The organism is Alphaproteobacteria bacterium (genome assembly GCA_040220875.1).
Lineage (GTDB): Bacteria > Pseudomonadota > Alphaproteobacteria > JAVJVX01 > JAVJVX01 > JAVJVX01.
Genome location: JAVJVX010000006.1, coordinates 172,065 through 228,585 on the forward strand (window position 1 = coordinate 172,065; position 56,521 = coordinate 228,585).

At 63.5% G+C, this 56,521-nt stretch carries 54 protein-coding genes, 1 pseudogene and 1 riboswitch (2 of these 56 only partly in view); of the genes and pseudogenes, 12 read left to right on the plus strand and 43 right to left on the minus strand.

Annotation, left to right across the window (positions count from 1 at the left end; all coding sequences use genetic code 11):
• Positions 1–521 carry the 3' portion of an FAD-binding oxidoreductase gene (locus RLQ26_06850; protein ID MEQ9088442.1) on the plus strand. It extends 853 nt beyond the left edge of the window, so the window shows 521 of its 1,374 coding nt (coding positions 854–1,374); its start codon lies off the left edge, out of view; the stop codon is at positions 519–521.
• 30 nt (positions 522–551) lie between these two features.
• Complete coding sequence (locus tag RLQ26_06855; GenBank protein ID MEQ9088443.1) at positions 552–1,565, plus strand: 4Fe-4S dicluster domain-containing protein; 1,014 nt, start codon at positions 552–554, stop codon at positions 1,563–1,565.
• Here RLQ26_06855 and RLQ26_06860 read toward each other — a convergent pair.
• The 6 genes and pseudogenes from RLQ26_06860 to RLQ26_06885 form a co-directional block, all read right to left on the minus strand.
• Entirely contained in the window at positions 1,562–2,008 is a 447-nt protein-coding gene (locus RLQ26_06860; GenBank protein MEQ9088444.1) for a heme-binding protein, read from the minus strand. The two genes, RLQ26_06855 and RLQ26_06860, sit on opposite strands and share 4 nt — an antisense overlap.
• 46 nt (positions 2,009–2,054) lie before the next feature.
• Positions 2,055–2,636 carry a carbonic anhydrase gene (locus RLQ26_06865; GenBank protein ID MEQ9088445.1) on the minus strand — a complete coding sequence of 194 codons (582 nt, stop codon included), beginning with the start codon at positions 2,634–2,636 and terminating at the stop codon, positions 2,055–2,057.
• A gap of 83 nt (positions 2,637–2,719) precedes the next feature.
• The gene (locus RLQ26_06870; GenBank protein ID MEQ9088446.1) at positions 2,720–3,784 is read right to left on the minus strand and encodes an LLM class flavin-dependent oxidoreductase; all 1,065 of its coding nucleotides are present in this window, start codon (positions 3,782–3,784) and stop codon (positions 2,720–2,722) included.
• Positions 3,785–3,845: 61 nt separating this feature from the next.
• On the minus strand, positions 3,846–5,201 hold the full coding sequence (locus RLQ26_06875; protein MEQ9088447.1) for a DUF1329 domain-containing protein: 1,356 nt from the start codon (positions 5,199–5,201) through the stop codon (positions 3,846–3,848).
• 55 nt (positions 5,202–5,256) lie between these two features.
• The gene (locus RLQ26_06880) at positions 5,257–6,795 is read right to left on the minus strand and encodes an amidase (GenBank protein MEQ9088448.1); all 1,539 of its coding nucleotides are present in this window, start codon (positions 6,793–6,795) and stop codon (positions 5,257–5,259) included.
• A gap of 83 nt (positions 6,796–6,878) precedes the next feature.
• Positions 6,879–7,676, minus strand: a pseudogene (locus tag RLQ26_06885) (alpha/beta hydrolase).
• Between the two features lie 141 nt (positions 7,677–7,817).
• Here RLQ26_06885 and RLQ26_06890 point away from each other — a divergent pair.
• From RLQ26_06890 to RLQ26_06905, 4 genes are all read left to right on the plus strand, one after another.
• Positions 7,818–8,357 (plus strand): winged helix DNA-binding protein, encoded by a 540-nt coding sequence (locus RLQ26_06890; GenBank protein MEQ9088449.1) that lies wholly within the window; start codon positions 7,818–7,820, stop codon positions 8,355–8,357.
• A gap of 201 nt (positions 8,358–8,558) precedes the next feature.
• The gene (locus tag RLQ26_06895; protein MEQ9088450.1) at positions 8,559–10,607 is read left to right on the plus strand and encodes a PAS domain S-box protein; all 2,049 of its coding nucleotides are present in this window, start codon (positions 8,559–8,561) and stop codon (positions 10,605–10,607) included.
• Positions 10,608–10,613: 6 nt separating this feature from the next.
• Entirely contained in the window at positions 10,614–11,021 is a 408-nt protein-coding gene (locus RLQ26_06900; GenBank protein MEQ9088451.1) for a response regulator, read from the plus strand.
• Positions 11,022–11,100: 79 nt separating this feature from the next.
• Entirely contained in the window at positions 11,101–12,450 is a 1,350-nt protein-coding gene (locus tag RLQ26_06905) for a styrene monooxygenase/indole monooxygenase family protein (GenBank protein MEQ9088452.1), read from the plus strand.
• Positions 12,451–12,477: 27 nt separating this feature from the next.
• Here the strand turns inward: RLQ26_06905 and RLQ26_06910 are convergent, their stop codons facing one another.
• Positions 12,478–12,828 carry a TraR/DksA C4-type zinc finger protein gene (locus tag RLQ26_06910; GenBank protein ID MEQ9088453.1) on the minus strand — a complete coding sequence of 117 codons (351 nt, stop codon included), beginning with the start codon at positions 12,826–12,828 and terminating at the stop codon, positions 12,478–12,480.
• A gap of 72 nt (positions 12,829–12,900) precedes the next feature.
• Here RLQ26_06910 and RLQ26_06915 point away from each other — a divergent pair, with 72 nt between their 5' ends.
• A complete protein-coding gene (locus RLQ26_06915; GenBank protein ID MEQ9088454.1) occupies positions 12,901–13,494 on the plus strand; it encodes a hypothetical protein in 594 nt (197 codons plus the stop codon).
• On the opposite strand, the gene RLQ26_06920 is transcribed toward RLQ26_06915, so the two are convergent.
• From RLQ26_06920 to RLQ26_06935, 4 genes are read right to left on the minus strand one after another with little or no spacing between them, the layout of a single operon-like run.
• Entirely contained in the window at positions 13,472–14,140 is a 669-nt protein-coding gene (locus tag RLQ26_06920; protein ID MEQ9088455.1) for a DUF2238 domain-containing protein, read from the minus strand. The genes RLQ26_06915 and RLQ26_06920 overlap by 23 nt on opposite strands.
• Before the next feature lie 5 nt (positions 14,141–14,145).
• Positions 14,146–14,697, minus strand: a complete 552-nt coding sequence (locus tag RLQ26_06925; protein MEQ9088456.1) for a nuclear transport factor 2 family protein — start codon at positions 14,695–14,697, stop codon at positions 14,146–14,148.
• A 29-nt stretch (positions 14,698–14,726) separates the two neighbouring features.
• Entirely contained in the window at positions 14,727–15,305 is a 579-nt protein-coding gene (locus RLQ26_06930; protein ID MEQ9088457.1) for a DapH/DapD/GlmU-related protein, read from the minus strand.
• Positions 15,306–16,256, minus strand: a complete 951-nt coding sequence (locus tag RLQ26_06935) for a Gfo/Idh/MocA family oxidoreductase (protein MEQ9088458.1) — start codon at positions 16,254–16,256, stop codon at positions 15,306–15,308.
• A 257-nt stretch (positions 16,257–16,513) separates the two neighbouring features.
• Here RLQ26_06935 and RLQ26_06940 point away from each other — a divergent pair, with 257 nt between their 5' ends.
• Positions 16,514–17,824 (plus strand): nucleotide sugar dehydrogenase, encoded by a 1,311-nt coding sequence (locus tag RLQ26_06940; GenBank protein MEQ9088459.1) that lies wholly within the window; start codon positions 16,514–16,516, stop codon positions 17,822–17,824.
• Between the two features lie 18 nt (positions 17,825–17,842).
• Here RLQ26_06940 and wecB (RLQ26_06945) read toward each other — a convergent pair whose 3' ends face one another.
• From wecB (RLQ26_06945) to RLQ26_07060, 24 genes are all read right to left on the minus strand, one after another.
• Positions 17,843–18,883, minus strand: coding sequence for a UDP-N-acetylglucosamine 2-epimerase (non-hydrolyzing) (wecB, locus tag RLQ26_06945; protein MEQ9088460.1), 1,041 nt, complete (start codon positions 18,881–18,883; stop codon positions 17,843–17,845).
• Between the two features lie 8 nt (positions 18,884–18,891).
• The gene (locus RLQ26_06950; protein MEQ9088461.1) at positions 18,892–19,968 is read right to left on the minus strand and encodes an NAD-dependent epimerase/dehydratase family protein; all 1,077 of its coding nucleotides are present in this window, start codon (positions 19,966–19,968) and stop codon (positions 18,892–18,894) included.
• Complete coding sequence (locus RLQ26_06955) at positions 19,965–20,633, minus strand: GDSL-type esterase/lipase family protein (protein ID MEQ9088462.1); 669 nt, start codon at positions 20,631–20,633, stop codon at positions 19,965–19,967. The genes RLQ26_06950 and RLQ26_06955 overlap by 4 nt, the downstream gene beginning before the upstream one ends.
• Before the next feature lie 29 nt (positions 20,634–20,662).
• On the minus strand, positions 20,663–21,361 hold the full coding sequence (locus RLQ26_06960) for a class I SAM-dependent methyltransferase (protein MEQ9088463.1): 699 nt from the start codon (positions 21,359–21,361) through the stop codon (positions 20,663–20,665).
• Positions 21,345–22,142, minus strand: coding sequence for a formyltransferase family protein (locus RLQ26_06965; GenBank protein ID MEQ9088464.1), 798 nt, complete (start codon positions 22,140–22,142; stop codon positions 21,345–21,347). The genes RLQ26_06960 and RLQ26_06965 overlap by 17 nt, the downstream gene beginning before the upstream one ends.
• Positions 22,139–24,304 (minus strand): glycosyltransferase, encoded by a 2,166-nt coding sequence (locus RLQ26_06970; protein MEQ9088465.1) that lies wholly within the window; start codon positions 24,302–24,304, stop codon positions 22,139–22,141. Before RLQ26_06970 ends, RLQ26_06965 begins: the two co-directional genes overlap by 4 nt.
• Positions 24,305–24,329: 25 nt before the next feature.
• Complete coding sequence (locus tag RLQ26_06975) at positions 24,330–25,616, minus strand: glycosyltransferase (protein MEQ9088466.1); 1,287 nt, start codon at positions 25,614–25,616, stop codon at positions 24,330–24,332.
• Positions 25,613–26,905 (minus strand): glycosyltransferase, encoded by a 1,293-nt coding sequence (locus tag RLQ26_06980; protein MEQ9088467.1) that lies wholly within the window; start codon positions 26,903–26,905, stop codon positions 25,613–25,615. The genes RLQ26_06975 and RLQ26_06980 overlap by 4 nt, the downstream gene beginning before the upstream one ends.
• 48 nt (positions 26,906–26,953) lie before the next feature.
• Positions 26,954–28,105 (minus strand): NAD-dependent epimerase/dehydratase family protein, encoded by a 1,152-nt coding sequence (locus RLQ26_06985; GenBank protein ID MEQ9088468.1) that lies wholly within the window; start codon positions 28,103–28,105, stop codon positions 26,954–26,956.
• Between the two features lie 3 nt (positions 28,106–28,108).
• Entirely contained in the window at positions 28,109–29,170 is a 1,062-nt protein-coding gene (locus tag RLQ26_06990; GenBank protein ID MEQ9088469.1) for a Gfo/Idh/MocA family oxidoreductase, read from the minus strand.
• Positions 29,167–30,810 carry an ABC transporter ATP-binding protein gene (locus RLQ26_06995; GenBank protein ID MEQ9088470.1) on the minus strand — a complete coding sequence of 548 codons (1,644 nt, stop codon included), beginning with the start codon at positions 30,808–30,810 and terminating at the stop codon, positions 29,167–29,169. The genes RLQ26_06990 and RLQ26_06995 overlap by 4 nt, the downstream gene beginning before the upstream one ends.
• Before the next feature lie 9 nt (positions 30,811–30,819).
• Positions 30,820–31,629, minus strand: coding sequence for an ABC transporter permease (locus RLQ26_07000; GenBank protein MEQ9088471.1), 810 nt, complete (start codon positions 31,627–31,629; stop codon positions 30,820–30,822).
• On the minus strand, positions 31,626–33,002 hold the full coding sequence (locus RLQ26_07005; protein MEQ9088472.1) for a glycosyltransferase family 4 protein: 1,377 nt from the start codon (positions 33,000–33,002) through the stop codon (positions 31,626–31,628). The genes RLQ26_07000 and RLQ26_07005 overlap by 4 nt, the downstream gene beginning before the upstream one ends.
• 28 nt (positions 33,003–33,030) lie before the next feature.
• Positions 33,031–33,645: a DapH/DapD/GlmU-related protein gene (locus RLQ26_07010; GenBank protein ID MEQ9088473.1), complete on the minus strand. Its 615-nt coding sequence runs from the start codon at positions 33,643–33,645 to the stop codon at positions 33,031–33,033.
• 3 nt (positions 33,646–33,648) lie between these two features.
• Positions 33,649–34,818, minus strand: coding sequence for a UDP-N-acetylglucosamine 2-epimerase (non-hydrolyzing) (wecB, locus tag RLQ26_07015; protein MEQ9088474.1), 1,170 nt, complete (start codon positions 34,816–34,818; stop codon positions 33,649–33,651).
• A 32-nt stretch (positions 34,819–34,850) separates the two neighbouring features.
• Positions 34,851–35,951: a polysaccharide biosynthesis protein gene (locus RLQ26_07020; GenBank protein MEQ9088475.1), complete on the minus strand. Its 1,101-nt coding sequence runs from the start codon at positions 35,949–35,951 to the stop codon at positions 34,851–34,853.
• Between the two features lie 21 nt (positions 35,952–35,972).
• Positions 35,973–37,106, minus strand: coding sequence for a DegT/DnrJ/EryC1/StrS family aminotransferase (locus RLQ26_07025; GenBank protein ID MEQ9088476.1), 1,134 nt, complete (start codon positions 37,104–37,106; stop codon positions 35,973–35,975).
• Between the two features lie 41 nt (positions 37,107–37,147).
• On the minus strand, positions 37,148–38,080 hold the full coding sequence (locus RLQ26_07030) for an NAD-dependent epimerase/dehydratase family protein (protein ID MEQ9088477.1): 933 nt from the start codon (positions 38,078–38,080) through the stop codon (positions 37,148–37,150).
• Positions 38,081–38,100: 20 nt separating this feature from the next.
• Positions 38,101–39,030 carry an NAD-dependent epimerase/dehydratase family protein gene (locus RLQ26_07035; protein MEQ9088478.1) on the minus strand — a complete coding sequence of 310 codons (930 nt, stop codon included), beginning with the start codon at positions 39,028–39,030 and terminating at the stop codon, positions 38,101–38,103.
• Positions 39,031–39,085: 55 nt separating this feature from the next.
• Positions 39,086–41,011 (minus strand): asparagine synthase (glutamine-hydrolyzing), encoded by a 1,926-nt coding sequence (gene asnB / locus RLQ26_07040; protein ID MEQ9088479.1) that lies wholly within the window; start codon positions 41,009–41,011, stop codon positions 39,086–39,088.
• A 21-nt stretch (positions 41,012–41,032) separates the two neighbouring features.
• Complete coding sequence (locus tag RLQ26_07045; GenBank protein MEQ9088480.1) at positions 41,033–42,508, minus strand: glycosyltransferase family 4 protein; 1,476 nt, start codon at positions 42,506–42,508, stop codon at positions 41,033–41,035.
• Positions 42,509–42,624: 116 nt separating this feature from the next.
• On the minus strand, positions 42,625–43,122 hold the full coding sequence (locus tag RLQ26_07050; GenBank protein MEQ9088481.1) for a transcriptional activator RfaH: 498 nt from the start codon (positions 43,120–43,122) through the stop codon (positions 42,625–42,627).
• Positions 43,122–43,811: a winged helix-turn-helix transcriptional regulator gene (locus RLQ26_07055; protein ID MEQ9088482.1), complete on the minus strand. Its 690-nt coding sequence runs from the start codon at positions 43,809–43,811 to the stop codon at positions 43,122–43,124. The genes RLQ26_07050 and RLQ26_07055 overlap by 1 nt, the downstream gene beginning before the upstream one ends.
• 123 nt (positions 43,812–43,934) lie before the next feature.
• The gene (locus RLQ26_07060; GenBank protein MEQ9088483.1) at positions 43,935–44,543 is read right to left on the minus strand and encodes an HAD family hydrolase; all 609 of its coding nucleotides are present in this window, start codon (positions 44,541–44,543) and stop codon (positions 43,935–43,937) included.
• Positions 44,544–44,680: 137 nt separating this feature from the next.
• Between RLQ26_07060 and cobU the strand changes: the two genes are divergently transcribed.
• Positions 44,681–45,223, plus strand: coding sequence for a bifunctional adenosylcobinamide kinase/adenosylcobinamide-phosphate guanylyltransferase (gene cobU / locus RLQ26_07065; GenBank protein ID MEQ9088484.1), 543 nt, complete (start codon positions 44,681–44,683; stop codon positions 45,221–45,223).
• On the opposite strand, the gene RLQ26_07070 is transcribed toward cobU, so the two are convergent.
• The 5 genes from RLQ26_07070 to RLQ26_07090 form a co-directional block, all read right to left on the minus strand.
• Positions 45,180–46,706 (minus strand): cobyric acid synthase, encoded by a 1,527-nt coding sequence (locus RLQ26_07070; GenBank protein ID MEQ9088485.1) that lies wholly within the window; start codon positions 46,704–46,706, stop codon positions 45,180–45,182. The two genes, cobU and RLQ26_07070, sit on opposite strands and share 44 nt — an antisense overlap.
• Entirely contained in the window at positions 46,703–47,521 is an 819-nt protein-coding gene (locus RLQ26_07075) for an ABC transporter ATP-binding protein (protein MEQ9088486.1), read from the minus strand. The genes RLQ26_07070 and RLQ26_07075 overlap by 4 nt, the downstream gene beginning before the upstream one ends.
• Before the next feature lie 10 nt (positions 47,522–47,531).
• Positions 47,532–48,530: an iron ABC transporter permease gene (locus tag RLQ26_07080; GenBank protein ID MEQ9088487.1), complete on the minus strand. Its 999-nt coding sequence runs from the start codon at positions 48,528–48,530 to the stop codon at positions 47,532–47,534.
• Positions 48,527–49,426: an ABC transporter substrate-binding protein gene (locus RLQ26_07085; GenBank protein MEQ9088488.1), complete on the minus strand. Its 900-nt coding sequence runs from the start codon at positions 49,424–49,426 to the stop codon at positions 48,527–48,529. The genes RLQ26_07080 and RLQ26_07085 overlap by 4 nt, the downstream gene beginning before the upstream one ends.
• Before the next feature lie 89 nt (positions 49,427–49,515).
• Positions 49,516–51,420 (minus strand): TonB-dependent receptor, encoded by a 1,905-nt coding sequence (locus RLQ26_07090; GenBank protein ID MEQ9088489.1) that lies wholly within the window; start codon positions 51,418–51,420, stop codon positions 49,516–49,518.
• Positions 51,421–51,553: 133 nt separating this feature from the next.
• Positions 51,554–51,760, minus strand: a riboswitch (cobalamin riboswitch).
• 145 nt (positions 51,761–51,905) lie between these two features.
• On the opposite strand from RLQ26_07090, the gene RLQ26_07095 reads away from it, so the two are divergent.
• A complete protein-coding gene (locus tag RLQ26_07095; protein ID MEQ9088490.1) occupies positions 51,906–52,649 on the plus strand; it encodes an SDR family NAD(P)-dependent oxidoreductase in 744 nt (247 codons plus the stop codon).
• A 40-nt stretch (positions 52,650–52,689) separates the two neighbouring features.
• On the opposite strand, the gene RLQ26_07100 is transcribed toward RLQ26_07095, so the two are convergent.
• Positions 52,690–53,106: a hypothetical protein gene (locus tag RLQ26_07100; protein ID MEQ9088491.1), complete on the minus strand. Its 417-nt coding sequence runs from the start codon at positions 53,104–53,106 to the stop codon at positions 52,690–52,692.
• A gap of 303 nt (positions 53,107–53,409) precedes the next feature.
• Here RLQ26_07100 and wrbA point away from each other — a divergent pair, with 303 nt between their 5' ends.
• Positions 53,410–54,033, plus strand: a complete 624-nt coding sequence (wrbA, locus tag RLQ26_07105) for an NAD(P)H:quinone oxidoreductase (protein ID MEQ9088492.1) — start codon at positions 53,410–53,412, stop codon at positions 54,031–54,033.
• 27 nt (positions 54,034–54,060) lie between these two features.
• Here wrbA and RLQ26_07110 read toward each other — a convergent pair whose 3' ends face one another.
• Positions 54,061–55,404 carry an LLM class flavin-dependent oxidoreductase gene (locus RLQ26_07110; protein MEQ9088493.1) on the minus strand — a complete coding sequence of 448 codons (1,344 nt, stop codon included), beginning with the start codon at positions 55,402–55,404 and terminating at the stop codon, positions 54,061–54,063.
• Positions 55,405–56,229 carry an alpha/beta hydrolase gene (locus RLQ26_07115; GenBank protein MEQ9088494.1) on the minus strand — a complete coding sequence of 275 codons (825 nt, stop codon included), beginning with the start codon at positions 56,227–56,229 and terminating at the stop codon, positions 55,405–55,407.
• A 206-nt stretch (positions 56,230–56,435) separates the two neighbouring features.
• Between RLQ26_07115 and RLQ26_07120 the strand changes: the two genes are divergently transcribed.
• Positions 56,436–56,521, plus strand: the 5' end (the start) of a protein-coding gene (locus RLQ26_07120) for an SDR family oxidoreductase (GenBank protein MEQ9088495.1). It continues 673 nt past the right edge of the window; 86 of the gene's 759 nt are visible here — the first part of the coding sequence; its start codon is at positions 56,436–56,438; the stop codon falls past the right edge of the window.

Here is a 56,521-nt window from a genome sequence, read left to right on the forward strand (position 1 = left end):
GGCCCAACCGGGAAGGGCTCGTCAGCATGCATAACGTGATCGAAGCCTACCGCCTGACCGCACAGGGCACGATCGTCGCCAACACGAAACGCATATTCGCGACCTTCGGCAACCGGCCCCGAACCCGGTACGAACCGGGCATTTTCGAACCGATGGTGCGCGGGTTCCGCGACCGGTTCCCGGAACTCCGGGACGTGGCTGTCGAGTCGCTCTGGGCTGGCTGGTGCGGGCTTACGCCGGACATGTTCCCGCGCATCGAGGTTGCGGGAAAGCACGGCAATATCCTTTCCGGTATCGGCTTCAACGGTCATGGTGTGGCGCCCACCGCGGCGATGGGCGAAACCCTTGCCTGCCTCGCCGCCGGCGAGGATCATCCCCATCTGGCGCTGCTGCAACGCCGGACCATGCCCTGGCCGCCCGAGCCCATCCGCTGGCTGGCGGTCTCCACCTTTCTTCGGTGGCTCGATTTCGGAGACGCGATCACGGACCGGCAATTGCGCCGCCGGGCGGGGCAGGGCTAGCCCCGGTCGCGGCCCCTAAAGGAGGGAAAAATGGGTTTCCTTGTGGGGAGCGAGACGGCCGAGGGATACGTGCCCTCGCTCCTGTTCCGGCTGTTGAGACCGAGAACGTCCGGCAACACGATCAATGGGCTCGGCGAGACCCGTCGGCGGCGCCCGACGCCGGTCTATCACCGCTTCGATTTTCTCCACCCCTGGATCGTCGAGGGCGCTACCTTCATCGCCCGCAAGCTTCTGATCAACAAACACCGTCCCTACTTCATCCGCACGGTGCAGATGGCGAGAACCGGCCATATTCCGGTGGCGGCGGCGCGGGTCGACGATACGGCGGAAAACTGGACACGCCAGATCAGGGAATTCGCGCTGGCCCAGCCCGGATGCGACGTGATCGGCATCGCCGCCCTCGATCCCCTTTGGGTATTCGACCGCGACCGGATCGACGCCCGAAACGTGATCCTGGTCGGCTACCGCATGGATTACGATCAGTTCGCCCATAATCTGAAGGGCCGCTTTATCGATGGCGAGATCGCGGTCTTCGATTCCTATCTGGGTTCGCAGGAAGCGGCGGTCGCGATTGCCAACTGGATCCGCGCGAAGGGCTGGCCGGCCGAAGGTATCGGCGGGCCGAAGGGAAGTGCGCTCAATATCCTGGACGCCGCTATCGCCGCCGGTCTTGGGGAGCTCGGCAAGCACGGCTCGATCATGAATGACAGGCTCGGCTCGTGCTTTCGTCTGGCCTATGTGACGACGGACCTGCCACTGATGCCCGATGCGCCAGTCGAGCTCGGGGTGGACGAATTCTGCAAGAGCTGCCGGCTTTGCACCAGCGAATGTCCGGCTAACGCGATTGACGATACCAAGAAAACGGTGCGCGGGGTCGAGAAGTGGTACGTCGATTTTGACAAATGCGTGCCGTACTTCAACGAGCATCACGGATGCGGCCTTTGCCTGTCTATCTGTCCGTGGAGCCGGCCCGGTGTCGGACCCAAGCTGGTGCAGAAGATGCTCCGGAAAAAGCGGGAACGGGCGGGGGCAGCGGCCGACTAATAGACCGACCGGCTTTGCGTATCGGGAACAAGGCGGGCCTCGCTGACGCCATGGACGGCACAGACCTCGTCCTTGTCGGAGACATCGCCGCTGACGCCGACGGCGCCGAGAATACCGCCCTCTTCATTGCGGATCAGGACGCCGCCCGGTGCCGCGAACAGGCGCCCACCCGAAATCACCGCGAAGGTCTGCATGTTTTGCGGCATTTTCTCTGCGAGATCGGCGAGCACGCGGCTCGGCACGCCGAGACCGAGCGCCCCCCAGGCCTTGGCGAAGGCGATGTCGGCACGCATGATGCCTGACCCGTCCTCGCGCTTGAGCGCCACCAGATGGCCGCCCGCATCAAGCACCGCCACGGTGAGCGGCGCGCATCCCGTCTCCCGCCCCTTGGCGAGGGCCGTGTCCACGATGGTCGCCGCCGCCGCCAATGTCAGTCTGTCCATGCAAAATCCCCGCCCTGCCAGGCCGCCGTCCGCCATCCGCCATCCGTCAGCCGCGCGCCCTGCCCGCGGCGCTGGCTGCTTCCACTTCCGCCAGTTTCCCCGTTTTCACGTCGTAGATATAGCCGTAGATCGGTATATGGCCCGGCACGAGGGGATGGTGGCGGATCCGTCGGACATCCTCGACGACCGCGGTCTCCAGATCCGTAAAGGTGAGCCAGGGCATGTAGCGCCCCTCGGGCGAGCCGCCGTCCTTTTCGACGTTTTCCCAGCCAGCGTCGGTCAGACGCGCGGCATTGAGGCTTTCCGCCAGGAGCGCGCCCATCTGCGCCTCGTCGAAGGTCGCCATTCCGCACCCCGTATGCAGGATGACGAACCATTCCCGCGTGCCCAGAAGCTTTTGCGAAATCACGAGGGAGCGAATGGCGTCGTCGCTGGCCCGCCCGCCGGCGTTGCGGATGACATGGGCGTCACCCTCCGCCAGGCCGGCGAATTTGGCGGGGTCCATCCGGGCATCCATGCAGGTGAGGACCGCGAACCGGCGCGCCGGCGGCACCTCCAGATCGCCCAGGCTGAACCCGGCCGCGTAGCGGGCGTTCGCGCCCTCGACTTCCTTTTTCACCTCGCTCATTTAGATCCCCTTCGTCGATGTTCCGGCGTCAGGGGAAAATGGAGTCGATCCCGAATAAAATCAACCGGGTGGCCGACCCGAGCTCAGGCGAGGCATTTGAGGCGGGGCATCACCTGTTCACCGAAATCCCGGATCCCGGCCACAAAATCGACCCAGCTGAACAGCATGCCGTCGATGCCGGTTTCGGCCACGATCTGGTCGATCTTTCGGGCCACGGTATCGTGGGAGCCGAAGATGACGGGGAAACTCATGAAAGCGATATTGCCTTCGTCCAGGCCCTTGGCCAGGCAGGCCTTGAGCTGATCGGCGGTCCCGCCCTGATTCTGATCGAGATCAGCGCTACGCAGGATATTCTCGATTGCGCCCTTGTCGGCGCCCGCGATGATGTCCTCGCCGATTTTCAGCGCCTCTCCATCGCTCGGAGCGGTAATCAGACCGAAAAGCGCATAAGTGCCGACCCGGCGCCCATGGGCTGCACCGCGCGCCTTCAGCCCGTCCGCGATCTTCTTGATTTCCGGCACTTCCGCCATGATGAAATTGTGATCGCCATGGCCGGCCACGAAGTCCCAGCCCCGTGGGGACTGCCCGGCGCACACGATCGGAATGTCGTGTGACGGCGTTGGCAGGCAAGCGCAATCTTCCAGGTCGAAAAACTCCGAATGATGCGTCACGCGACCGTCAGCCCAAAGTGCCTTGATGATGGACAGATATTCCGCCGCATAATCGTAGCGACGCTCGTAGTAGGAATCGCCGCGCCACAGTCCCATCTGGGTGTATTCAGGCTTGTTCCAGCCGGTAACGATATTCAGACCGCACCGCCCTTCGCTCATGTCGTCGAGCGTGGCGATCATGCGGGCCACGTAGGCGGGATGCTGGCTGAGGATCGCGGCACTGGGGAAGAGGCCGATCTCTTTTGTCGAGGCGGCGAGGCCGGCCATCAGCGTGAAGGATTCGAGACAGGCGTCCCAATATCCGGTCTCGCCGCCGAATCCGCGGAATTTCATCATGGACAGGACGAAATCCAGATTCTGCCGCTCCGCCTCAACCGAGATGGCGCGATTGTGCTCGAAAGTCGGCAGGTATGTGGGGGCCGCTTTCGATACGATATAGCCGTTGCTTCCATTCGGCAGGAACACACCGAACTTCATTCTCTCCGCCTCCTCGCCGGACTCCGGAAAACCTGCAACCTGCCCTCGTGGAGGCGGCCGGCTAGCGGCCGGCCGCTTCCAGTGCGGTCAAGGTGACGTCATCCGTTTCGATCCCCGGAATGTTGGTCTGAAACTCCTTGGGAACGAAGAAGTTGGTGGAATGGAGCCGCTGAAAATCCGTGATACGGCCCCAGTTTGTCAGGGGTGCGACTTCCGCCTTGCCTGTGTCCGGGTCGATGAAACCGTCCTGACTTTCGAACATCTTCCACCCGAACTGCACCCATTTCCAGTAATCGCCCTTCCGGTCGTAGGCGTTTGCGTGGAGGAACGACCAGTTTTCGGCGTCGAAATAAATCACGCGTCGGCTATAGGGATGAAAGGCCGGCGGGATCGCCTCAACGATGAACACGTCGCGCGGCATCCAGTCGTCCTCGACATTCCAGTATGGTGCCTGGTCCAACTGCGACAGCGGGAAACGCTCCGGGATTGTGGCTCCTTCCGGATCCCAGGCAGCCCTGCTGCCGGGCCGGGAGGCCTCACTCTCCGCCACCGCGAGCACCCAGGCGCGTCCGAGAAGCTTGTAGCCCGCATACCATGTCGGGTGGGCGGCGAAATTGAGATCATCCTGGAGCTGGTCGGTGCCGCCGATGGGATCCACCCAGGCGCCGCCCGACAGCCGGCGAATCCGGCGCACGGTGCGGATATAGGCCCAGGTGTCGTTGTAGCGTGGTGTGGTGTAGTTGATTGTAAAGGTCCCCAACCCCTTGATATCGTGGGGGTATGTGGCGAAAAGCATGGTTTTGTGAAACACCGTGCCGTCGCCAAGACTGTGCGGCCCGTCAATGCTGGTATAGCGTCCCGACATGTGAACCCGGGTGAAGTTCCAGCGCTGGATCCTGTCGATCCCGTTGGTCCCATCGATGAGCATATAGGCGAAATTCGGGTCCAGCAGCCCGCTCGCCCCGCCGGTGTTATCACCCAACGTGGCCGGGAGATTGCGGTGGTTCCAAACCACCTTCACGGCCGCATTCGGGTCATCGACATCGACGTCGGGGAAAGGCGCGCCCGCGACCCAGTTAGTGATATCGAAGCTCGATGGGTCGAGGGTGACGGTGCCCTTGAATTTCTCGGTCACCATCCGCTTGCGGTACCCCGGCAGGAGCGGCTCGTACGGGGTGAGGCGCAGCGTCATGCCCTGATTGCGGACCTGCCATTCGACGCGGTCGCCCATGACATCGCCGATCCGGTGGTTGTCGAAGCATTTAGTGAGAACGGAGTCGATATTTTCGGCATTGATGACTGTTCCCGCTTCGATGACCTCGCCCTCGCACGTAGCGGCGTTGGCGTTGGAGGATACGAAAACGAGGAAACTTCCCAATCCGATCAATACACTCCTGGCCATATTTCCGGTATTCATCCCATCTCTCCTCTCACGAAAAAAATCTTTACCCCTTCACAGCCCGAATAATCGGTCACAGGGTCTTCCAATCCTCTGCCTGCTCCAGGGCGTGTGCTGCCCGGATTAGCGTCACCTCGTCGAAGTGGCGGCCGACCAACATCATCCCGACCGGCAATCCATCGGCCAGACCGCAGGGCACGCTCATGGCGGGGTGACCCGACACGCTGATCGGTGCGGTGTTGCGCATCATTTCCCACGCCCGGCGAAGGAACAGCTCGCGCGAACAATCTCTCGGTGGAATTTCCTGCGCCCGCATCGGAGTCGTCGGCATCACCAGGATGTCGTAGCTTTCCAATTGCGCGTCATAAGCGGCGCGCAACGTACGGCGAAGATTCTGCGCTTTCGAGTAGTAGCGGCCGTTGTACTGATCGTTCAGGTACTGGCCCATGAAAATAGTGAGTTTGACCGTATCAGGCAGATCGTTCGGCTGAGTCTTCCAGCCGCGAGCATACATGTCGCGCAGTGTCGTGTTGTGATAGCCCTGCCAATTCGATCCTACCCCGTGCCCATTGATCATCTGGACGGTCGATCCCTCAATCCCAATTCCAAACCAGAAACAGGGTCCGTCCGCGTGTTCGGGAATGGAGATCTCCTCAGCCTCGGCCCCCAGGCGTTCGAACAGCTTGACCGCCGCGCGGACCTTCCGATCGACCTCGGGCTCGCTGGGTCCCAGCAGCCCCATCTGGTCCTGGCCGAACCCTTCCCGGACGACGCCCAGCCTGAGCCCCTTGACCCCCTGGCCGAGCCCGGCCGCGTAGTCCTGCACCGGCACGGGCGTCCCCTGGCGCGGATCGAGTCCGTCCGAGCCGGCCATGACCTGAAGCAGCAGGGGCAGGTCCGCGACCCGGGCGGCCATGGGCCCTACCGTGTCCAGGGTCATGTCGCTTCCCATGATCCCGGTATAGGGCACCACACCGAAGGTCGGTTTCAGGCCGTAAACGCCGGTCCAGGAGGCCGGGAGACGGATTGACCCTGCCTGATCCCCGCCGAGCGCGATATCCACCTCGCCGGTGGACACCAGAATTGCCGAGCCGCCGGACGAGCCGCCGGCGCCGTGCGTCGGCTTCCATGGATTGCGTAATTCCCGCGGCGCATTGCCGTGGCCGTTGCCGTCGAACGAAAGGTCCGTGGTCGCGGCCTTGCCCATGATGGTACCGCCGGCGTCAAGGATTCGCGTGACGACCGTGGCATCGATATCCGGCACGAAACCTTCAAGCACGCGCGTGCCGTTCATCATTGGCACGCCTGCGACGCAGACCGTGTCCTTGATGGCTATCTTTTTGCCAGCGAGCGGACCGCTGGCGGCCCCCCTGATCTCCGTCTTGCAGTGCCAGGCATTGTACGGGTCTTCTGCCGGACCAGGCCGATAGCCTGGAGTTCGCGGATACTTTACCGGCAGTTTTGGTTCCGGATACTCATCCAGCCTGTCGAAGGCGGCCGACAGGTCCCTGAGATACCCTTCGTATTCGATGGCGTCATCCGTAGTGAGTGAAAAGCCGTAGCGCTCGGCAATCTGGAGAATCTGGTCTCTGTTCGGCGGTGTAATAGTCATGTCTGGGCTGATTCCAACTCGTTGTTGTGCCGCTGGCTCTTCCGGCAATTCCGTCACGAAGAACTTGCTTCGGGTGCGGGCCTTTACGTTCCCCGCCCCTGCTGCAGCCAATACCGGAGCACGGCGGTCGTCGCCTGGGGCTGTTCGATGGCCGGCGCATGCGCCGCCTGTTCGATGAAAACCATCGCCGCTCCCGGGATATTTTGTGCCATTTCGACGGCGAGATCGGGCGCCATCCATTTATCGTCCCGGCCGGTGATCACAACGGTGGGACACCGAATGGCGGCGAGATGGGGACGACCGTCGGGCCGCGTGGCGATCGCATTGAGCTGCCGGTGGAAAACGCCCGGCCGCGAAAGGACGCGCGTAAGCATGGTTTCCAGGATGCGGCCAGGCTCTCTGTCGACCGCGTCCGCGTAAAGCGTGGCGGCAATCACCTCTTTCCGCGTGGCGACAAAATTCTGCTCATCATCTAGCGTGAAAAACTGGGAGATCGCGGAGGACAGCGTGCCTTTGTTGACGGCCGCCGTTCCCTCGTTTGGTCGCGCGGACGTGCACACAAGGGCCAGGCGTTCGATCCGGTCGGGCGCGCGCCGCACCATCTCCTGCGCCACGAAGCCCCCCATCGACTGACCGACGAGACTGAAGCCGCCGGCAATCTCGTCCAGCAACCTTTCGGCCGTCGCGCTGACCGTGTCGTCCTGGTCCGGGACCGCCACCCGGCATTCCGCGATGTCCCGGAGATGGGTGGTCTGATGGTGCCAAAGAGCCTCGTCGGAGCCGAAGCCGGGGATGAGGATAAGTTGCTCGCTTCTGGCCATTTGGGGGAAGTCCCGATCCTTCAGGTGAGTCGCGCAATGCTGGCGACGCCCTGGATGCTGGCGACGCCCTGGGGCCGAGTCAAGTTTTCTTTTTAAATCAAATAGTTACGGTAATTTTGTCGGCAATCCTTCGAACATTGCGTTTGAAACATTAATGGCAACGTGTCAGTATTTTTCAGTCCCGGCGAAACGAGGCTGTCCATGACCGCGAACGACTTCGATCTTGCCGACCCGAAATCGCATTTCTCGACAGACGAGCGCGCGCGGTATTTCGAGGATCTCGAATATGCCTTCATCCGCTGCCTCGCCGCCTATCAGAGATGGATCGAGGAATCCCACCTGTCGGCTACCGGCACGACCCTGGGACATCAGGACATCTTCGTGCTGCACACGATCCGGCTGCATGAAGTGCCGAAGACACTTTCCGAGATCTCGGAATTCCTCAATCGGAAGGATCTGACGAATCTCAGTTACAGCCTTCGTAAACTCGACAAGGCCGGCTTTATCCGGCGCGTGCCCAGCACGAGCGGTCGCCAGCGGCGGTACGAAGTCACCGACGAGGGCGAGCAGGTCACCAACCTGGCCGCCACCCTGCGTGAAAAGGTGCTTCTGCCGAGCTATGCCGACCGGGCGCAGGGCAACATGCCGGCAGTAGCAGAAATCGAAGCGCTGATGGAGACCTACGAGCGCGCCACCCATGTCGCCGTTACCCATCGGACGAAGCTTGGCAGGACCCGATAGGTCGGACCCCCATCGGCCGGCGTCCTGACAGGGCCGGACCGGGCCGGCCCCGCGCGGGCAGGCGGCGCGTTTCCCTTATCAAAAATTAACCAAATGGGACGAGGATCGACTATCGAACTCGACATCGTGCACGGGTGTGCCGATATTGGGCGGATCGGCGCCCCCGGGCGTGCATAAACAGTAGTAAGAAGAGTCCCCCCGATGCCCGCTGCTCCGCTGCCCGCTGACGAAGCCGAGCGTCTCGCCGCCCTGCGCGGCTACGCTATCCTCGATACCCCGCCCGAAGAGAATTTCGATCGCATCGTACGCCTCGCCTGCCGGCTGTTCAGCGTCCCGATCGCCCTGATTTCCCTCGTCGACGAGAACCGGCAATGGTTCAAGGCACGTCAGGGGCTGGAGGCTACCGAGACACCCCGCGATGTCGCCTTCTGCGCCCATGCCATCCTTGAGGACGGCGTGCTCGTGGTTCCCGACGCGACCCAGGATCAGCGGTTTGCGGACAATCCGCTCGTCCAGGGCGGGCCGGGAATCCGGTTTTACGCCGGCGCCCCCCTCATTTCGCCAACCGGCCAGCGGATCGGCACCCTTTGCCTTATTGACACGATCAGCCGGACGGATTTTTCCGCCGCCGATCGGGCCTCCCTTCGCGATCTCGGGGGCGTGGTCATGGACGAGATGGAGATGCGCCGAACCCGGGAGATGATCCGCGAGAATGAAGACCGCTATCGCCGGCTCTACAACAAGACGCCCGCGATGATGTATTCGATTGACGAAGAGGGACGGATGCTGGCGGTCAGCGATTACTGGCTGCAGCATCTGGGTTACGGGCGCGAAGAGGTCCTTGGCCGGAAATCGGTGGATTTTCTCACGCCCGAGTCCCGTGATCGGGCGGTACGGGAGGCGCTTCCCCGCTTTTTCGAGATGGGCGAGGTACGGGATGTGCCGTTGCAGTTCGTGACTCGCGACGGTGGGGTGCTTGATACCGAGCTGTCGGCCGTCGCCGAGCGCGATCAGGAAGGCCGTTTCCTCAATTCGCTGACGCTCGTCAGGGACGTGACGCAGCAGAAAGCGATCGAGGCCCAGTTTCGTCAGGCACAGAAAATGGAGGCCGTGGGCCAGTTGACCGGCGGCGTCGCGCATGATTTCAACAATTTACTCGCGGTAATCCTCGGCAATCTTCAGCTTCTGCAGGCCTCGGGCCAGCTTGAGGGCAAGGCGGAGAAACGGGCGCAAGCGGCCCTGGAGGCGACGGAGCGCGGCGCCGAGCTTACCCGGCGGCTGCTTGCCTATGCGCGAAAGTCGCGGCTCGAAACGACGGTCGTGGAGGCCGATTCCCTGGTCCGCAATACCGAGAGCCTTCTTGCGCGGACGCTGGGCGAGTCGGTCACCCTCACCCTCGATCTGGCAGCCGGGGGCAGCCATATCTCGATCGATACCAGCCAGCTCGAAACCGCCATTCTCAACCTCGCGATCAACGGCCGCGATGCCATGGGTGGCGGCGGCACCCTGCGGATCCGCACGGCGAGACAGCGGGTCGGCGGCCGCCAGGGCGGGCTGGCGGGCGCGCCGCCGGCCGGGGATTATGTCGTCATTTCGGTCAAAGATTCCGGCCCCGGGATCGATCCCGAAATCCTCGACAAGGTCTTCGATCCATTTTTTACCACCAAGGAGGCCGGCAAGGGGACGGGGCTCGGCCTCAGCATGGTCTACGGCTTCATCCGTCAGTCGGGCGGCCACGTCCAGATTCAATCCGTGGGCGGCGAAGGTGCGACCGTGCTCATGTACCTGCCCGCGGCCAAGGCACCGGCCGAAGAGACGGCGCGCCCCTTGACGGACGACGCGTCCCCGCGGGGAAATGAAACCGTTCTCGTGGTGGAGGACAGCCCGAGTGTCAGGGAAATGGCGATCGCGCTGCTGGAGAGCCTGGGCTACGCCACCGTCCCGGCCCCGAATGGCGCAGTCGCAATCAGTATTCTCCATGAGCGGCCGGATGTCGAAATCCTGTTCACGGATATCGTGATGCCAGGCGGCATGAACGGGACCAATCTGGCCGCGGCGGCCCTGGCGATCCGCCCAGATCTGGCCGTTCTTTACACCTCGGGCTTCGCCGAGCATTCGCTGACGCCCGATAGCAGGCCCAACGATGACTGGCCCCTGATCGGCAAACCCTACCGCAAGGCGGAGCTGGCGCGACGCCTGCGCCAGGCGCTGGCCCTGGGCAAGCAGCGCCAGCCCACCGAGACGATCTGAAAAAAGATGCCGGGAAAGATACAGGGAAAGACGCCGCTGGCACTCGTCATAGATGACGACGACGCCGTGCGCGACACACTCTGCGACATGCTGGAGGAGATCGGCCTGCGCACCGCTGCGGCGGAGGACGGCGAGAAAGGCATACGCCTGTTCAAGGCAGAGCCGCCCGATGTCGTCGTCACCGACATCCTTATGCCAGTGATGGAAGGGATCGAGACCATTATCCGGATCCGCCAGATCGACCCCGATGTGCCGATCATCGCGATCTCCGGCGGCAACGCAAGCAACCAGCCTTATCTGGATTACGCGCGCAAGCTAGGGGCCAGCCGGATCCTCGAGAAGCCGATCCGTCTGCAAGAGCTGACCCGGGCCCTGGGTGACCTGGCACCGTCCGCCCGCCGCGAAGCGGATTAGCCACTTGCCAGGATAGCGCCCTGGTTGCCTGGCGCGGCCGGTCAGGGCAGTCTAGGCGCCGGGGTCATGGGGAGGCGTCATGCGTAAGATCGCCATTATCGGGTCGGGCCAGACCGGTCTTCTGGCCGGGATAGGGCTTCGGGACAAGGGCTACGACGTCACGCTTTATTCGGACCGGACGGCGCGCGACTGGCTCGAGAACAGCGTGCCCACGGGAATTGCCGGAATCCAGATACGAACAACCGAGCTCGAGCGCTCGCTCGGCCTGGCCTTCTGGGAGGAGGAGGCGGTGCGGACGGCGGGCGTGGATTTCACCTTCAGCCTCGACGGCAGGAACATCTTCTTCCGCCTGCAGGGCCGTTACAAGGGCCCGCTTTACGCGATCGACCTGCGCCTCAAATCAGCCCGCTGGATGGAGGAATTCGAGAAGCGCGGCGGCCGCCTCATCATTCAATCGGTCGACGAGGCGGCGCTTGACGCCATCGCCGACCAGAACGACCTGACCCTGGTCGCCGCCGGCAAGGCTGAGATGATGGGCCGAATCTTCGAACGCGATGCCGCCCGCAGCGTCTATGAGCGCCCGCAACGGAATCTGGCCATGCTGCTGGTAAAGGACGTGAAGCCCTTTCGCCAGGGCATTCCGTTCGAGGCGATGAAATTCAATTTCTTCGCGCCGTTCGGCGAATATTTCTGGGTCCCTTTCTACCACATGAACGGGACAAATTGCATGTCCGTGCTGTTCGAGGCGAAGGAAGGCGGGCCGATGGATCGCTGGATGGGGAGGTGCGAGGACGGACATCAGGCGGTCGAGATCGCCAAGGATTTCATTCGCGAGCACGCGCCCTGGGAATTCGACAACGTTCGCGACATGACCCTGATGGACGACAAGGGCTGGCTCGTCGGCAAATTTCCGCCAACCGTGCGCAAGCCGGTGGGACGGCTTTCCTCGGGCCGGATCGTGGCGCCGCTGGGCGACACGTGCATGGCTTTCGATCCGATCGGCGGCATGGGGGCGAACAATGCCTCGAATTCCGCGAAGATCATGATGGAGGAAATCGTCGCCCATGGCGACCGGCCCTTCGACGCCGGCTGGATGACGCGAACCTTCGAGCGCCACTGGACAGAATTCGGCCAGCATGCTTGGACGTTCAACAACCTGCTGTTGGAGCCGCTGGACGCGCCGGCGCGGGAGGTTCTGGTCGCCACCTCGCAGTCCCGTCAACTGGCCGACGACTTCTTTTCCCATTTCAACGAGCCGCGCGAGTTCTTCCCCATGCTGACGGAGTTGGGGGCGGCACGGGACTACATCTCGGAAACGACGGGACGGCACTGGCTGGTCAGTGCCATTCGCGGCTGGACGCGGATTCTGCTCCACCAGTTGCGCCAGAAGCTGGCGGGCCGTCCGCTGACACCAAAGCCCGCGCGTTAGCCGCCGGCCACGCGGGCCGGGCCGGAATCAGGCCTCGGCCGCGCAGGCGACACAGCGCGCGACGGCCGGGTCGATCTCGAGCCGGCCCTGCGGAATTTCTTCGCCGCAGCCTGCACATTCGCCGTAGCTGCCGTCCGCGATGCGGCCGAGCGCGGCCGCAATCTGGGCGAGACGCTGGGCGCGCCGGCCGGCAGTCGCCCTGGCCATGGCCTGGACCTGCATCGCGTCCATGCGCGAAAGCCGGCCGACACTCTGCTGGTCCAGGATAACGGGCTCTCCGTCCTTCCTGGCTCCCGACTGCAGGGCCAGAAGGCTCTCGCGCTCCGCCTCGAGACGGCGGCGAAATAGAGCAAGATCAAGCGGTGGCGATACGGTCATAATAGGCAACCAATTCAGGCTCCGGGCCACCGACGGCCCTTCGGAAACAGATCGGAACGGATACACCCGGCAATGGACAGCGAACTGAACGGCCTTCTTGACGAACTCGCAACCCTCGAGCGGCGCCTCGAGGAGAGGCTAGCTGCCCGGCGCGCCGCCTACCAGTACGAGATTCGCCGCCGCCGGGTCATTTTCGCGGCCGACATCCGCGCCCACCACAAGGCCGCCCGCAAACGGCTCGGCCGGTTCCTGCGCGACTCGCCGCTCTCCACCCTGATCACTTCGCCCATCATCTATTCCCTCGTCGTACCCCTTGCCCTCCTCGATCTGATGACCTGCCTCTACCAGTGGACCTGCTTCGCCATCTGGCGCATTCCCCGCGTCCGGCGGGCCGATTATGTGGTGCTGGATCGTCACCGCCTGCCCTATCTGAACGCCGTGCAGAAGCTCAATTGCGTCTATTGCGGTTATGCAAACGGGGTGATCGCCTTTGGGCGCGAGGTGGCGGCCCGGACCGAACAATACTGGTGCCCGATCAAGCACGCGCTCAAGGCGAAGGGCACCCCCCGCCGCACCCGGAGCTTCCTGGACTATGGAGATGGCAGGGAAATCGAGGAAAAGTTCCGCGAGTTCCGCCGCAGGCTCAGGGAAGCGGCCGACGACTAGCCGGCCCCAAACGGCGCCAGCCAGCCGTGACCACGGCAGCCAGAACAGCCCCGGCCGCGGCCAGCGCGGAATCCTTCTGCGCGTCGAACGGGTCGCCCTGAGTGCCGAGATAGGCATAAGCCGCCTCGGGCTGCACCAGGAGAGCGACAATCCATTCAATAATCTCGTACAGCACGCTGGCGGCGAGGAGAACGCAAAGCGTCATCGTAACCAGCCAGCCGCCTCTGAGGCCGGCCGATCCCGATAGCACGTCCTTGAGCGGATAATAGAACAGCAGACCAAACAGGAAATGCACGACCCGGTCATAGGGATTGCGCGGAAGCGACCAGGCCTCCTGCAGCCAGTAGCCGAGCGGCACCTCCGCATAGGTGAAATGCGCGCCCAGCGTGTGAAAGCAGAGAAACGCGAAGATCAGCAGATATGAGACATCGGAGAGTTGATAGAGGCGTCCTGTGACGACCAGCAGAAGGGCCAGCGCCACGACAAGCAGATTCTCGAGGAACCAGTCGAACGGATAGACCGGGTCGATCGCGCCCACCGTCCAGATTGCAAAATAGCCGAGCGCGAGGCCCTGAAGCAGACGGTTTTGCCCGAACGGCACGCGTTCGCGATCAGTGGTGCCCGTCAGGGAAAAAGGCGCGCGCATCGCCGTCAGCGGGTCTCTGGTTTCACATAGGGCGCCGCGTCGACCAGCGTCTCGGCCCAGCCCTTGTCATGCGGCGCCATGATATGGAAATGGGTCCGCACGTGGGAAAAGAGCCAGGTCCCATCCACCTTGCGCAGTTCGTCATCGTAGCTCGCGACGCACCAGATCGCGTCTACCCGATCCTCGAAGTAATTCTGCGATCGGAGCGGGGCGAACATGAACCATTTGCCGCGCGCTGTCTTGCCACCGGAGTCGATGCGTATCTCGATCGGCAAAAAGAAATGGACACGCCAGTCGATCGGGTCGTTCTCGAACCAGGCGCGGATTTCGGAATGCCCCCGTTTGACGCCAAGGCCGCCGGTATATTCGAGCGTCGCATCCTCGGTGAACAGCGCCACCAGCGCCTCGACATCGAGCACGGGATCGGCCGCCAGCGCAAACCGGTTCTTGGCTTCCTTGACGGCCTCGATGTCCTCGAGCTCCGCGACCCGCCGGGCCAGCGGTTCGAGCTCCGCCAACCGCGCCTCGAGCGCGGCCATCCTTTCTTCCGCCGTCATGTCGTCCCCTTTCTCGCGCTTCCGCCGGATCAGGCGCCGGCGATTTCCTCGAGCCGCTCCGGCCCCGCGAGCCGGTAGCGCCGCCCCTCCCGGGGGCAAACCAGATCCGCGCCGAGCCGCTCGCCAGCATGGCTCATCCAGCCGATCCGCTGTCCCGGCACGCCGATGACAAGGGCGAAATCCGGCACATCGCGGGTGACGACCGTGCCGGCTCCGACAAAAGCGTAGGCGCCGATCGTCACGCCACAGACGATAGTGCAATTGGCGCCAAGGGTCGCGCCGCGCCGCACCAGCGTGTCACGAAACTCGCTTTTGCGGTCCACCTCACTGCGCGGGTTGTGGACATTGGTAAAGACCATGCTGGGGCCGCAAAAAACGCCATCCTCCAGGGTCACGTTGTCATAGACCGAGACGTTGTTCTGGATCTTGACCCGATCGCCAATGACGACCTTGTTGCCGACAAAGACGTTCTGTCCCAGCGTGCAGTTGGCACCGATCCGGGCGCCCGGTGAGACATGGGACCAATGCCAGATGCGCGTGCCGGCACCGACCTCGGCCCCGGCATCGACGATTGATGTCTCGTGAATGAGTGAACTTCCGGCCGTCATCTAAGCCACCGCCTGCCTGCAATAGGGATGATAAGCGCCCTGAAGCCCCGCGGGCGCCGCCTCGCGGATGCGATAGACCGTCGCGATGGACGATCGCGCCTCGCCGAGGCCGAAACCGTGGCCGTTCAGGATTGCATCATAGCTGGCCGTGTGCAGATCGCCGAACCCGTCCGAGAACTCGAGCTCCTCGTTCTCGATCACGATCGAGCGATAGGTGCGTTTGCCGGACGAGACGGCCTGCTCGGGCAGGTAATCCGCATTGATCGAGAGAAACCAGCGGACACGCGCGCGCCGATACTCGAGAAAGCCGGCGGCCGTGTCATCACGGTGGATGTGGACCGTGCTGTCCTTGAGCTCGCCAAAGACCCAGGACAGCATGTCGAAGAAGTGAACACCGATATTCGTGGCGACGCCGCCCGATTTGTGCACATCCCCTTTCCAGCTCACGCCATACCATTTACCCCGCGAGGTCAGATAAGTGAGATCCACGTCGAAGATCTTGTCCTTCGGGGCCGCCATGACCCGGTCCCGAAGTGCCCGGACAGACGGATGCAAACGGAGTTGAAGAATATTGTAGACCCGCTTGCCGGTCTCGCGTTCGATTTCCTCGAGTCCATCGATGTTCCAGGGGTTGAGGACAAGCGGCTTTTCGCAGATCACGTCGGCGGCAGAGCGCAGGCCAAACCGCACGTGGGCATCATGCAGATAATTGGGTGAGCAGATGCTGACAAAGTCGACTTTCTCGCCCCGTCGGCGGAGCTTGTCGATATGCCGGTCGAAACGCTCGAACTCGGTGAAGAAATCGGCCGCCGGGAAATGGCTGTCGATGACGCCGACGCTGTCATTCGGGTCGAGCGCCGCCACCAGCTCGTGCCCCGTCTCCTTGATGGCCTTCATGTGCCGGGGCGCGATATAGCCGGCGGCGCCAATAAGAGCGAACTTCCTGGTCATCGTCTCTTTCGGATTATCGTTTCTGATGCTGTGAGAATTCCGGCCTGGACGCCCTGCGCGGCCAAAAAGCCCGGATTTACGCCGCTCCCCGCCCGACACCCGGTTTTCTCTACCAGTAATGGCAGGGGTCCGCAATTCGCCCGGCCCCCCGGGGCCGGCGCGGGCTTGCTTTTTTGCGGGCGCGCTGCAAAACATGCGCCCTGATCAATGCTGAGGACCCGGTGGCTCTTGCGGCCGGCCGGGAGAGGGGCGCGCACGTGGCGGACAGACACCAGGACGCGGCACCGCTGCCGTCGGACCCGAGTAAGGTGACGGTTGCCGTCATCGGGGTCGGCTATGTCGGCCTGCCCGTGGCGGTCACCTTCGGCCGGAACCAGCCCACCATCGCCTTCGACAGCAATTCCGCCCGGATCGAGGCGCTGTCCGAGGGCCGGGACGAGACCCTAGAGGTCACGGCTGAAGAGCTCGGGGCCGCCCGCCGCCTCAGCTTTTCGGCGGACCCGGCGGCGCTCGCGGCGGCGCAAGTCTATGTCGTGACGGTCCCCACGCCGATCGATGCGTTCAAACGCCCGGACCTGAGCTTTCTCGAGCGCGCGAGCGAAACCGTGGGCCGCGCGCTCGGGCGCGGCGACGTCGTGATTTACGAATCGACGGTTTTTCCCGGCGCCACCGAGGAGCACTGCGTGCCCGTCCTGGAGCGGGTCTCGGGACTGACATTCAACCAGGATTTTTACGTCGGCTACAGCCCCGAGCGTATCAATCCCGGCGACAAGCGTCATCGCCTCAGCGACATCATGAAGGTTACCTCGGGGTCGACGCCGGCGGCCGCTGATTTCGTCGACCGCCTGTATGGCAGCATCATCACTGCCGGCACCTTCAAGGCGAGTTCCATCCGGGTGGCCGAGGCCGCCAAGGTGATCGAGAATACGCAGCGCGACGTGAATATCGCCCTCGTCAACGAACTGGCCATGCTCTTCACCCGCCTCGGCCTCGATACCGAGGAAGTCCTCAAGGCCGCCGGCACGAAGTGGAACTTCCTCCCCTTCCGGCCCGGGCTCGTCGGGGGTCACTGCATCGGGGTCGACCCGTATTACCTGACCCACAAGGCGCAGGAAGCGAACCACCATCCCGAGATGATCCTGGCCGGCCGACGCATCAACGATTCGATGGGCGCCTACGCGGCCGGCCGCGTGCTCGATGCCATGATGCTCAAGGGCCTGGCCATCCGGGGTGCGCGAGTCCTGGTGATGGGCGTAGCCTTCAAGGAAAACTGCCCCGACCTGCGCAACACGCGCGTCGTCGACGTCATCGATCACCTGCGCCAGCGTGGTGTCACGGTGGATGTGAGCGACCCCTGGGTCAAGGTCGAGGATGCGCGCCGGGAGCTGGGCCTGGATCTGATCGCGGCGCCTGAGGATCGTGCCTATGATGCGGTTGTGATCGCGGTGGCGCACCGCCAGTTCGCCGAGATGGGGGCCCCGCGCGTTCGCCGCCTGCTGAAGCCCGACGGAATTCTGGCCGATCTCAAGTGGCTGTTCACACCGGCGGAGGCGGAAGTCCGGCTCTGATCCCGGGGCCAGTCGGGATCAGCCGGCAAGCAGGCGGGCGATTTTGGCGGCCGCGCGCCCGTCGCCGTAATCCTCGATATCCCGCCGCGACACGTCCGTCTCGGGTTCCTTCCAGAGCCGGTTCCAGCCGGCCGCGAGGGTTTCCACCCATTCGGTCTCGTCCCTCAAGGTGACGCAGGGCTTGCGGTGAAAATAGGCCTCTTTCTGAAGCCCGCCCGAATCGGTATAGACCGCGACACAGCCGTCCAGCAGGGCCGCCATGTCGAGATAGCCGACGGGTTCGATGACCGTAAGACCGGCCAGGTCCAGCCCGTGACGCGCCACCGCGCCCGCGGTGCGCGGATGCAGGGGCAGGATCACGGGCCGCTCGGCCGCAACCTCGGTCAAATAGGCGAGGACGGCCGCGAGACGCTCGGGGTCGTCGGTATTTTCCGCCCGATGGACCGTCGCCAGCGCAAAGCCCGCCGGCGCGAGGCCGAGCCGGTCGAGGATCGTGGCGCGATCGCGCGATCGCGCGCGCGCATGAAGCGTGGCATCGAACATCACATCGCCCACCTGGTAGACGCCTCGGGTAATCCCCTCGGATTTAAGATTTCCGACCGCCGTGCCCGTGGGGCAGAAGAGATAGGCGCTCACGTGATCCGTCAGGACACGGTTGATCTCTTCCGGCATGGCCCGATTGAAGGACCGCAGGCCCGCCTCGACATGGGCCACCGGAATATGAAGCTTGGCAGCCGTCAGGGCGCCCGCAAGCGTGGAGTTGGTATCCCCGTAGACCAGAACGATATCGGGCTTTTGCTCGAGGCAGATTTTTTCCAGGCCCGCCATCATGCGCCCCGTCATCTCGCCATGACCGCCACCCCTGATCCCGAGGTGATGATGCGGGGCGGGGATGCCGAGCTCGTCGAAGAACACGTCCGACATGTTGGAGTCGTAATGCTGGCCGGTGTGGACGAGAATTTCTTCAAGCCCGTCCACTGCCGCGAGGGCGCGGCTGACCGGGGCCGCCTTGATGAACTGCGGGCGCGCGCCCAGCACGGTGACGATTCTGCGTCCCATCGCCGGCCTCAGGTTGCGCCGTCGAGGCGGGTCATGAAGTAATCGTGCTGGCGGATGCACCGCTCGATCGTCTCGGCATTGTCCCGTGTCCAGGCGACGGTTTTCTCGAGCCCATCGTGCAGCGTCACCCCGGCCACAAAGCCCAGTTCGCGCCGGGATTTTTCCGTCGAGCCGAAGCGCCGGCCGGAACGGTCCCAGTCCCGCCCGGGACGCAGCTCAACCGGTGTGACATTGCCGGTAATCCGGTTGATGGTCTGGGCCAGATCGCGGATGGTGGTTTCCACACCCGAGGCCAGGTTATAGATCTCACCCGGCTTGCCCAGGACGGCACAGCACATGAGCCCGCGCGCCATATCCTCGACAAAGATGAAATCTCGGCTGACCTCGCCCCCCTTGTCGAGCGGCAGGGCCTCGCCTTGCAGAGAGCGCCAGATGAACCCCGGCGTCACGTTGCGCCAGACCGTGTGCGGCGTGCCCCGCCAGCGACCGGCGCCCAGCACCTCGCGAGGTCCGTAGACGTTCTGAAAGCGCGCCTTCACCACCGCCAGCCCGTGGCGGAGGAAATAATAGTTCCCGTAAAGCTCGCCAATCAGCTTCGAGATGGCGTACGGGCTGTCGTGGTACAGGGAAACGGGCGCATCCTCTGTCGTGGCTTCCGCCGCATCATAGGTTTTTTCCGCGACCGCGCACCCGGCGGCCGCATAAACGACCTTCCTGAGATTTTTGAACGACTTGAGCCGATCGAACAGTTTGAGCGTCGTGAGCGTGTTGTTTTCATGATCCGCCAGCGGATCGTGGATCGACGACTGGTTGCCGTGATAGCAGGCCAGGTGCCAGACGTAGTCCAGATCGTCGGGCAGGGCCGCGAGAATGGCGTCATCGGTGATCGAGCCGTAATGGAAAGTCACGCGCGGATCCGCCGGCACATTCGTAATGTCGGCGGACAGAAGATTGTCGACGATGAGGATCTCGCCCGCGTCCTCCTCAAGCAGCTTGAGCACCAGATTGCTGCCGACAAACCCGGCGCCGCCGACCACAAGCATCTTTCGCCCCCTGAGGGCGCGGAAGTCGGATTGCCCGCTCATGCCAGCACTTCCCGGATCCGGGGCAGAAGGATGGGTCCGACCGTCTCGAAGTAAATGTCGTGACCGCGCGGGCTGAGATGGAGGCCGTCGGGCAGTACCATATCGGCAACGCTGACCGTGCCCTCGCGGACGGGCTCGAGGATCGCTTTCTCGAGGTCGATCAGTACGACCCTGTGCCCCAGGTCGGCGGCGGCGGCGCGAATGAGATCGTTATATTCCTCGTTGCTTTGCTGATAGGTCTTGTCGGTAAAGGCCATCACGTCATCCGTGCGGGTCGTCGGATGGTTCGTATGCAGAAACACGTGTTTCGCGCCAAAGGCGATGCCGCGATCGACGATCTCGGCAAGATTGGCCCGGAAGGCCGCCGGGCTGACACGGGGCAGCCCGCGATCCGTCTTCCAGCAATTGCAGTCATTCATGCCGAACTGAACGATCAGGATATCCACCCCGTGTGACTGCACGTCATAGGGCATGCGCTCGAGCGCCTGGCGCGTCGTGTTCCCGTTGATTGCCGTATTGATCACGAGGGCGTCGCGCCCCGTCTCGATGGCGATTTTTTCCACCTCGGCCGAGAGACGCGGCACCCAGCCTCGATGAATCGAAACCCCCTGCCCGAAGCAGATTGAATCACCGAAGAAAACCACATTCGTGCTGTCAGTACTCATGCTCATTCAATCCGTTTCGAATTCCGCGGTCAGCCGGCCAGTCCGCCATTCAGGCGAACAAGGAAAAGCTGGCGCTTGTTTGGATAGGGCGACTCGCTGTTTGTCGCCAGCAATTCGCGGTCGCCATGGCCGAAATCCGGCAGGAATTTCGCCAGCGCCATCGCCGCCATTTCACCGTTCCAGGCGAGCAGGCAGAGGATTTCATCCCCCTCGATCCGCCGGGTCAGGTAGTAGCGCGGCGTATTGTAGACGGTGATCGACAGGCGCATCTCGCGGCAGTTGGGCAGGTATTTTTCGAGAAAAAGTTCGAGACGCTGGTCGACATTGGGGAAGAGATCGTTGGCCACGATCACGTCATAGGACTCGTTGCTTTCCCGCGTAAACCAGTCTTCCCGGGTCAGTCGAACGGCCGGCGCCGCCGCCCGGAAGGCTCTGATCTCCTCCTCGCTGTCATGGGCAAGCAGATCGAGAAGCTCAAAATCATTCCGTTCACCGAGAAGGCGCGTGAAGGTGGTGAGCCCGCCACCCACATCGAGCACCCGGCGCCCGCCCGAGGCCAGCAAGTCGCCATATAGTTCCTGGAAGATCAGACGCTTGGGCGGTGTCTCCCGCAGCCAGCGCTGACAGACAAGGGACGCCTCGTGAGGCTTTTCCTGCTCGCGCATCATACGGGCGATGGCGTCTTCCGCGAGGTATGATTCCACCCAGTCCTTACTGATCCGCTTCATCTTCTTTTCCGGCGTTTGGCGTCCATAAAACGGCCCCCTGTTCGGGAAGGAGAAACAGCTTGCGGCCATCGATCCGCATGAAGGCCGGCTCGAAAGGCGGAAAGAACAGCGCGCGGACGCGAGTCTCAATCTCGTCAGCCGGGAGATCGGGCGTGATCTCGCGAAAGGCGTCCAGATCGCTCGGGGCAAAAAATTCGCCCGCCCCCTTGAGCGGCACCCGGGGGGGTTCCCGGTTTGCGCGAAGATCGCCGATGAGCCGCTCGAACCCCTCCATGGCCGCGTCCTCGGTCCGCCGGTACAGGCTGAGCGCCGTATCGTCGGGCCGCACCGGCACGCGCCCGGCATAGACCATGTCGCCACTATCCACCTCGGCAGCCAGCATATGCAGGCTGTAGCCGTAGACCGACTGACGGCGCAACAAGGTGTAATTGACGCCGTGCCAGCCCTTGTAATCGGGCAGCGGGGCGAGGTGCAGGTTGAACGCCCGTCCGCCGACGGCATCGATCACCTCTTCCGGCAGGATCCAGCCATGCTGAACCGAGAGCAGACAATCCACCCGGTAGTCCCGGATCGCCTTCAGGATCAGATCGTTATTGCGCCGGGCATTATCGATAAAAGGGATGCCGGCGGCCTGAGACTGGCGGTGGATGGCGTTATCCCGCCACCAGTTTTTGAGCGAGGTATTTGACACCGCGGCGACGGGCCGCAGGCTGTCTTCCGCCAGCAGACGGGCGAATGCCCGCTGACCGACGGGCTTCTGGCCAAGGAACAGGATATTCATGAAACAGCGTGACGCGTGGCGCAGGTCTCGGCCGGTGCAGCGGCAGAATCCGGCGTCGGCAGGCCAAGCCCGCCGTAAACGCCCCATAATACTTTCTCGAAACTTTCCCAGTTATAGGTGCTGGCAGCGTAACGCCGGGCGTTTTCGGATTTTTTCCGAACGATCCCGGGGTCCGCAATGCACCGATTGACCGCCGCGGCGATCGTTTCTTCCCTGCGCGCGTCATAAAGTAGGCCGCAATCGGCCTCGTCGATAATGTGCCGCACGAAATTGAGATCGTTGGCGAGAATCATCTTGCCGGCATGCAGGTAGTGACTGAGCTTCCGGGGGCAAGCGTAAACGTTGTTCTTGACCGTCCGGAGATAGGTGATACAGCCGACATCGATATCGCGCAGCACCCCCATCGAAGTCTCGAGCGTCTCCTTGCGCTCGCGGATCGGCGGCAGGAAATAGATCGAGCGGCCTGTCAGGCCCAGCACATCGGCCATGTCCTGGCAGGACGAGAGGAACTGGTTTTCGGGCGCCCGGATGAAAAGCGCGGCGCCCTCGGCATCCACATGCCGCCAGGCGCGGATCAGCAACTCGACCCCGCGCGCGGGGGCGATGCCCCCCTGATAAATGAACCTGAGGCGATCGCCCGCCAGTCGGGAAATCTGCGAGTCCGGATTTCTGACCAGGAAATCGGCCGGCACGTCACGGGGCAACGGATCGACGTTGGGAATCCAGTGGACGCGGGCCAGATCATGCTGATCCCGGATGAACCCGGCCATGTAGGGGGTTACGGTGATGACTTCGTCGGCGTGACGAATGAAGGGCCGCTCGATCGCCCGCAGCAGCCAGGCACCGGTCCGGGTGATCCCCTCGATCTGGCTGGCGTAATTCTCGTAGCAATTATAGACGAGCTTCGCACCGGTCAGCCATTTCAACGCCACGCCGAAGGGCAGAGCCTCGAAATCCTTCACATGAACGGCCGCGGGCGCCACCGGTGTTTCACGCCAGGCCATGTACAGGGAAGAGGCACGCAGGAAATTCGTCTGGATAAAATTCCGCAATCGACAGAAGTTCAGCGTCTTCACCTTGTGTTCGAGGGCCGATTCGAAGGAGAGGCTGGCCAGCGCCACCGCCTGCGCCGCGCCCGTCCTTTCCAGATCAGGCCTGGGCGCGACGCGTTCCCCATCGCTCCCGCGCGGCGCGGCTTGTGCGATCAGCTCCTCTTCCGGCGTCGGGGCAGGGTGGCTGTTCCGCGCCGCCGCCGGTTCCGGCGCCTGCTCGGGTGGCCGCGCCGGTCTGGCCGGATGTTGTTTCGGGATCTCGATCGTCCGCGCCGGGGCCTTCAACCGGGCGACGATTTTTTGCCTGAACGGCCGCGGCACGAGGGAGAACAGGAATGCCTTGAGCCGCGGACGGTGCAGGAGGAAACCCGATACCAGGAAATAACCGCGCAGGCGCCGCCTGTTTTTTCTGCGTTCACGGACATTTTCCCGGGTCAGGAACCTGAGATGCTGCTTGTAATAGCGCCCGCTCGCCCTCGTCAGGCGCGACCGCAGATCCGCTTCCAGCTTCGATCGCACAATTTCCTCGAGTGACTTTTCGTCGCTCTGTATGCGCGCGTCCTGGTTCAGGAATCCTGCCTTCAGCCCGACAAACAGGAAAAGCCGCCGAACCCGGAAGAAAAACCTCAGATAGAGCGGCACCACTCGTTGCGCCAGCACGAAAAGCCGCAGGCTCAGGTATTGCCCCAAAGCGTAGAGGCGGCGGAAGACAGCGTCCCACACCCGGCGTAGAACCTTCGCGAGGGTTCGAAAGGGCCAGGTCAGGAGCCAGCCCATACTCCACACCCCGAAGCCAAGCGCCAGGGGAATAAAGGGCACCAGGCGGCGAGCCGCGTGCGAGCCCTGAGCCTTGAAGAGATCGCGAACGAAGCGGGCGCTGGCCCGGATTATGAAGGACGGGCGCGTCGCCAACTGTATATGACGAATCCGGTAGCCGTCCCGCTCGAGGGTCTCGGGGGCATCCTCATCCCACCAGGCCCCAAAGGCGCGCACGTCATAAACCCGCGACAGCGCCCGCGCCTCAATGCCGATACGATAGGCGGCGTCCGGCGAGCACCCGACGCCAAAGACCAGTTTCGGCTGGACACTCTGGTAACGTGACTGGTCCATGTGCAGGCGCTCCCCCCGGGCCCCCTTATACCTTATCCGGGCGCGAGCGCGGCACCCACGCAGCCCGTCCCGGTGACCGAAGGAATTTCACGAACCCGGCCAGGCGCGGCCGGCGACGGAGAAATTCCCGCAGACCGAGCAGGCGCCAGTTTAGCCAGTCTTCCACCCGGTTGCGCAACAGGGCAAGTCTGGCATCGCCCGCTGGCGGCCGATCCGGTATTTGCGAAACGATGTCGGCCACGAAATGCCGATAGTGGTAGCGTTCCGAGGCAATGAGGTCCCGATAGGCGTTGTCGACGATCCGCTGCCGGCGTTCCTCGTCATTCAGAGAGGCAAGTATCTCGTGGATATTGGAAAAATCCTGCCTGAGCGGAATGTAGTGCACCCAGGGCTCCAGAATGCCGTTGTACCGGCCCTCCACCAGTATCTGGCATGCCCCGGCCATCGCACATTCGAACACCCGTGGCGAGATGACGGCGCCATCCAGGCTTTCGCCCTGCCCCGGAAAGCAGGCGGCCTCGATCTCGTCATACGCCGCTTCCGGATGGTCGCCCTCGTAGGCGATGCACCGCGTCATGATGTCCCCACTACGGTCCAGTACGCTGGAGCCGCCCTCGACACCGATCTGATACCGGCTGCGGGCGAGGAAATTCAGCCAGTCCTGCCCGTTTAATGTGTCCTCCAGATCGACCGACAGGTCACAGTTGAGCCCGTAGCGGGGCGCTTTCTCCTTGAAGATATCGCAGATCTTCCATTTCAGGACGCCAAGCGGCCCGTTTCTCGCCCGCGCCTTGAAGGAGCGATAGCCGATATCTATATCCCTCGCGCGCACCCGGCGGCGCGCATCGGCAACCTGTTTGACGAGCACATCGTCCACATACCCCGCGAGGGAGGGACGGATTTTCACCCGGGCGGGGATGTGCCCCTCATAAGCCGTTCGCCGCGCGTCCTCTGTCGCGAGGAGCGAATAAACGACGCCCACACCAAAATCCGCGATGAACCGGCACAGGGCGTCCGTGTTATTTGCCTCGTCCTGGGCGATAGCGATTTTCGTGCAATCCAGATTCTTGATGAACTCGAGAACGCCCTGCGCCCGGCGAAAAACTTCCCGCGAGGGCCGGCAGATGAGGAACGTGTTATGGAAGACAACCGCGTCCCACCTGAGTTCCCGCAGGTAGGCCGGAACCTTCTCCCAGTACAAATTCAGATGAAAGACATTGTGCTCGGAGTATTTCGCCAGCGAATAGAGATGCGTGAGGATTGCATCCCGGACGGGGAATCTGGGCGAACGGTATATGACCAGGATATTCATCGTCGATCGGCCCTGGAACTGAGATGTTCTTCCAAAATTCCGGAAAAAATCTCTCCCTCCCGGTCCCAGCAAAGTTCCCTGAATGCGATTTTGCAGTTCCTCTTATAACGAGGAAGATTGTCGGGATGCATAAGGAAATTGATTTTTTCGGCTATGTCCCGGGGATTCGTTTCGTCACAGATAACACCGACGCCGTATGTTTCAACAATGTTACGCATGTCGCGGATCGTTGTACTCACCACCGGCAATTCCGCCCCGATCATTTCGAAAACGCGATTGGGCAGACTGATCCTGTTGTTTAACGTCGTGCGCTGGCGCACGTTCACCCCCGCGTCCGCTCCCGACAAATAATCCAGAAGATCCGGGCTCTTAACCAGAGGAAGAAAGGAAACCCGCTCGCTAACGCCCAGGCTTCGGGCTTTCTCGCGCAGAAACGTTTCGTAATCCGGCGGCGCGAATTTGCCGAGCGTCGCAAACCTGATATGGCGCGCCACAAAGGGCATGGCCTCGATCACTTCCTCGACGCCCTGGCCGGCGTAAACCGTGTTCAGATGGACGATCAGTTTTTGTCCTTCTCCCAGCCCCGCATCCTGCCTGATCGAAGACTGCCCGCTGACCGCCACGTGGTAGCGGACATTTCTGATGACATGGCTGGAGGCGGCGAACCCGCGTTCCTTCAGGAGGTCGGCCAGGCCGTGCGAGACGGTAAAACTGAGCCGGCCAAGCCTGAGAAGCTGCCGTTCCACGAATATTTCGATCCGACGGAAGAAACCGGGGCGGGGGCCGGCCTCCTTGTGGTCGTGATGATAGGGCGCCTCGACATAGTCGACCGCGAGAGTGCCGGAGGCAAACAGCTTGATGGCGGTGGCGGCCAGGATCGAATGGTGATCGTGCGCGAGGATCAGGTCAAACCTGTCTCCCCGGAAGCGCCGCGCGGCTTCCCTGGCGAAAACATACCGCCGCGTAAAAAGCTGCATGACCGTTCGGCGCCAAAGACCGCGCCCGTATTTGCGCAGCCTTTGGGCAATTCCGGCTGGCTCGTCCCGGATTTTGAGAGTCTTCGGAAAATCGAAAGCCAGAACACCGGTCTCGACGAACCGGATATCCGGGCCTGATCGCATCAGGTCCCTGTCCGGGTTTTGCAGAGCAAAGACGGTCACGTCGTGCCCCCGGCTGCTCAGGGCGGCGGCCTGGCGGAAAACCCTCGTGTTTCGCTCCAGGTCCTTGAATGCGACGATGATGACCTTCAAATTCTTCTCACTGCGAGCGGCCGGCGCAAGCCTGGGCAATCGAGATCCGGGGCGACGTCGACACGCAATACTCGTCCGGCGCCCGGTCTAGGACGACCACCGCACGCGCGGCATGATCCGGTCGGGCACGATCCGCTCGCGGAAGCGGATCACCTTTTCCAGCATGGCGCCGACGACATCGTCGGTCATCAGATGGGGCTTGAGACCAAGCTCCTTGAGCCCTGTGTAGACCGGATTGTAATAGTGGTCCTCGGCCTCCTTGCGGGGGTTGTCTATGCGCTTGATGGTAACGCTGAGCCCCATGCCCTTGCCGACGCGCTCGATGATCTCGGCCAGTTCGTTGACCGTGAACGTCTGTGTCACCTGATTGAAGATGCGGAGCTCTCCGGGGCCCGCCGGATGCGCTGCCGCCAGGTCCACGCATTGCAGGGTGTCCTTCAGGTTGAGGTAGCCGCGCGTCTGTCCGCCCTTGCCGTAGACGGTGAGCGGAACGCCGGCAACCGCCTGAACCAGGAAGCGATTGACCACCGTTCCGAAGATATCGTCATAGTGAAAATTGGGCAGCAAGCCCTCGTCAGCCAGGGATTCGGCCGTGTCGAGCCCGTAAACCGGGCCCTGCATGAGGTCAGTGACACGAAGCCCGTAGGTGCGCACGTAAAACCACAACAGGTCGGTATCGAGCACCTTGGTCGTGTGATAGAGGCTGCCGGCCTGGCGCGGAAACAGGAAACGGTGCTCCCGACCCTTGTGCCTGATGTCGATCCACCCTTCCTCGATATCGATATCCGGCGTGCCGTATTCGCCCATAGTGCCCAGCTTGACGATATGACACTCGGGGCATTTCTCCTTGACGGCCCAGATTATGTTGAACGTGACGCCGAGATTGTTCGTCAGCGTCAGATGGGCCGAGTCGAAATCCTTCATCGAATATGGGGCCGAGGGCTGTTCGGCGTAATGCACCACAACGTCAGGCGAAAATTTCTCGAACAGATCGAAAACCGCGGCGCTGTCCATGAGGTCGAGTTCGTCAAAGTCTATCTTGCGTCCGAAATGGCGCTCGAACAGGGCGGTGCGCGCGGGAAGCCGGTCGCCTTCGATCAGCGCGCCCGAATCGGTCTCCTGCGCGATAGCACGGCGCAGGTAATTATCGACGATGCGGACCTCGTGACCCTGCGCCGCGAAATGCATGGCGGTCGGCCAGCCGAGGTATCCGTCACCACCACAGATCAGTATCCGCATCACTCACGCACCCCCGATTGATTCCGTACCGGCCGCGGCCGTCTCGCTGTCCGTCCCGGCGGGAAGAGGCCCAATCGGTCCCAGTTTTGCAACCCCCTCCTTGAGACGGACGGAGTCCGCGAGGCTGCACCGTTCGGGCGTCCTGCCCGCGCGGACCGCGTCAAGAAACGCCGTCATCTGACGCAGGAACAGATTCGCCGGCCCGGCGGCGAGATTCGTCAGGCCGGCCGGATAACCGCCGGCCGCCTCGATCAGCGTCAGGCCGGTCGGCAGCTCCGACTGGATCGAGCCCCGGAAACTGCCGTTTTCGCCCTGAATTTCAACCACCTGGCTGAAAGCCGGCGTGACCATGTCGGCCTGGATATAGACGGTAAGCCCGCCCGCCATCCGGAACCTGGCAAGAACGAAATCCTCCGCATTCACGTTTTCCATCCGACCCTGAATCCGGCGCGCCGGGCGCATCAGATCGACGCTCAGCAATTCGGCCGCCTCGACAGGGCCGAACAGCCAGATGGCGAGATCGAGCATATGGACCAGCATTTCGTTGACCGCGCCGCCGCCGCTCTCGCGCCGATGCTTCCAGAGCTGATGCGAGCCCCGGCCGCCGATCCGCAACCAGGCGAGGACGGGGCGGCCCAGAGGTGAAGCCTCGCCGGCTGGCGGGTTCAGGATGGCGTGCGCCATCTCGAAGGCCGGCGCGAAGCGATAGATATAGCCAACCATGCCCACCAGGCCGGCCTCCCTGGTCAGCCTGTCCAGTTCGCGCGCCTCATCCAGGGTTTCGCAAAGCGGCTTCTCGCAGAAGAAATGCTTGCCCGCGGAAATGGCCCGCCGGATCAGCGGAGCATGCGACGGGGTGGGCGTGGCGATGTCGATGGCCCGGATCGCAGGGTCCGCGAAAAGCGCCTCTACCGAGTCCGCCGCCAGGACGCCCTTCTCCTCGGCAAGCCGGCGCGCCAGGGCCCGGTCCTGATCCGCCAGAACCATCTCGATCCCGCCGCCCGCCGTCAATCCAGATATATGCTTGGGCGCCTGCTTGCCGCACCCGATCAATCCAATCTTCATGACTCGGTCCGCTCCTGATCCCCTTCCGGCCTTTCCTGGCCGCTGTTCTTGCTGCTCCTGCCCACGAGCCGGCTGGCCGACCAGCGACTGGGATGAAGGATCAGCGAATGTTCTTTGGAATCGCGCGCCAGAATCTTGAACTCGAAACTGCGCGACAGGGTTTCCAGATTTTCATCGACGTCAATATCGCCCAGGGTCCTGAAAAGTGCCACGGTGAAGATGATCGATCCGGGTCCGAAATAGTTCGGTTCAAACGTTACCGTGCGGCGGTACACCTCGCCCGTTTCGACGTCGAGTGTTTCGCCATCACTGATGTGCCGGCTGAGCCACCGGCCATCCGGGGTGAAGAAAAGCGTCACAAACTTGCAATCCGTCCTGCCCGTGATCAGGGCCTCGAACTCGATATCAATCCGGAAGGGTTCGCCCAGCTCGAGCACGCCGACGGGGGTGTCGTCGAGGCGGCGCATCATGACCGAGGTGACCGCGATGCCGAATTGCGCCGGCGGCCAGCGCGAAATGCCGCTGGATGCGCTGATATTGCTTTCAATCAGGCGGCGCGCGGCGCGCGGCCCTTCCTTGTCCGGCCCTTCCTTGTCCGGCCCATCCTTGTCCGGCCCATCATCTTCCCGGGCGGACGGCAGCGTTTGCTGCCGCGGCCGGTCTACCTCATCCCCTTTCGCCGCCGATCCGTCGACCCCGGGAGAGTCCGGTTGCGCCGGCCCGGCCGTCTTCGCCGCCATGCTGTCCAGCGCTGCCTGCAGTATCTCGCGGCGAAAATCACTGTCCGCTACCGTCTGCGCGGCCACCTGATCGATATGTCGTTCAGACGCCTCCTTTCGGAGCCGCTCGGTAAACTCTTCATAAGCCTTGACCACCGAGAGCGCCGCGCCATCCATGACGATCTCGCCCCGTTCCAGCCAGACGACCCGCTCGCAGAACTGCATCACCTGGGCCGTTGAATGGGAGACGAGCAGCAACGTGCATTGGCCGCTCAGAAGAGATTTCATGCGTCGCGCAGACTTGGCGGAGAAATAAGCGTCACCTGCGCCAAGCACCTCGTCGATAACAACCAGATCAGGGCGGATCGAGGTGGCGACGGCGAAGGTCAGTCGGGCCCGCATGCCTTTCGAATATTTTTTGAGCGGCTGGTCCAGAAAATCGCCCAGTTCGGTAAATTCCACCACATTCCGGACCAGATCCTCGAGGGTCTGCTTATCCAGGTTCCGCCGAAGGGCGAGTGCGCCGCGAATGTTCTCGATGCCACTAAGGTCCGGATGAAACCCGACGCCCGCATCGAACAGCGCCTCGATATCGCCGTAGACATCGCGGGTGCCACTGTCGGGTTCGAGCGTGCCAGTGATGATTTTCAACAGGGTCGTCTTGCCGGCGCCGTTGCGGCCGATAATTCCGACACGTTCGCCACGACGGACATCCAGGTGAATATTCTTGAGCGCGTGGTACGAGGGGATCTCGCGGCGCAGGCCCGGAACCAGCCGCCACTTGTTCAGCCCAAGCGTCACGGCCATGATCTCCCACGGGCTCCTGAAAAGCGGGAAGCGCTTCTCGACCCCGGCGAGGGTGATCGCCGCCAGGCTGTCGCCCGCCGGCAGTTCCGAAGGAATGGAGGGGGTTGCTGTCATGATGTCCTGCTAGGCCAGCTGAATGAGCGCCATCTTGAGACGGGCATAGAGGAAGTAACCGAGGAAGAATGTTCCGAGGCTCATCGCCACCATGATCACGGTCATGTCCAGCGGCGGCCATTCGCCGAACACGATAAGGCTCTGATAATTAACAAGAAAATAGCTCATTGGATTGGCATACACGATGGCTTTCAGATGCGGGGGGACGGAGGCGACGGTGTAGCCGATCGGACTGCAGATAATGAGCCCGAGGGTGAGGAAACGAAGAATGAACTGAATATCCCGGATCAGGACCGCAACCAGCGAGACGATCCAGCAGAAGCCGACAACGAAGAGATATTGCATGAAGAGAACGAGAGGCGCGAACAGCAGCGTCGGCTTGTTGAAATCGAGGATCAGGGACAGGACGATCGAGAGGCCGATGCCAATCAGACATGTCACGAAGCCCACGGTGGCGGACTGCGCGACCAGAACCTCGGATGGCAACATCGTGTTCTGCATGATTGTCTTGTCTCGCGTAAGGGACCCGCTGCTGCCATTTGCCGCTTCGGTCAGGCCGAATATGGCCATGATCCCCGAAAACATCATGAGCACCAGCTCGGGTGTCGTCACATCGGGCCGATGAGCTCGATAGATCAGGATCTGAACGGTCGCGTAGAGGGCAAGGAACATCGTCGGCATGATGACGACCCAGGCCATTCCCAGAAGCGAGTTGGCATAGCGGAAGCGCAGGTCCTGCCGGGTCTTGCGCAGGATGAACTTCCGTCCCTCCCAGAGAACGCGGAACGGGTCGAGAATCGAAACGGATTTGCCGCTCATCGGTGTTTTTCCCCTATCGCCGAGACAGGCCGGCCAGTCGCCGCGCCGGCGCGGCCGCAAGTTTCGTCAAGTAATGCGAGGTACTTCGTGACTTCGTTCTCCCAAACGAGGTCACGGGCCGCCAGATCGACCGCCGCCTTGTATCGCGGGTAGCGCTCGGCCCCGATCATCACCCGGATGGCTCTGGCGATATCCTCGGGCGAAGTCTCGTCGAAGATTTCGCCAATTCCGTATTCGCGCACGAGCCCGGCAATATCCGGCAGGCGGCTGGCGGCGACTGGCAGGCGGGCCGTGATCATCTCGAACAGACGGTTGGGCAGGCTCAGATAATGGTTGGGGTGATCATTCTGCCGGGGCAGGACGCCAATATCGGCGCCGGCAATATACGCCAACAATTCTTCCGGATGCCTGAGAGCAAGCATGTGGACGCGCTTACCGGCCCCCCGGGCATCGACCTGATCCAGAAATTTTCGTTCGACCGCCCGATCTATGACCGGCCCCAGGACCGCGAGGTGTACCTTGTCCGGCAATTTCGCGAGCGCCGCCGCCAGCTCTTCCAGCCCCTGCCCCGGCCGAATGGAGTTCAGGTACAGCAGAAGCCGGTCATCGGGGCCGAGCGCGCAATCCTCGCGGATGGCGGAACTCGCGACGATTTCCGTCCGGCGCCGGCAATTGCGCAGCACGAGTGGCGGGGCCACCTGCCAATCCTCGGCGATCCGCTGAGCGAGACCCTGGCCCACGGTGATCAGAGCCGCTGCCCGCCGGATGATCGCCACCTCGCGGCGCTGTTCGAGCTGACGGATCGCGCACAGCAGTGGATGGTCCGGCAGGTAGGCAGGCTCGTGCGGACGTTCCACCGCATCATAGATGATCCGCCCGCCCAAGCGATCGCACACCGCTTGCGCCGCCATCAGTGCCAGTTCGTCATGGGCCTGGACGATGTCAAATCCTTCCCGCCCCCGGTCGCGCCGGATCGCGCCGAGCGCCCGACGAGCGAAACGCCGCGCGCCATTGAGCCGCAGTAAGACCAGCAGCGTGGCCAGCCCCCGATGAACCCGGCCGGGTGACGGCGAAGATGGTTTGACCGCCGTGACATGGTTGTCCGCCGGCGGGGTGACCGGCGGCGGGGCGTCCGCCGGCCGGTCCTTGCGCAGCAGCCACGCGCGCAGGGAAGCGGCCGCCCTCGGCGGCTTCCCGGGCGTGAGATCGAGAAACCGGTAGCGACCGCCGGGCCAGGCCGCATCGGGCGCCAGCACCGGCGGGCCGAGCGCGGCCACGGTCACCTCATGGCCGTTTTGGAGCAGGGCCCAGACCTGGCGGGCAATCCGCGTATTCAGGCGAAGGTCCTTGCAGGCAAGGATGCACACACGCATTTCTGATTTAAAGTCCTGCGAGGCCGGATCAGACGTCCAGAAACTTGCGCCAGGACAGCGCCATATTGGGCTCGTCCAGTTTTTCCGGCAGCGGCGAGACACGGCCCGGCACGCCCCTGACGAGACTCCCGGCCGGGACATCGCCCGTCACCACCGCACCGGCGGCGACGAAGCTGCCCATGCCGATACGCACGCCCGGACAGACCACGACGCCGCCACCCAGCGTGACATTATCCTCGATAATGGGGCCTTCGGCCTTGTACGTGTCGCGCAGCCGCAGCGGATAGCGGTCATTCGTCAGCACGACACCCGGACCCAGAAACACGCGCGATCCGATCTCGACATGGGTCGGGATGTAGCAGTTCGATTCGATCTTGACGAAATCCCCGATCCTGACGTTGCCGTCGATAACCGTATTGGTGCCGATCACCACGTGATCCCCGATCACGGTCTTCTCGCGGATCATCACATTGTGCCCGGTCTGGAAATTCAGGCCGGCTGTGACATCCCCGTAAATGATGGCCCCGGCGCGCAGCACCGCGCCGTCCCCGGTCTTGAAAGGCCCGCAGCCTTCCACATAGGCCAGCCCCAGGATGACGTTGTCCTGAACGGTGCAATTCCGGCCGGGCTCGAACCTGTCCACGGGCTAGTCCAGCATCTCGACACCCACGGAATCGCCCCGGAGGTGTTTCTCGACCCAATCGGCGATGTGAGCGGCGGCGCGCCCGTCCCCGAACGGGACTTCCCAGCCGCGCGGGCCCGTCAGGGCCGCCTCGACGCCGGCCGCGATCCTTTCCGGATCGCAGCCGACAAGCCGGTTGGCACCGACATCTATCGTTTCCGTCCATTCCGTGTTTTCCCGCAGGGTGACGCACGGAACGCCGTGAATGCATGCTTCCTGCTGGACGCCGCCGGAATCCGTGAACGCCATTCGCGCATGGCCAAGAATATTGAGAAAATCCAGATATCCGACGGCTTCATGCAGGGAAAGGCCCGGCAGGCCCCTGGCCCATTCCAGGAGGTCGAATTCCCCGAGACGCTTGAGGGTGCGGGGGTGGGCCAGGAAAAGGGTCTGCATTCCGTTTTCGGCCGAAGCCCGCGAGACGCCCTCGAGACCGCCCTTGAGGTTTTCCGGGGAATCCACATTCTCTTCCCGGTGCATCGTCAGTATGCCGTAAGCGCCCGGCGTCACCCCAAGCCGATCCAGCATGGTCGATTTTTCGCGCGCCACTTTCAGATGTTGATGCGACGCATCGACAATGGGATTGCCGACGACGCAGATATGACCGCGCACTCCTTCCCGCCCCAGATTCTTCTGTCCCTGAGCACCGGTCACGAACAGGTAATCCGAGACGTGATCGATCAGCACGCGGTTGTGTTCCTCCGGCATACGCCAGTCATAGCTGCGCTCTCCGGCCTCCACGTGGCCGACCGCAATTCTCAGCTTGCGTGCCGCCAGGGCCCCCGCCAGGTTGGTGTTGGCATCGCCCCCCACAAGCAAGATCATCGGCCGGCGTTCGAGCAGAACCTGCTCGATCCCGTCCAGCATCACCGCCGTCTGCCCGCCATGGGTCCGGCGATCCGCCACACCCTCGAGCCGGTGATCGGGCTCGGGCAGGTTGAGATCCTCGAAGAATTGCCGATCCATGTTGGGCGAATAGTGTTGTCCGGTGTGAATGATGAAATGGCGCAATCCGCGCCGGCGCAGCTCATGAATGATCGGTGCGAACATCACGATGCCGGGCCGCGTGCCGACGACAACCCCCACTTCGGGCCGCAGGTCGCTGTTTCGTAAAATTTTGATTTCTTTGGTCATTCAGATGACAGGCCGGAGTGAGGGAGAAATTTTCAACGCAATGCCCCCTGGATATCGGGCGGCAGCACACCCGGCTGCCTGAGGAACGCTTCGATTTCGCTCTTGGTCATGAACGGCTCCGAGGAGGAGTTGTAGACCTGCGCCACGTTCTGGGGCTGGAACCCCCGATACTCGTATTCGACTTTGCCGTAAATGTTACGAAATGCGGGCGTGACGACGAACATTTCCTCAAGCTCCTGCGTCCGGCGTATCTCCTCGTGCGTCGTCAGCTCCTCGTAGATCTTCTCGCCCGGGCGCGAGCCAATCACATCGATCGTGATGTCACTTGCCTTGTGACCGCCCAGCGGGGCGATCAGATCAATGAGCACTTCCGCCAGATCGATAATCCGAAGGACGGGCATTTTCGTGACAAAGACCTCGCCACCACAGGCCAGCACCATGCTCTTGAGTACCAGCCGGGTCGCCTCGGTCAGGCTCATGACAAAGCGCGTCATCTCGGAATCCGTCAGGGTCACCGGACCGCCGCGGCGGATCTGCTCGCAAAAGAGCGGGATGACGGACCCCTTCGATCCGGCCACGTTGCCGAAACGGGTGGAGACGAAAATAATGTCGTCGGCATTGTCGTTGAGGGCATTCGCCGCCGTCATGAGCCGTTCGCCCATCAGCTTGGACGTGCCCATGACATTCGTGGGATTTACGGCCTTGTCGGAACTGGTGAACAGGACCTTTTTCACCTTCTGCGCGATAGCGCAGCGGATGACGTTCTGCACACCGTTGATATTTGTCTGCACGGTCTCAAACGGGCTTTTCTCGCAAAACGGCACGTGTTTGAGGGCCGCCGCGTGGAACACGTAATCCATGCCGGTGAAAAGGCTGTTCAGGCGTTCTTCGCTTCGTATGTCGCACATGAAAACCTGGACACGCTTGTCGGACATGAATTCCGTGTCCAGCGTGAACATATCGCCTTCATGATTGTCCAGCGCACGGATCTCTGCCGCATCCAGTTCGTGGAGCCGGCGAACGATATCGGCGCCGACCGTCCCGGCAGCGCCTGTAACGACGATGCGCTTGCCCGAAAAGAAGGATTTCAGATCCAGGGTATTGTTCATGTCGGGGTCACCTGCTCCGGGCATGTTCTGTAGGCTCCTGTGGCTCTATCCGAGGACATCGATAACCGCCTGGATGATCCTGTCCTGCACATCGGAGGTCAGGTACGGATGCATGGGCAGGCTGATCAGGGTTTTAGACAGCGCTTCAGTGACCGGCAGGCCGCCCGCCGGAATCGGGGCGTCCTTGTAGGGGGCCTGCACATGCAAGGGTTTCGGATAGTAGATCTGGGTCGGCACGCCCTTTTCCTTGAGACCCTCGGCCAGCGCCTCCCGCCGATCGGTCTTGATCGTGTATTGCGCCCAGGCGCTGGTCACGCCTGCCGGGACGGCAGGCGGAGTGACCACATCCCCGAGCCCGGCGGCATAGGCTTCGGCGATCCTCTGGCGCGCCGCCAGTTCGCTATCAAAAATCGAGAGCTTTTCGAGCAATACGGCAGCCTGCATCGTATCCAGCCGGGCATTGGTGCCGACCCGCACGTTGTCATACTTGCCCTGTCCGCCCCGGCCATGGATACGGATCGATCGAATGATCTCCGCGAACTCCGGATCGGCGGTGAAAATCGCCCCGCCGTCGCCGTAGCAGCCGAGCGGCTTGGCGGGGAAGAAACTGGTCGCCGTGATCCCTGCCAGCGTCCCGACCCGCTGGCCGCCGATTGCGCCGCCGAAACTTTGGGCCGCGTCGGCGATGACGCTGAGGCCATGGGCGCGTGCGACAGGCGCCAGAGCATCGTAAGGCGCCGGAATGCCGAATAGATCGACCGGGATCACGGCCCTGGGAGTCAGCTTGCCGGCGGTGACAACGGTCGCGATCGCATCCTTCAGACTGGCGGCGTCCATGTTGAACTGATCGGGATCGACGTCGACGAAAACCGGTGTTGCGCCACACAGCGCGACCGCCTCGGCCGTGGCTGTGAAAGTATAAGAGGGCACGAACACCGCATCCCCGGCCCCGATCTCCAGCGCCAGCAGCGGCAGCCACAGGGCATCGGTTCCGCTCGAGCAGGTAATGACCTCGCGCGCGCCCGTATAGGCGGCGAGACTTTCTTCAAGTTCCGCCACTTCGGGACCCATGATGTATTTGCCGTGGTCCAGAACCGCTCGCAGGCGGGCCTCGATCCGCTGGCGGATGGGGGCTTGCTGGGCTTTCAGATCGATAAAGGCGATGGGCGTGGCGGTCATGGGCATGGGATCCGGACTGGATTGAGAAAGACGGCGCGGTTTCAGCGGCCAGGGGCGCTCAGGTGTGAATAGATATCACTCACACCGTGGCGGTCGTACCAGGCCAGCATGTCGCGAATAGTGTCACGAAAGGATATTTGGGCTTTCCAGCCGAAATCGCGTTCGGTCAGGGACGGATCGAGAACCACCTCTGACACATCGTCATCACCTGCCGGGATGATCTTGACGGGCTCGGACAGTTCAATTCCCAGATAATCCACAACGGTATCGAAAATGTCCTTGATCGTGTTTCCGTGCCCGGTCGAAACATTATAGATGCCGGTGGGCGCCCCATCGGCCAGCACCTTGTGCATCAGGGCGAGGAAATCGCGCATGTCGAGGAAGTCGCGCACGGTTTCGGAACAAAAGCACGGCTTCCCTTCCTTGAGGCGCTTGTAAAAAGTGGGAATGGGGCCGATGGCGAGGCGCGGACCGGTTACATTGGCCAGCCTGAGCGAAACCACGGGCAGTTCCGCCAGGGCGAGGTAGTGTTCGCCCGCCGCCTTGGAAATTCCGTAACTGGTAAAAGGCGCCACGGGCGCGTCCACCGGAATAGGAACCGCAGCCGGCCGGCCATAACAGAGCGCTGTCTGAAAATTGACGAGCCGCCGGACGCCGGCCTTCCTGGCCGCGCGCGCCACATTGATCGTTCCCGCCACGTTGCTCGCAACATCCTCCAGCCAGTCATCGGGGTCCTTGTAGGCGGCCGCGCTGTGGATCACGTGTGTCGGGCGGAATGTCTCGAAAACGTGATCCACCAGATCGCCGTCCGCGACCGAACCCTCGTGCACGATCAGCCCCTCGATCCCGGCCACAGCCGCCCGCTTGCCGGTGGCGAAATTGTCGAGGATGCAGACGTCGTGGCCGGCGGGCAGGAACTCCTCGATCAGGTTAGTGCCGAGGCAGCCAGCCCCGCCCGTGATCAAAAGTCGCATGGAGAGAGACATGATGGCGGTTACTTATGCTTGAGGTGGGTATAGCCGCCATGGACGCCGAACTCGGCGTAATACTCGACCCCGCGGCGCACGGTCTCCTCCAGCGACGTGAAGGAGATGTCTCCGAAATCGCGAAACGTGCGCGACGGATCGAGCAGGATGGACGCCGCGTCGTCGGGACCCAGTTCGCGGATTTCAGGTTCGGGGTAATCGTTCAGCTTGAGCGCCTTGACCACGGCGTCATACAGCTCGATGATCGCGACATCCCCGCCCGACGAAAAATGATAGGCCCCGCTTCCCGTCCCATCGGCCGCTTTCACGGCGTACTTGGCGAGATCCCCCACATAGACGAAGTCTCGCCGTGATTCGGTGACGAAGCACTGTTTCCCTTCGGTGAGGCGCTGGTAGAAGATCGGCAGCGGGCCACTCACATTCCGCGGCCCGATCACGTTGGCAAGCCGGAAGGTAACGTAATCCAGCCCGGAAAGCCGAAGGAACTCTTCCGCCGCCGTCTTGGTGATGGCGTAGCTGGAATTGTCCGGGTTGATGGGATGATCCAGCGTGACGGGCTGCTCCACCGGCTTCGTGCCGTAACAGAGCGCCGTCTGGAAATAGATGAAGCGGCCGACCTTGCTGTCACGCGCGGCGCGCACCAGGTTGGCGCCGCCCACCGTGTTTGTCAGCGCGTCGTTGTACCAGTCATCGGGGTCCTTGTAGGAGGCCGCGGTGTGGACCACCACGTCGGGCCTGAAGTCCCCCACAAGCTGATCGACCAGCGCCTTGTCGGCGATCGACCCCTCCACCAGGGTCAGGCGTTCCTGCGCCGGCAGGTGCTCGGGCCTGCCGGTCGCCAGATTGTCGATGCTGAGGACTTCATCCCCCCGGGCCAGATGGCGCTCGGCAATGTGAGAGCCCACCTGTCCGAAGCCGCCGCTAATAAATACTTTCATACTTGTCCAACCTGCCGTGTCTCGTCCGCGAAAATCCCGTCGGGGCGCGCCCCGATCAGCCCGCCGGCGCGTCGAGCATCTTCCGGTACTCGGCCGCCTTGTCATGGAATTGCTGATGCCACAGTTCGAGGCTCAGCAAGCCCCAGGTTTTGCGGGAAAAACGGGTTGCCTTGTCGAAGTTCCCCAATACCACGTCCGCGTTTATAAAGTCACGGCCCCGCGCCTTGGTGGAGCGGAAGATATCCTGTGTCATGTCGTGGAGCTCGCCCGAAAACCATTCCCTGAGGGGCACGGGGAAGCCCATCTTGTCGCGCCGCTCCAGAAGCGCCGCCGGCAAGACGTCGCTGTAGGCGTCCTTGATCATGTGTTTCATATGCCCCCCCTTGAACTTGACATCGGCCGGCACCGTAGCGGCGAACTCGATGAGCGGATGGTCGAGGAAGGGCACCCGGCTTTCCAGGCCGTGCGCCATGCTCATGCGGTCCTCCACATGCAGCAGGGCCGGCAACAGACATTTGAAATCAAAATGGGTCATGCTGTCGAAATAGGCTTCCTTGCGCACGTTACGCTGGTTATTGAAAATGCTCTGGAAATTGCCGAAAACCGCGTCCTTGTCGAGCACACCCCAATCGACCTCATCCGTCATGTCGGCGGAACGATCGATCAGACGGAAATAGCGCTGGTCCAGATCCTCGAACAGGCCCTCGCGCCAGAAGCTCTTGATCAGCGGCTTGTACTCGCGCAGCACCCCGAGGTTGTTGATGATCGATTCGGGCGTCACAACGAAATTGCCGTTCTTGTGCGTCCCGTCGATCGCGGCCTTGATCGCCTGCTCGAAATAGGCCAGCAGATAGCGGGCGTACCCGCCGAATATCTCATCGCCTCCCTGGCCGCCAAGGACCACCTTCACGTGCTCGCTCGACAATCCTGACACCATGTATTGGGGGAAAGAGCCGGGACCGGCGACGGGCGTATCGAGGTGATAGATGACCTTTTCAATATTGTTACGGAAATCCTCGGCCGTGATATCGACCTGATGAAGGGTCGAACCACATTGCCGGGCGACTTCCTCGGCGTAGGGGCTTTCGTCATACCCGGGAAAGCAGGTGAACTTGCCGTGATAGGCAGTGTTGTTATTTTCGTCATGACGCTTGGCGAGCAGCGCGATCAGGCTGGAATCGATCCCGCCACTCAGATAGGCACCCACCGGCACGTCGCTTCTGAGATGCGTGGCAACGGAATCGTCGAGCAGCTCGTTGAGCCGGCGATGGAAGTATGAAGGCGTGTGATCGTAGTCGATCTCGTAATGCACGTCCCAATAGCGCCAGGTCCTGATCTCGCCATCCTCGACGGAAAGCGCGTGGCCCGGCAGCAACTGCCGGACCCCTTCGAACAGCGTGTTTTCGCCGATGGTGTACTGGAAAGTCAGATATTCCGCGAAGGCGGCGGGCTCGGTCCGCACCTCTGGCATGACCGGCATCAGCGCCTTGATCTCGGACGCGAAATACAATGTGCCGCCGATCACCGTGTAATAGAACGGCTTGATCCCGAACCGGTCCCGCGCGGCCAGGAGCCGGCCGCGGCGATCGTCCCAAAGGGCAAAGGCGAACATGCCCCGCAAATGGGCGAGGCAGTCTGGGCCGTATTTTTCATAGGTGGCGAGAATCGTCTCGGTATCGGACGTGCTCCTGAATTGCCAATCCGGTGCCAGCGCCGCGCGTAGCTCCCGGTAATTGTAGATCTCGCCGTTATGCACGAGGACGGTGCCATTGGGGGCCCGCATCGGTTGCGCGCCCGACTCGCTCAGATCGATCACGCTGAGCCTGCGATGGGCGAAGCCGACACTCTCATTGCCGGCGCGCCATTCGCCCCTGCCGTCGGGGCCGCGATGGGCAATCAGTCCCCCCATCACTTCGAGCTTGCGCTGCAGCCCGGCTTGCGGGCGGCCTCCCAGATCAACGATTCCAGCTATGCCACACATGTTTTTTTCTTCTTTGCTGCGTCAGACTTGGATCGCGTAGGCGGCCAGCAGGTCTGGCGCCACGCGCTGCCAGTTGAAATGTTCGCGTGCGGCGCGCGCCGCATTGGCCCGGCAGCGGGCGCGGAGTGCCGGATCGGCCGCGATTTTCTTGAGCAGGGCGGAGAGCGCCGGCCCGTCGTCGAAATCCGTCACCATGCCCGTGCCGTCCGCCTCCAGAACCTGGCGCACATAGGCCAGATCGTTGCTCAGCACCATCAGCCCCGCATGCAGGTACTGCGACAGCTTATTCGGGCAGGCGTAGCGGTTGTTCATCGAGGACGGTGCGTAAGGGATGATTCCCACATCGGCCGGGGCGGCGGCCGCGATCAGCTCGTCCTCGGCAACACCGGGCAGAAAAAAGAGCGAGCGGTCATAGCAGGCGAGGCCCCGGGACTCGTGCCGCAACCGGTCCTTGTAGGAACTGTCCGGCCCGCGCAGGAACAGCACCGCGTTTTCGGGAGGATCGCGGTCCCAGGCCCGCACCAATTCGTCGAGGCCTCGCTCCGCCGCGAGGCGGCCCTGGAACAGAAACCGCACCCGGCCGGCGGCGAGACTGTCCATTTCCTCGTCCGCCCGGGCGGCGCGCGTGGCGATGTAGGGTTCCGCGTTGGGCACGCTCCGGACATGATCCAGGCCATAGACCCGGGCCAGATGACCAGCCATCAGCGGGTTGACCGAGATCACCTCGTCCGCATCACCGATCAGCATTGCTTCATACACCGTAAAGAACCATCTGAAACTCGCGCCCACCTCGGGAAAGCTGTGCGGCCAGAATTCATGCGCGTCATAGACGAGGCGCGCGCCGCTCCCGTCTTTCACGCTCGCCCCGGCGAGCAATGTGTCCAGATCGTTGCAATGGACGAACGCGAGCGAGCGCGGCAGCCGATCTACGGCCTCGCGCAAGACCAGTGCGGCGCCGGCCACGTGCCGGATCTGCCAAAGGAGAAGACCCCAGTGAAACAGGCCGATCGCCCGCAACCATCGGCCCAGCCGGCGGCGGAGCCGATGGGGCCGGAGGCCGGCGCCGGCGGCGTCGCCTCCACGCCCTGTCGCTGGAGCCCCTGCCGATCTTATGAGTCCGAGGACCAGATGGGCCGCGACTCCGCCCGTCATCACGAGCGCGACCAGGAAGCGACCCGGGGCCCGGGCCTGACCCGCACCGCGCCGCAGGGGCGCATATGCGCGGCGCCAGAGAAGCCGGATCAGGGACCGGGCCGTCGCGACGGTGGTCTGCATCTCCGGGGCGCAGCGCCGGACGGGGATACCGGGTGTCAGACTCTCGCCCCCTGGCCTAGTCCCGCCGTCATCGAGCCCGAGGACATACACATCGAAATACGGCCGGGCACTCTCGGCCTCCCAGCGGATCCGCGGATCGGCAGCGGGATCGTGGGCCGCCAGCATGGCCAGAACCGGCCGGATGGGCGACGCCGGCCTGAGATCGACAGACGACTGGGACATGACCTCCGTGCACCCCGGGGTTCGAGCGCGCAATGGCTACCGCAGACCGGGTGACGCGCCCCAGCCGGCTTTGGTCTTCAATTTCATCCCGCCTGTTCCGGCGGGATATCGGGCGGTCATACCGTTTGTATGGCCACTTCCGGCACGCGCACCTTGACCGCGCGCCCCATAAGATCCAGAAGCACGACCACCCGTTCGTGATCGGCCAGTTGCTGCAGCCGGCCGATCCATTCGCGAAACGGGCCGGCCGTCACGCGCACCCGGTCTCCCGGCCGCGCCAGGGGCGCGGCGGCACGGCGCTGCAATTCGCCGGTTTCTGCCATTTCCATCAGATCCTCGACAAGCCCCGGGGGGACCGCCGCGGGCTGCTCGCCGAAACGCACCAGGTCACGCACGCCCCGGGTCGAGAGAATCTTGCGCCACCCGTCGCGCGCCGGATCGAGACTGATGAAAAGATAGCCCGGAAAAAGCGGACGAAAGACCTGGCTTTGGCGGCGAGCATGCCGGCGAAGCTTACGGTAGCCCGGCAGGAAAACCGCGAACCCCTGCCGCCGGAGATGGGCTTCGGCCCGGTTTTCGCCATTGGGCCGGGTTTGAACGACGAACCAGCGCATCACGTCCCGGCCCCTTGGTCAGAACCCGGACGCCGACTGATGCCGAGGAGCGGTAACGTGAAAACATCCTCAGGCGCCATGGCCGTCCCCGGCAGCGCGTCGAGCACATCGTCAAAAACAGCCTGGGGGCGGGCCATGTCGGTCACCAGCACACCGACGCGCCGGCCGGGGGCGGCCAGCGCCAGGGCAGCCTCCAGGGTTGATACCACGGGCGTGCCGCCGCAGTTCTCGCGCCTTGGCGCGGCCTCGACGACGGCCAGAATCCTGACGCCGGTTTCCCGCGCGCTCAGGATCGCGGCCTCGGCAAGTTCGCTGTCGCCAACCAGAATAAGCTGCGTCCGGCCGTGCCGGGTGGCCGCCTCGAACAGGGCCGTGCACTGCTGGCGCGCATTGCGAAAGAATTCCAGGGAGGACTGCAGATATTCCACCGTCAGCCGGCCCTTTTCGGCGAAGCCTGCCGGTGTCAGATAATAGGCGTAACGATTGAGAGGGACTTGGCTGACCTTGATCAGCCCCTTGCGGACACAGCGCTTGAGATAGGCGTTGACCAGGCCGAGCGCGATCCCCACCTCGCTTGAGATCCGCCGCTGGGACACCTTGTGGTCCCGGTCCACGGCGTTGAGCACGCCGAGCATGATTTCCCGCTCGCGCGCGCTCCCCAACCCCTTGTCGAGGGATGTGCGTGCCAAGAACCGCCCCCTTTGCGCCACCCGGCTCGACGCACACGCCGGGCCCGGCTCCATTGTTCATGAAATGAACGCCACCGTCCGCCATTATGTTCAGAAAATGAACGGAAAGGCAACCGCCGGATTTCAGCGATTCCGGGGGGCTCCCCGGGGGTGCGCTCGATCGGGTGGGGCGCCGGTGGCCGGTTCGAGAGCGCCCGCGACCAGCCGTTTCAGGCTGCCCCCCTCGTAGCGGCAGGCGCGAATGCCCGCCCGTGCGGCCGCCTCCTGATCGCGATCCGCGTCGCCGACGAGGACGCTGCGCACCGGATCCACAGGCCAGTCGCGACAGGCGGCGAGGATCAGTCCCGGCGCCGGCTTGCGGCAGTCGCAAGGACCCGTGAAGGGACCGCTGCCGGCCTCCGGATGATGCGGGCAATAGTAGAAGGCGTCCACATGGGCCCCTTGCCTGGCGAGTTCGCGCGTCATCCAGTGGTGCAGCGCTTCAACATCGGCGGTCGAGAAGAAACCCCGCGCCACGCCCGACTGGTTGGTGACGACGAAGACCAGCCAGCCCCGATCGTTGGCGTATCGGATGGCGGCCGGCGCATCGGGCATCCAGACGACATCGGCCGGACGAAAGACATAGCCGTGATCCCGAATCAGCGTGCCGTCACGATCGAAGAAGATCGCCGGACGGGTCGCCGAGGCAGGTTTGGCGGCATCAGGGGCCGAAGGCTCATGTCGGACGGGCAATGGGGGCTACTCCCTTGGCGTGGGTTGACAACACCCTACCACGTCTGCCGCAATTCGGGCCCGCGGGTCGGATGTTCCCACGAGGCGGAACTTCTGTCGCCCGCGAGATTTCTCAACCGATTCTTGGCGATGCTGGCATGGCCGACCCCTCCCTGTCTTCGTATGACCGAGTTGTTCTCGTCCTTGGCGGGGCGCGGGCGGGCAAGAGCCGGTATGCCGAGGCGCTCGTAACCAGTCGGCGGACCCCCTGGATTTATCTCGCCACCGCCCGGCCGGGGGACGAGGAGATGGCCGCCCGCATCCGCCAGCACGAAGCGCTTCGCGGCGAGGGCTGGCGCACCTACGAGGCGCCGATCGAGGTCGCGGACATGATCGTGCGCCATGGCGAGGCGCATCAGACGCTTCTCGTGGACAGCCTGACGCTCTGGCTCAGCAATCTCATCCGCGACGGGCGGAACATCGAGGAGGAGACGACGCGGCTTAGCCATGCGCTGTCGGAGAAGGCAGCGACGATCGTCCTTGTCTCGAACGAGGCGGGGCTCGGCATGATCCCGCCCGATGCGGGCGCGCGCCGCTTCCGGGACGAGCTGGGCCGCCTCAACCAGCGTATTGCCGCCGATGCCGACCGGGTCGTGTTCATGGCCGCGGGGCTGCCGTTGACGCTGAAGCCGGCGGGGTAAGCGAAGGTCCCCCAGGCGCCGTTTCCGAAATCCCCGCCACGCGAAAAAACGCCGCCACGTCGAGGGCATCCTCGAGCGCCAGGCTGATCTCGTCGAGCGCGGTATCGAGCCCGGCGTGATACCCGGTCTCGCCGGCCGCGATCCCGAAGCCCGCCAGGTAATGACGACGATACGAATCGGCCGCAAAAAGCCCGTGAAGATAACAGCCCGCCACGTGCCCATCGGCCGACACCGCGCCGTGCGGGCGCCCGGCGACAAGATAGGCCGGTCGCGCCGTATCGGCGCCCGAGGTCTCGCCCATATGCATTTCGAAGCCGGCCAGCTCCGGTCCGCCCGTGGCCGGCCGGGCCGGAACCTCGCGCACCGTCTTGACCCGGCCGATCACCGTATCCACCTCGAGATATCCGAGGCCCGCGCTTTCGCCCGGCGGTCCCTCATGGCCGTCGGGATCGCGAACGCTCCGGCCCAGCATCTGATACCCGCCACAAAGCCCGAGGATGCGCCCGCCCCGCCGCGCATGGGCCCGGAGATCCACGTCCCAGCCCTGAGCGCGAAAGAAATCGAGATCCGCCCGCGTCGCCTTCGTTCCCGGCAGCACCACCAGATCGGCATTGCCCGGCAAGGGCGCGCCCGGAGGGACCATCCGTACCGTGACGCCGGCCTCGGCGGCGAGCGGGTCGAGATCGTCGAAATTGGCGATGCGCGACAGCATCGGCACCGCGATGAGGAGGCCGTCGCGCGCGCGCGACGCCGCGCGATCCAGCACGACGGCATCCTCGGCCGGGAGGCGCCGGGCGGGGGCCAGCCACGGCACCACGCCAAGGCCGGGCCAGCCGGTCCGGTTTTCTATCTCGCGGAGCCCGGGGGCAAACAGGGCCAGGTCGCCACGGAACTTGTTGATGACAAAACCCCGCACCTGCGCGCGATCGCCCTGCTCCATGACCGCATGGGTCCCGACCAGGCTGGCGATGACGCCGCCGCGGTCGATATCCCCCACCAGAATGACCGGAATATCGAAGGGCCGCGCGAAACCCATATTGGCCATGTCTCGAGCACGCAGATTTGTCTCCGCCGGGCTGCCGGCCCCCTCGACGATCACAAGCGTGGCCCCGGCGCGCAGCCGCTCGAAACTGTCACAGATTGCGCCGAACCGCCGATGATGCTCCGCCTGAAACGCACCGGCGTGCAGGCGGCCGGCAACCTGCCCCTGAACGACGAGTTGCGCCGACTGATCGCTCTCGGGCTTGAGAAGAACAGGGTTCATATGGACGCTCGGCGGCTGGCGGCAAGCCAGCGCCTGAAGCCACTGCGCGCGGCCGATTTCGCCTCCTTCGACGGCGACGGCCGCATTGTTCGACATGTTCTGGGGTTTGAAGGGCATCACCGCGATGCCGCGATTGGCGGCGAGCCGGCACAGCCCCGCCACAAGCAAGGATTTGCCCACATCGGAACCGGTGCCCTGGAGCATGATCGCGCCACTCATCGCGCCGCTCCGGTTCCTGGCCCGTCATCGATGCGTGAGGCGATGTGGAGGTGTCCGCCATGGCGCCCGCCCCGAACCCTGTAGACGCGGGCGAGATTGTCGTCGCTCAGCACGTCGTCCGATGCGCCTTCCGCGACCGTGCGTCCATCGTGCATCAGGACGAGCCGGTCACAATACCGCGCCGCCAGCGCCAGATCATGCATGACGACAACGACCGCCTTGCCGTCCGCCGCCGCTGCACGAAACAGGTCCATCACCGCGAGCTGATGATAGGGATCGAGCGCGGCGACCGGCTCGTCAGCCAGCAGGACCGGCGCATCCGTCGCGAGCGCACGGGCCAGGAGGACGCGGGCACGCTCTCCGCCCGAGAGGCTGAGCACCGGACGATCGCGCAGATGAAAAACGTCCGTCGCCTGCAGCGCCGCCGCCACAAGCTCCCGGTCGCGCGCGCCGGATCGCCCCCAGGGCGAGGCGTGGGGCACCCGGCCAAGCGCAACCAGGCGGGCGACGTCGAGCGGCCAGTGGACCACCTGGCCCTGGGGCAGGTAGGCGATGTCGCGCGCGTGCCTGTGCGGTCCCTCACTGGTGATGTCCCGTCCGGCCAGCCGAACCCGGCCCCGATCGAGCGGCTGGAGGCGGAGTGCGGCGCGCAGCAGGGTTGTCTTGCCGGCCCCGTTGGGGCCGATCAGGCCAACAACCCGCCCGCTTTCGGCCACCAGCCGCGCCCCGTCCAGCAGGCGCCGCCCGACCTCGCCCTTCGGGCCAAGGGTGGCGTCCAGCACCTCAAGCGCGGGCGTCTTTCGGGCCTCCGTCACGGCTTCCTCCTCATCGCATCTGCCGCCGTGTCCGGATCACCAGGTACAGGAAGAACGGCCCGCCGATCAGCGCCGTGACGACGCCCAGCTTCAGTTCCTCCTGACCCGGCAGCACGCGCAGCACGCAGTCGGCCAGAAGCACCAGCACGGCGCCGCCGAGCGCACTCGGCAACAGCAGCCGGCTTGGGTCATAGCCGACAAAGGGCCGCAGCATGTGAGGCACGATCAGCCCGACGAAACCGACCACGCCCGTGACCGCCACACCGGCGCCAACCGCGAGCGATGTTCCGAAAACCACGAGAAGCCGGGCGCGGCGAAGATCGAGGCCGAGCGTCGCCGCCGCCTCTTCACCGAGTGTGAGTGACCGGAGACCGGGCGCGGCCAGCATCAGCAGCAGCCAGCCCGCCGCCATGAAGGGAAGTGCGAGATAGAAATCCGTCATGCTCCGGTTGGAGAGCGAACCCAGGAGCCAGAGCACCATATCACTCAGGGAATAGGGACTGGGCGCCAGGTTCATCGCCAGCGAGATAAGCGCGCCGGCGAGGCTGTTGATGCCGATACCCACCAGAATCAGCGTCAGGACGCTCGTATCCCTGCGCGCCAGAATGTAAAGCGCGCCCGTCGCCAAGAGCGCGCCCGCCATGGCGAAAACCGGAATGGCATAGATCGAGAGCGCGGCCATGCCGAAATGGATCGCCACCACGGCGCCAAAACCCGCACTCGCGCTAACGCCGATGACGCCCGGGTCCGCCAGCGGATTGCGCAGCAGACCCTGGAGCGCGGCGCCGGAAAGGCCGAGCGAGCCGCCCACCACAAGTCCGACCAGCAATCGGGGCAGGCGGAGCTCCTGCACGATGAGCGCGACCTTGTCTGTCTCCGGATCGCCGAACAGACCGGCAAGGACTTCGGGAAACGAGATGGGCGCGAAGCCGATCTGCAGCCCCGCGACAAGAAGCAGCGCGAGCAGCAGAGCAAGTCCTCCCGTCAAACCCGCAAACCGTCCGATCATGGCGCGTCTCCCGCCCCGGCGCGCCGGCGGGCGATCCTGAGAGCGGCGTCATGGATCATTTCGACCGCGTCGATCACGAACCAGGTGGAACAGGCCACGACCCGCCCCGGAATCGGGACAAATTCCGCCTTCGCCACCAAGTCGCGCAGAAAGCTGTGACGCCCGATCGACCAGTGATCAACCGTCTGGCGGCCGAGGTCGAAGAATGCGCCGATGATCAGATCGGGCGGGTTTAAAGCGACGCGCTCGAGATCGATGAGCTGCCAACCTGCGCGCGCGCCCCCGGCCATCACGTTTTCGAGCCCGGCCGCCTCCATCGCCTCGTGAATGAACGTGCCGCGTCCCGACGTGGCGCCCGAGACCGTGACATAGAGCGCGCGGATCGGATGGTCGGTTTCCGGCCGCGTAGCCCGAATGCGCGCGAGCCGGCGATCCAGATCGGCGAGCAGACGGGCCGCTTCTTCCTCGCGCCCCATCCGGCGCGCAACGGCGCGAAGATTGTCACGCGCATCCGCCAGTGTCTGACCGAATTTGACCTGCGCCACCGGAATTCCGAAGCGGCCCAGGGTCTCGCCCGCCGCGAGCCCGCCGCCCCACTGGCGCACCACGAGGTCGGGCGCGGCCATCAGCAACCGTTCGGTCGTCGGGCGCATCTTCGCAATCCCGCTGGCGCGCGACGCAAAATACGAATAGCGATCATCCGCTGCGGGCGAGAGAGCGAGGATGTCGTCCCGCGCCGCCAGGGCCAGCACGTACTGATCAGCGCAATAATCGAGCGACGCGATGGCGCGCGGGCGGGCTTCCGGCACCGCCGCGCCGGCACCGGGCGCGGGTCCGAGGAGGACGCCAAGGCCCAGGGCGATGAAGCAGAGGGAGCGTCGGGGGACGGACCACATCCGGCCACATCGCCCTGACCATCCCCCGCCTCTGCCTGGTCCCGATCGACTCATGCGTCCCTGTCCCTGACGGTCTGCCCGATGGCCGGCTAGAGCCGCGCCCGGAGCCCGGCATAGGCCGAGATCCCGGGCGTGCCGAAGCCGAACGTGTCCTGGTAATCCTTGTCCAGCAGATTTTCGATCCGCCCGGTCACCGTCAGCCGGTCACTGAGCTGGTAGGCGGCCCGCAGATCGACCCGGCCGTAGCCGCCCAGCCGCCCCCGGCTGTCGGCTTCGGCCCCGTTCAGCACCAAGCTGCCGCCCAGGGTCAGGCGCGTCATCGGCCGGCTCGTCACATCGAGGCTGCCCGAATGTTTGGGCCGGCGGATCAGCCGGGTATCGGCGCCCGCGTCTTCGGCCTCGAGATAGAAGTAGCTCAAAGCGAGGTCGAGCCAGTCGAGCGGGCTTGCCTGGATTTCCGCCTCGACGCCCTCGGTCTCGACCTTCGAAAGATTTTCAAAACCCAAAGTCACGAAAGAGAAATCGATCTGGTCGTCGATTGTGTTGGCGAAATACGTCAGCCGCGTATTGAGCTTGCCAGCAAGAAAATCCTGTTCGAGGCCAATGTCGAACCCTCTTGATTCCTCGGGCTTGAGATCGGTGTTGGCGGTCATGGATACGAGGCCAATAAAGGAAAGCTGGAAGGGTGTCGGCGCCTTGAAGCCTTCGCCCCAACTGCCGCGAAGGATGGTTCCGGTCCAGGGCAGCGCATAGGCGCCCGTAAAGCGAAAGGTCGTCACCCCGCCGAACGTATCGTGCTCGTCCCGCCGGACACCGAGCGACAGGGACAGATCGGCATACGGCTCCACCTGCAACAGTCCGAAGCCGCTGATGATCCGGTTGCCGGCGTCTTCCGTGGCCGTCTTGATACGGATTTCTTCCACCTCGGTCCCGATCGTCGCAATGGCCCAGTCGGTTAGGATAATATCGCCCTGATATTCGAAATTGAGCCGCTCGCCATCAGCGCGGAACGTGGTCGCCCCATTCTGAACGTTGCGCCGCTCCACGTCAGTCCACTCAACGGCGATCTCGTTGCGCAGGGCACCATCGAAAAGCGAAAGCTCGCCGAGGCTCTTGAGATAAAGTTCGTCCACGAAGGAGATTTCATCGCCATCGGTTACGCCACTTACGAAGTCGAAACTGTCGAACCGATTTCGCGAATCTATGTAGCGGCCAACAAGATCGAGTTTGAAATTCTCGGTCGCCTGAAAGCCCACCTTTCCCGACAACGTACTGTTGTCGTGCCCGTCGCGCTCGCTGTTGCCGCGATCCTCATCGGCGGCCGAAATTCCGCTCGAAATGAGCCCGCTGGCGGTGAGCCGGTAATCGACCCGGTCCTGGCGACCCGAGACCGTGCCGGCGCCCCGGACCGTCTCGAATGAGCCCGCTTCGAGGAAGCCGGACGCATTGAAGCCCGCTTCGCCGGACTTGGTGATGATGCTGATGACGCCACCGATGGCGTCCGAGCCGTAAAGCGTGCTTTGCGGTCCGCGCAGCACCTCGATCCGCTCGATATCGGCGACATCGAGGCTGGAGAAATTGAACGAGCCGCCCGGCGTACTGGGATCGTTGACCTCGATCCCGTCCACCATGACGAGAGTCTGTTCCGACTTGGCCCCACGCAGCGCGACCGAGGCCACACCGCCGAAGGGACTGTTCTGATTGACAACGACCCCCGGCAGGCTGCGCAGCGCCTCGAGGGCGAAGGTGTATTGCCTTGCCTCGATCTCCTCGGCCGTGATGACGGAGATCGTGCTGCCGACATCGCTTCGGGATCGCGGCGTACGGGTCGCGGTCACCACGACATCGTCCATGACGGAAGGATCGGACGTGAGCCGCGCGAGGGTCGCGGGTTCGTCGGCCCGAACCGCGGGCAGGGTCGAAAAAAATGCGAACGCAAGGCAGGTGACTCCGTGGCCGAAACGCACGGATCCGGAAATTGGGTCGAACGACATCTGACTCCCCCATTTTTCAGGGGTATCGCCGCTCCAAAGCCCGCACCGGCTTGATCATGGAAAAGGCGACACCCGGGTTTGCTCCAGTTGTCGCCTCTGCGAAGAGCCGCTCCCCTTGGTTGATCCCGACCAGGAGAATGGACGACGGGATGGCAGGTCTCCTGACTCGCGGGTCCAGGCGCGGCTTCCAGCCTTCCCAAGGCGTCCCGATCGGACAGCCTCAGTGGCGAATGGAAGGGCGCTCGCCGCTTACAGTTGCGGGCACAGTTCCGGATTGGGGCACGTGGCCGGCACCGGATTCCCTATTATCCCCGAAGGGACCATCTGCCTTCCCGAATACTGCCGAATGGCCAGAGAGGGCAAGCGGATTTTCCGGAGCCCTCGAGGTCACGCCCCCTGTCGACGCCGCGCCGCCTGGCCTAGACTGGGCCGCGGGCGGCGCCTTTCGGCGATCTTCGGGTTCAACAAAACGAGTGGTTTTTACAATGTCATTTAAAAACAAGGTGGCGCTTGTCACCGGTGGCGGCAGCGGGATCGGGGCGGCGGTCGCGACCCGACTGGCCGAGCAGGGCGCGCGCGTCGTCGTCACGGGGCGGTCCGACAAGGGGGCGGAGATGGCCGAGGCGCTGAGCGCGAGAGGTTTCGAGGCCGCGTTCGTCCCGGCTGATATGCGGCGCGCGTCAGACTGCGCCAGGGCGGTGGAGAAAACGATCGACCGGTTCGGCGGGCTCGATCTTGCCTTCAACAACGCGGGCGGTCACTTCGACTTCAAGTCGATCGAGGAAACGGAGATCGAGGAGGCCGACTGGGTCCTGGATACCAATCTGAAGGGCACCTATTACTGTCTGAAATACCAGGTGGCCGCCATGATCCAGGGGGGCGGCGGCGCCATCGTCAACAACAGTTCGATCTTCGGGCTGAAGGCCATGCCCGGGCTTGCCCATTACGTCGCGGCCAAGCACGGTGTCATCGGCCTCACCCGCGCGGTGGCCCTCGACACCGCCGAAAAGAACATTCGTGTTAACGCCGTCTCTCCCGGTGCCATCAAGACGCCCTCTTATGACCGCATCACGGGCGGGGACGACCACGCCTATGACGCGGCCATCCCCGTGCGCCGTGTCGGCCGGGCCGACGAGGTGGCCCGGCTCGTGCTTTGGCTGCTTTCGGACGAGGCGACGTTCGTGACCGGCGCGGCCTATTCCGTCGATGGCGGCATGTCGGCCGGCTGACCCCGGAGCTGGCCAGGGCCGCCCAGCCTCTTGCCCGGGGTTATTCCGCCGCGCGCAGTTCGGCCTCCGCGGTCTCGATGACCTTGGGGCCGCGCGAAACGACATCGTCGGGATCGAGGACGGTCACCTTGGCGACGACCGCGATCGGATCTTTCGGTGTGTATTTCGGCCAGTCCGCCTTCAGGAGCGCCGTGGGCTCTTTCATCTCAAAGAGCTCAATGAAGCGATCCACATCCTCTTTCTTCTCGAAATAGACGTTGCCGAAGCAATGATAGGCGGCTGAGGCATTGGTGCGGTCGGGCCCGTAAGTGTCGTGGAAAACCTCGATCCGGGCGGGCTTGATCCCGAAATGCTTGTGCAGGAGCCCGACACCCATCGGCATATGCACATCCAGATAATGCTGCAACTTGAAGGTCGATCCCGTTTCGTTGGGATACATGACGCTGACACAATACATCTCGAGTCCTCTCTGTCTGGGCGGATTGTTTTCGTTGGCCGGTCAGGCCTGCTGTTCGAGCGGGCATTCTGCGCCGGTTCGCGAGAACGAATCCACCCATGGAATGCTCTTTTTCACCCAAATGAGATACCGGACGGCTATTTCGAAAGTGGAATCACCCCCTGGCGGGCGGTGGCCGGCGCACGGCGATTGTGATAGGGACGGGGTCCGGCTCGCCGCCCCGATCCCCCCGGGACACGCCGCCCGTCCGCGAACACGCCGGCCGCCCGAACCTGCCCCATCACGCGAACCAGGGAAGAGGACATGACGAAGATACTGGTGCTCTATCACTCAAGCTATGGCCATGTGGAGATCATGGCCAGGGCCGTTGCCGAGGGGGCCGCCTCCACCGGCGCGGGCGTGGATGTCAAACGCGTGCCCGAGACCATGGCCGATTCGGACATGCGCGCAGCCGGCATGAAGGTGGATCAGGACGCGCCCGTTGCCGCGCCCGACGACCTTGCGGATTACGATGCGATCATCTTCGGCACACCCACACGTTTCGGCAACATGACGGGACAGATGCGCACGTTTCTCGACCGGACCGGGGGGCTTTGGGCGAAGGGGTCGCTCGTCGGCAAGGTCGGCAGTGTGTTCACCTCGACCGCCACCCAGCATGGCGGCCAGGAAACCACCCTCACCTCGTTTCACACGACTCTTCTCCATCAGGGCATGATCGTGGTCGGCGTGCCGTATGCCTGCGAGGCGCTCAACAACATGGACGAGATTTCCGGCGGCACGCCCTATGGCGCCTCGACGCTCGCGGCGGCCGACGGCAGCAGGTGGCCGAGCGACAACGAGCTGGTGATCGCCCGCTTCCAGGGCAGGCACGTGGCGGGTATCGCGGCCCGGCTTGCCGGCGGCGAGGCCGCGGGACAGGACGCCTAGCCGGCGGGAAGCGGCGCGCCCCGTCCCCTATTTCGCCGGTTTCGGCTTCTTTGCCCTGGCGGCGGCGATTTCCGGCACGTGGGCGAGACGGGGATCGATGGGCGCCGCCCCCGCTTCCATGCGAATGGAAGGCTGGTAGGCGGGACTGTTCTCACGGGCCGCGAATTCCGAGACCGTATGCGGCGCCGGTCGCGGCGCATTCTGCCAAACCGGCTTTCCATTCTCGCGGAAATGGGGAAACACCTCCTCCGAGAGAATTTGCATGCATTTGAGGGTCATCCATTTCGGCATGGCGCCAAAGGGCGAGCCCATGCCGATGAAGCCGCCCGCCCCGACGTTCTCGGCATAATCGGCCAGCTTGTCGACCACCGTCTGGGGCGAGCCCACGATGATATAACCTTGCTCGAGCAGATCCTCGTAAGTCAGGTCGGTGAAATCCTTGAGGCCGTATTTCATCTTGGCCTCGACCATGTTTCGGAACGAGCGCTTCTCCATGAACCCGGGCGGAAAAAATATGTGCGGCGGCACGCGCAGATGCATGTGGAAGAGCCACAGCATATGCGCCTTGGCTTCCCGGTGAGCTTGCTCATCGGTTTCCGCGACATAGGTTGGCACCGTGGCCAATAGCTGGTTGGGCGCCGGCGTATAACCGTATTTTTCCTCCGCCAGATGGCGAAACAACTCGTATTGTTTTTGGACGAAGAACTTGGGTGCGAACACCGTCATGTAACGGTGGCGGTGCCTGGCCACGATCTCGATCGTGTCGAGCGAGCCCACGCCCGGAATCCAGATCTCGGGGTGAGGCTGCTGGAGCGGCCGTGGCCAGGGATTGACCGTGGGAATGTGAAAATGCTCGCCATTCCAGGCGAACGGCCCCGGCTCGCGCCAGGCCTTCAGGATCAGGTCGTGCGCCTCCCAGAAAATATCGCGCGCCCGGGACGGGTCCACCGGGTGGACGTAATATTCCATACCGGTGCCCCGGACGAGGCCGCAGATGACCCGACCGCCCGAGACCACGTCCAGATAGGCGATCTCCTCGGCCACGCGCACGGGCGACAGATGGGCCGGCAGCATGTTGCCAATGACGGCGATCGGAATGCGCTCGGTCTTGGCGATAAGGAACGCGGCGTTCAGGTTGGGGGACGGCGTTGTGGCGCCCGGCGTCGCGTGATGCTCGTTGACGACGATCCCGTCAAAACCGAATTCCTCCGACTGGGCGAAGACGTCGATATAGTCTCTCAGCCGCCGGTGACCCACCTGCGGATCATAGATCGAGTTGGGCAGGTTGACCCAGATCGACTCGAGCTCGTCCTCGGGCGGCAGGTAGGGGTAGTTCCATAGTGTGAAGGAATAGAACTCGAGCCTGTTCATTTACGCCCCCTCGATATGCGCCGCGACCGCCCCGGCGATGGTCTCGGGCTGTTCGGCGATCAATGCGTGACCTGCCTCCTTGATCCGGGCCGTTCTGGCGTTGGGCAGAAGATCGGCATAGAGGAGCCCGATGCTCTCGGGCACCAGATCGTCACGTTCGGGCAGGACGACGAGCGCCGGACATGTCACCCGGCCGAGCCTGCGGTTCAGTTGCAGGTTGTAGCGTGGCGACCAGGCAAGCCGTGCAAACGTGCCGCCCTCGCCATAGCCATGCACGATCTCGTCGAGATCGCCAGGGTCGCCCGCGAAATCACCGATCAGGGACTTGTTCATGAACAGCTTGTCCCAAAGCCGCACGGGGCCCACCTGAAAGATATCCTCGAGCGGCGCCCAATCGACACGCAGGCCGATCGGCGCCATCAGGGTGAGCGACTTGAAACGCTCGGGATATGTCGTCGCCAGCTCGGCCGCGATCCAGCCGCCAAGCGAGAAGCCGATAAGGTGCACGCGATCGAGATCGAGCCGGGCCATAAATTCATGATAGTGAATCACCACATCGCCCATGCCTGACAGCCAGTCTGGGCGCGGTGTTTCACCGAAACCCGGATGCTCTGGCGCGATGAAATCGAATTTTGCCGCCATGGCCTCGTAATAGGGGAGCCACATGCGCGTCATCCCGGCACCGTGCAGGAACAATACCGCCTCGCCCGAACCCTTGCGCCGGTAAGCGGTGGGCAGGCCCATGACGGACAGGGAAAGTGGCGGTGTGTAATATTTGGCGGGCTTGGGTGCCGGCTCGAGCTCGGTCAGTGCGTCGTCGCTCATATGGTGCTCCCTGGTACTGCTTCGGTATTTCTTGCACGCTCGGCCGGGCTTCGCCAGTGCTTCGGTCCGCGCGCCCGATCCGGGCGGCCGGAACCGGCGACTTGCACGCCCGGCCCCATCGCTTAGGGTTTGATGCTCAGCCAAGGAACCGGCCCGCCGTCAACCCGATACTCTCGGCCTCCCGGCCGGTGGAAAGGAACAGCCCCATGCCCCAGCCCCAGTCCCAGTCCCAGTCCCAATCCCGGCCCCAAACCCGGATCGATGACAATGACACCGATGGCCGCGTTCTGCT

Excerpts from the sequence above, each read along its gene's own strand:
- RLQ26_06855 (MEQ9088443.1), top strand. The coding sequence starts at position 552 with ATGGGTTTCCTTGTGGGGAGCGAGACGGCCGAGGGATACGTGCCCTCG.
- RLQ26_06860 (MEQ9088444.1), bottom strand. The coding sequence starts at position 2,008 with ATGGACAGACTGACATTGGCGGCGGCGGCGACCATCGTGGACACGGCC.
- RLQ26_06865 (MEQ9088445.1), bottom strand. The coding sequence starts at position 2,636 with ATGAGCGAGGTGAAAAAGGAAGTCGAGGGCGCGAACGCCCGCTACGCG.
- RLQ26_06870 (MEQ9088446.1), bottom strand. The coding sequence starts at position 3,784 with ATGAAGTTCGGTGTGTTCCTGCCGAATGGAAGCAACGGCTATATCGTA.
- RLQ26_06875 (MEQ9088447.1), bottom strand. The coding sequence starts at position 5,201 with ATGAATACCGGAAATATGGCCAGGAGTGTATTGATCGGATTGGGAAGT.
- RLQ26_06880 (MEQ9088448.1), bottom strand. The coding sequence starts at position 6,795 with ATGACTATTACACCGCCGAACAGAGACCAGATTCTCCAGATTGCCGAG.
- RLQ26_06890 (MEQ9088449.1), top strand. The coding sequence starts at position 7,818 with ATGACCGCGAACGACTTCGATCTTGCCGACCCGAAATCGCATTTCTCG.
- RLQ26_06895 (MEQ9088450.1), top strand. The coding sequence starts at position 8,559 with ATGCCCGCTGCTCCGCTGCCCGCTGACGAAGCCGAGCGTCTCGCCGCC.
- RLQ26_06900 (MEQ9088451.1), top strand. The coding sequence starts at position 10,614 with ATGCCGGGAAAGATACAGGGAAAGACGCCGCTGGCACTCGTCATAGAT.
- RLQ26_06905 (MEQ9088452.1), top strand. The coding sequence starts at position 11,101 with ATGCGTAAGATCGCCATTATCGGGTCGGGCCAGACCGGTCTTCTGGCC.
- RLQ26_06910 (MEQ9088453.1), bottom strand. The coding sequence starts at position 12,828 with ATGACCGTATCGCCACCGCTTGATCTTGCTCTATTTCGCCGCCGTCTC.
- RLQ26_06915 (MEQ9088454.1), top strand. The coding sequence starts at position 12,901 with ATGGACAGCGAACTGAACGGCCTTCTTGACGAACTCGCAACCCTCGAG.
- RLQ26_06920 (MEQ9088455.1), bottom strand. The coding sequence starts at position 14,140 with ATGCGCGCGCCTTTTTCCCTGACGGGCACCACTGATCGCGAACGCGTG.
- RLQ26_06925 (MEQ9088456.1), bottom strand. The coding sequence starts at position 14,697 with ATGACGGCGGAAGAAAGGATGGCCGCGCTCGAGGCGCGGTTGGCGGAG.
- RLQ26_06930 (MEQ9088457.1), bottom strand. The coding sequence starts at position 15,305 with ATGACGGCCGGAAGTTCACTCATTCACGAGACATCAATCGTCGATGCC.
- RLQ26_06935 (MEQ9088458.1), bottom strand. The coding sequence starts at position 16,256 with ATGACCAGGAAGTTCGCTCTTATTGGCGCCGCCGGCTATATCGCGCCC.
- wecB (MEQ9088460.1), bottom strand. The coding sequence starts at position 18,883 with ATGGGACGCAGAATCGTCACCGTGCTGGGCGCGCGCCCGCAGTTCATC.
- RLQ26_06950 (MEQ9088461.1), bottom strand. The coding sequence starts at position 19,968 with ATGAGCGGGCAATCCGACTTCCGCGCCCTCAGGGGGCGAAAGATGCTT.
- RLQ26_06955 (MEQ9088462.1), bottom strand. The coding sequence starts at position 20,633 with ATGAGTACTGACAGCACGAATGTGGTTTTCTTCGGTGATTCAATCTGC.
- RLQ26_06960 (MEQ9088463.1), bottom strand. The coding sequence starts at position 21,361 with ATGAAGCGGATCAGTAAGGACTGGGTGGAATCATACCTCGCGGAAGAC.
- RLQ26_06965 (MEQ9088464.1), bottom strand. The coding sequence starts at position 22,142 with ATGAATATCCTGTTCCTTGGCCAGAAGCCCGTCGGTCAGCGGGCATTC.
- RLQ26_06970 (MEQ9088465.1), bottom strand. The coding sequence starts at position 24,304 with ATGGACCAGTCACGTTACCAGAGTGTCCAGCCGAAACTGGTCTTTGGC.
- RLQ26_06975 (MEQ9088466.1), bottom strand. The coding sequence starts at position 25,616 with ATGAATATCCTGGTCATATACCGTTCGCCCAGATTCCCCGTCCGGGAT.
- RLQ26_06985 (MEQ9088468.1), bottom strand. The coding sequence starts at position 28,105 with ATGCGGATACTGATCTGTGGTGGTGACGGATACCTCGGCTGGCCGACC.
- RLQ26_06990 (MEQ9088469.1), bottom strand. The coding sequence starts at position 29,170 with ATGAAGATTGGATTGATCGGGTGCGGCAAGCAGGCGCCCAAGCATATA.
- RLQ26_06995 (MEQ9088470.1), bottom strand. The coding sequence starts at position 30,810 with ATGACAGCAACCCCCTCCATTCCTTCGGAACTGCCGGCGGGCGACAGC.
- RLQ26_07000 (MEQ9088471.1), bottom strand. The coding sequence starts at position 31,629 with ATGAGCGGCAAATCCGTTTCGATTCTCGACCCGTTCCGCGTTCTCTGG.
- RLQ26_07005 (MEQ9088472.1), bottom strand. The coding sequence starts at position 33,002 with ATGCGTGTGTGCATCCTTGCCTGCAAGGACCTTCGCCTGAATACGCGG.
- wecB (MEQ9088474.1), bottom strand. The coding sequence starts at position 34,818 with ATGACCAAAGAAATCAAAATTTTACGAAACAGCGACCTGCGGCCCGAA.
- RLQ26_07020 (MEQ9088475.1), bottom strand. The coding sequence starts at position 35,951 with ATGCCCGGAGCAGGTGACCCCGACATGAACAATACCCTGGATCTGAAA.
- RLQ26_07025 (MEQ9088476.1), bottom strand. The coding sequence starts at position 37,106 with ATGACCGCCACGCCCATCGCCTTTATCGATCTGAAAGCCCAGCAAGCC.
- RLQ26_07030 (MEQ9088477.1), bottom strand. The coding sequence starts at position 38,080 with ATGCGACTTTTGATCACGGGCGGGGCTGGCTGCCTCGGCACTAACCTG.
- RLQ26_07035 (MEQ9088478.1), bottom strand. The coding sequence starts at position 39,030 with ATGAAAGTATTTATTAGCGGCGGCTTCGGACAGGTGGGCTCTCACATT.
- asnB (MEQ9088479.1), bottom strand. The coding sequence starts at position 41,011 with ATGTGTGGCATAGCTGGAATCGTTGATCTGGGAGGCCGCCCGCAAGCC.
- RLQ26_07045 (MEQ9088480.1), bottom strand. The coding sequence starts at position 42,508 with ATGTCCCAGTCGTCTGTCGATCTCAGGCCGGCGTCGCCCATCCGGCCG.
- RLQ26_07050 (MEQ9088481.1), bottom strand. The coding sequence starts at position 43,122 with ATGCGCTGGTTCGTCGTTCAAACCCGGCCCAATGGCGAAAACCGGGCC.
- cobU (MEQ9088484.1), top strand. The coding sequence starts at position 44,681 with ATGGCCGACCCCTCCCTGTCTTCGTATGACCGAGTTGTTCTCGTCCTT.
- RLQ26_07070 (MEQ9088485.1), bottom strand. The coding sequence starts at position 46,706 with ATGAGTGGCGCGATCATGCTCCAGGGCACCGGTTCCGATGTGGGCAAA.
- RLQ26_07080 (MEQ9088487.1), bottom strand. The coding sequence starts at position 48,530 with ATGATCGGACGGTTTGCGGGTTTGACGGGAGGACTTGCTCTGCTGCTC.
- RLQ26_07085 (MEQ9088488.1), bottom strand. The coding sequence starts at position 49,426 with ATGTGGTCCGTCCCCCGACGCTCCCTCTGCTTCATCGCCCTGGGCCTT.
- RLQ26_07090 (MEQ9088489.1), bottom strand. The coding sequence starts at position 51,420 with ATGTCGTTCGACCCAATTTCCGGATCCGTGCGTTTCGGCCACGGAGTC.
- RLQ26_07095 (MEQ9088490.1), top strand. The coding sequence starts at position 51,906 with ATGTCATTTAAAAACAAGGTGGCGCTTGTCACCGGTGGCGGCAGCGGG.
- RLQ26_07100 (MEQ9088491.1), bottom strand. The coding sequence starts at position 53,106 with ATGTATTGTGTCAGCGTCATGTATCCCAACGAAACGGGATCGACCTTC.
- wrbA (MEQ9088492.1), top strand. The coding sequence starts at position 53,410 with ATGACGAAGATACTGGTGCTCTATCACTCAAGCTATGGCCATGTGGAG.
- RLQ26_07110 (MEQ9088493.1), bottom strand. The coding sequence starts at position 55,404 with ATGAACAGGCTCGAGTTCTATTCCTTCACACTATGGAACTACCCCTAC.
- RLQ26_07115 (MEQ9088494.1), bottom strand. The coding sequence starts at position 56,229 with ATGAGCGACGACGCACTGACCGAGCTCGAGCCGGCACCCAAGCCCGCC.